General features: G+C 64.7%; 52 protein-coding genes and 1 tRNA gene (2 of these 53 running past the window's edge). 32 read left to right on the forward strand and 21 right to left on the reverse strand.

The annotated features are described in order from the left end of the window. On the reverse strand, positions 1 to 537 hold the 5' portion of the coding sequence (locus CHB88_RS06245) for a DMT family transporter (RefSeq protein WP_089398406.1). The gene continues 375 nt to the left of window position 1, outside the view; the window shows 537 of its 912 coding nt (coding positions 1-537); the start codon lies at positions 535 to 537; the stop codon falls past the left edge of the window. A 72-nt stretch (positions 538 to 609) separates the two neighbouring features. Further along, positions 610 to 2,343, reverse strand: coding sequence for a helicase HerA-like domain-containing protein (locus tag CHB88_RS06250; RefSeq protein WP_089398407.1), 1,734 nt, complete (start codon positions 2,341 to 2,343; stop codon positions 610 to 612). Positions 2,344 to 2,510: 167 nt separating this feature from the next. Between CHB88_RS06250 and CHB88_RS06255 the strand changes: the two genes are divergently transcribed. The 14 genes from CHB88_RS06255 to CHB88_RS06320 all read left to right on the forward strand — a co-directional run bounded on the left by CHB88_RS06255 (position 2,511) and on the right by CHB88_RS06320 (position 15,366). Continuing rightward, positions 2,511 to 3,236 (forward strand): YebC/PmpR family DNA-binding transcriptional regulator, encoded by a 726-nt coding sequence (locus CHB88_RS06255; protein ID WP_089398408.1) that lies wholly within the window; start codon positions 2,511 to 2,513, stop codon positions 3,234 to 3,236. A 64-nt stretch (positions 3,237 to 3,300) separates the two neighbouring features. Further along, entirely contained in the window at positions 3,301 to 4,575 is a 1,275-nt protein-coding gene (gene purD, locus CHB88_RS06260) for a phosphoribosylamine--glycine ligase (protein WP_089398409.1), read from the forward strand. 12 nt (positions 4,576 to 4,587) lie between these two features. Next, positions 4,588 to 5,514, forward strand: coding sequence for an oxygen-dependent coproporphyrinogen oxidase (hemF, locus tag CHB88_RS06265; protein WP_089398410.1), 927 nt, complete (start codon positions 4,588 to 4,590; stop codon positions 5,512 to 5,514). Positions 5,515 to 5,518: 4 nt separating this feature from the next. Then, a complete protein-coding gene (locus CHB88_RS06270; protein WP_089398411.1) occupies positions 5,519 to 6,172 on the forward strand; it encodes a nicotinate-nucleotide adenylyltransferase in 654 nt (217 codons plus the stop codon). Then, positions 6,172 to 6,795, forward strand: a complete 624-nt coding sequence (gene rsfS, locus CHB88_RS06275; protein WP_089398412.1) for a ribosome silencing factor — start codon at positions 6,172 to 6,174, stop codon at positions 6,793 to 6,795. Before CHB88_RS06270 ends, rsfS begins: the two co-directional genes overlap by 1 nt. 21 nt (positions 6,796 to 6,816) lie before the next feature. Continuing rightward, complete coding sequence (gene rlmH, locus CHB88_RS06280; RefSeq protein ID WP_089398413.1) at positions 6,817 to 7,287, forward strand: 23S rRNA (pseudouridine(1915)-N(3))-methyltransferase RlmH; 471 nt, start codon at positions 6,817 to 6,819, stop codon at positions 7,285 to 7,287. 33 nt (positions 7,288 to 7,320) lie between these two features. After that, positions 7,321 to 7,941: a Maf family protein gene (locus CHB88_RS06285; protein WP_089398414.1), complete on the forward strand. Its 621-nt coding sequence runs from the start codon at positions 7,321 to 7,323 to the stop codon at positions 7,939 to 7,941. After that, positions 7,938 to 9,401, forward strand: coding sequence for a ribonuclease G (gene rng / locus CHB88_RS06290; protein ID WP_089398415.1), 1,464 nt, complete (start codon positions 7,938 to 7,940; stop codon positions 9,399 to 9,401). Before CHB88_RS06285 ends, rng begins: the two co-directional genes overlap by 4 nt. Positions 9,402 to 9,405: 4 nt before the next feature. Beyond that, positions 9,406 to 10,161: a molybdate ABC transporter substrate-binding protein gene (gene modA, locus CHB88_RS06295; protein ID WP_089398416.1), complete on the forward strand. Its 756-nt coding sequence runs from the start codon at positions 9,406 to 9,408 to the stop codon at positions 10,159 to 10,161. Then, positions 10,158 to 10,568 carry a TOBE domain-containing protein gene (locus CHB88_RS06300; protein ID WP_089398417.1) on the forward strand — a complete coding sequence of 137 codons (411 nt, stop codon included), beginning with the start codon at positions 10,158 to 10,160 and terminating at the stop codon, positions 10,566 to 10,568. Before modA ends, CHB88_RS06300 begins: the two co-directional genes overlap by 4 nt. Beyond that, positions 10,565 to 11,239 (forward strand): molybdate ABC transporter permease subunit, encoded by a 675-nt coding sequence (modB, locus tag CHB88_RS06305; RefSeq protein WP_089398418.1) that lies wholly within the window; start codon positions 10,565 to 10,567, stop codon positions 11,237 to 11,239. The genes CHB88_RS06300 and modB overlap by 4 nt, the downstream gene beginning before the upstream one ends. Continuing rightward, positions 11,236 to 12,117 (forward strand): ABC transporter ATP-binding protein, encoded by an 882-nt coding sequence (locus CHB88_RS06310; RefSeq protein WP_089398419.1) that lies wholly within the window; start codon positions 11,236 to 11,238, stop codon positions 12,115 to 12,117. Before modB ends, CHB88_RS06310 begins: the two co-directional genes overlap by 4 nt. A 320-nt stretch (positions 12,118 to 12,437) precedes the next feature. Beyond that, positions 12,438 to 14,195 (forward strand): lipid A export permease/ATP-binding protein MsbA, encoded by a 1,758-nt coding sequence (gene msbA, locus CHB88_RS06315; RefSeq protein ID WP_176442338.1) that lies wholly within the window; start codon positions 12,438 to 12,440, stop codon positions 14,193 to 14,195. 34 nt (positions 14,196 to 14,229) lie between these two features. Further along, complete coding sequence (locus CHB88_RS06320; protein WP_089398420.1) at positions 14,230 to 15,366, forward strand: glycosyltransferase family 9 protein; 1,137 nt, start codon at positions 14,230 to 14,232, stop codon at positions 15,364 to 15,366. Between the two features lie 162 nt (positions 15,367 to 15,528). Here CHB88_RS06320 and CHB88_RS06325 read toward each other — a convergent pair whose 3' ends face one another. The 4 genes from CHB88_RS06325 to dnaE form a co-directional block, all read right to left on the reverse strand. Next, positions 15,529 to 16,254 carry a DUF5672 family protein gene (locus CHB88_RS06325; protein ID WP_089398421.1) on the reverse strand — a complete coding sequence of 242 codons (726 nt, stop codon included), beginning with the start codon at positions 16,252 to 16,254 and terminating at the stop codon, positions 15,529 to 15,531. Between the two features lie 53 nt (positions 16,255 to 16,307). After that, complete coding sequence (locus CHB88_RS06330) at positions 16,308 to 17,591, reverse strand: O-antigen ligase family protein (protein WP_143131141.1); 1,284 nt, start codon at positions 17,589 to 17,591, stop codon at positions 16,308 to 16,310. A gap of 8 nt (positions 17,592 to 17,599) precedes the next feature. Beyond that, the gene (locus CHB88_RS06335) at positions 17,600 to 18,793 is read right to left on the reverse strand and encodes a glycosyltransferase family 9 protein (protein WP_089398423.1); all 1,194 of its coding nucleotides are present in this window, start codon (positions 18,791 to 18,793) and stop codon (positions 17,600 to 17,602) included. Between the two features lie 264 nt (positions 18,794 to 19,057). Next, complete coding sequence (gene dnaE / locus CHB88_RS06340) at positions 19,058 to 22,504, reverse strand: DNA polymerase III subunit alpha (RefSeq protein ID WP_089398424.1); 3,447 nt, start codon at positions 22,502 to 22,504, stop codon at positions 19,058 to 19,060. A 511-nt stretch (positions 22,505 to 23,015) separates the two neighbouring features. Here dnaE and CHB88_RS06345 point away from each other — a divergent pair. Next, positions 23,016 to 23,900 carry a sulfurtransferase gene (locus CHB88_RS06345; protein WP_089398425.1) on the forward strand — a complete coding sequence of 295 codons (885 nt, stop codon included), beginning with the start codon at positions 23,016 to 23,018 and terminating at the stop codon, positions 23,898 to 23,900. Here the strand turns inward: CHB88_RS06345 and CHB88_RS06350 are convergent. From CHB88_RS06350 to CHB88_RS06375, 7 genes are all read right to left on the reverse strand, one after another. Then, positions 23,897 to 24,541, reverse strand: a complete 645-nt coding sequence (locus tag CHB88_RS06350; RefSeq protein WP_089398426.1) for a DsbA family oxidoreductase — start codon at positions 24,539 to 24,541, stop codon at positions 23,897 to 23,899. The two genes, CHB88_RS06345 and CHB88_RS06350, sit on opposite strands and share 4 nt — an antisense overlap. A gap of 20 nt (positions 24,542 to 24,561) precedes the next feature. Beyond that, positions 24,562 to 25,560: a D-cysteate sulfo-lyase gene (gene cuyA / locus CHB88_RS06355; protein ID WP_089398427.1), complete on the reverse strand. Its 999-nt coding sequence runs from the start codon at positions 25,558 to 25,560 to the stop codon at positions 24,562 to 24,564. Positions 25,561 to 25,612: 52 nt separating this feature from the next. Then, entirely contained in the window at positions 25,613 to 26,341 is a 729-nt protein-coding gene (gene cuyB, locus CHB88_RS06360; protein WP_089398428.1) for a cysteate racemase, read from the reverse strand. A gap of 128 nt (positions 26,342 to 26,469) precedes the next feature. Beyond that, a complete protein-coding gene (locus CHB88_RS06365) occupies positions 26,470 to 27,135 on the reverse strand; it encodes an AsmA family protein (RefSeq protein WP_245844771.1) in 666 nt (221 codons plus the stop codon). A 412-nt stretch (positions 27,136 to 27,547) separates the two neighbouring features. Then, the gene (locus tag CHB88_RS06370; protein ID WP_089398429.1) at positions 27,548 to 29,011 is read right to left on the reverse strand and encodes a transferrin-binding protein-like solute binding protein; all 1,464 of its coding nucleotides are present in this window, start codon (positions 29,009 to 29,011) and stop codon (positions 27,548 to 27,550) included. 333 nt (positions 29,012 to 29,344) lie between these two features. After that, positions 29,345 to 29,539, reverse strand: a complete 195-nt coding sequence (locus tag CHB88_RS24220) for a hypothetical protein (RefSeq protein WP_143131142.1) — start codon at positions 29,537 to 29,539, stop codon at positions 29,345 to 29,347. Positions 29,540 to 29,648: 109 nt separating this feature from the next. Next, positions 29,649 to 30,794 (reverse strand): NHL domain-containing protein, encoded by a 1,146-nt coding sequence (locus tag CHB88_RS06375; protein ID WP_089398430.1) that lies wholly within the window; start codon positions 30,792 to 30,794, stop codon positions 29,649 to 29,651. 512 nt (positions 30,795 to 31,306) lie between these two features. On the opposite strand from CHB88_RS06375, the gene CHB88_RS06380 reads away from it, so the two are divergent. Beyond that, a complete protein-coding gene (locus CHB88_RS06380) occupies positions 31,307 to 31,753 on the forward strand; it encodes a CBS domain-containing protein (protein WP_089398524.1) in 447 nt (148 codons plus the stop codon). 167 nt (positions 31,754 to 31,920) lie between these two features. Next, positions 31,921 to 32,643 (forward strand): polysaccharide deacetylase family protein, encoded by a 723-nt coding sequence (locus CHB88_RS06385; protein WP_176442339.1) that lies wholly within the window; start codon positions 31,921 to 31,923, stop codon positions 32,641 to 32,643. A gap of 127 nt (positions 32,644 to 32,770) precedes the next feature. Here the strand turns inward: CHB88_RS06385 and CHB88_RS06390 are convergent, their stop codons facing one another. After that, positions 32,771 to 33,712 (reverse strand): DUF808 domain-containing protein, encoded by a 942-nt coding sequence (locus tag CHB88_RS06390; protein WP_089398432.1) that lies wholly within the window; start codon positions 33,710 to 33,712, stop codon positions 32,771 to 32,773. A gap of 171 nt (positions 33,713 to 33,883) precedes the next feature. Here CHB88_RS06390 and CHB88_RS06395 point away from each other — a divergent pair. From CHB88_RS06395 to trmB, 3 genes are all read left to right on the forward strand, one after another. Next, a tRNA-Gly gene (locus tag CHB88_RS06395) sits at positions 33,884 to 33,957 on the forward strand. A gap of 336 nt (positions 33,958 to 34,293) precedes the next feature. After that, positions 34,294 to 34,803 (forward strand): universal stress protein, encoded by a 510-nt coding sequence (locus CHB88_RS06400; protein WP_176442340.1) that lies wholly within the window; start codon positions 34,294 to 34,296, stop codon positions 34,801 to 34,803. A 196-nt stretch (positions 34,804 to 34,999) separates the two neighbouring features. Further along, entirely contained in the window at positions 35,000 to 35,719 is a 720-nt protein-coding gene (trmB, locus tag CHB88_RS06405) for a tRNA (guanosine(46)-N7)-methyltransferase TrmB (protein WP_089398434.1), read from the forward strand. 17 nt (positions 35,720 to 35,736) lie between these two features. On the opposite strand, the gene CHB88_RS06410 is transcribed toward trmB, so the two are convergent. From CHB88_RS06410 to CHB88_RS06430, 5 genes are all read right to left on the reverse strand, one after another. Continuing rightward, a complete protein-coding gene (locus CHB88_RS06410; protein ID WP_089398435.1) occupies positions 35,737 to 36,147 on the reverse strand; it encodes a hypothetical protein in 411 nt (136 codons plus the stop codon). Between the two features lie 33 nt (positions 36,148 to 36,180). After that, positions 36,181 to 38,007, reverse strand: coding sequence for a DNA helicase RecQ (gene recQ, locus CHB88_RS06415; RefSeq protein ID WP_089398436.1), 1,827 nt, complete (start codon positions 38,005 to 38,007; stop codon positions 36,181 to 36,183). A 49-nt stretch (positions 38,008 to 38,056) separates the two neighbouring features. Continuing rightward, positions 38,057 to 38,890, reverse strand: coding sequence for an undecaprenyl-diphosphate phosphatase (locus CHB88_RS06420; protein ID WP_089398437.1), 834 nt, complete (start codon positions 38,888 to 38,890; stop codon positions 38,057 to 38,059). A 117-nt stretch (positions 38,891 to 39,007) separates the two neighbouring features. Further along, positions 39,008 to 39,553, reverse strand: coding sequence for a DUF1439 domain-containing protein (locus CHB88_RS06425; RefSeq protein WP_089398438.1), 546 nt, complete (start codon positions 39,551 to 39,553; stop codon positions 39,008 to 39,010). A 15-nt stretch (positions 39,554 to 39,568) separates the two neighbouring features. Further along, positions 39,569 to 39,832, reverse strand: a complete 264-nt coding sequence (locus tag CHB88_RS06430; RefSeq protein ID WP_089398525.1) for a YkgJ family cysteine cluster protein — start codon at positions 39,830 to 39,832, stop codon at positions 39,569 to 39,571. A gap of 160 nt (positions 39,833 to 39,992) precedes the next feature. Here CHB88_RS06430 and CHB88_RS06435 point away from each other — a divergent pair, with 160 nt between their 5' ends. From CHB88_RS06435 to CHB88_RS06460, 6 genes are all read left to right on the forward strand, one after another. Next, the gene (locus CHB88_RS06435; RefSeq protein WP_089398439.1) at positions 39,993 to 40,640 is read left to right on the forward strand and encodes a TetR/AcrR family transcriptional regulator; all 648 of its coding nucleotides are present in this window, start codon (positions 39,993 to 39,995) and stop codon (positions 40,638 to 40,640) included. Positions 40,641 to 40,662: 22 nt separating this feature from the next. Then, positions 40,663 to 41,853, forward strand: coding sequence for an efflux RND transporter periplasmic adaptor subunit (locus CHB88_RS06440; RefSeq protein ID WP_176442341.1), 1,191 nt, complete (start codon positions 40,663 to 40,665; stop codon positions 41,851 to 41,853). Between the two features lie 77 nt (positions 41,854 to 41,930). Then, positions 41,931 to 45,164, forward strand: coding sequence for an efflux RND transporter permease subunit (locus CHB88_RS06445; RefSeq protein WP_089398441.1), 3,234 nt, complete (start codon positions 41,931 to 41,933; stop codon positions 45,162 to 45,164). Between the two features lie 48 nt (positions 45,165 to 45,212). Beyond that, positions 45,213 to 45,875, forward strand: a complete 663-nt coding sequence (locus CHB88_RS06450; protein WP_089398442.1) for a protein-L-isoaspartate O-methyltransferase family protein — start codon at positions 45,213 to 45,215, stop codon at positions 45,873 to 45,875. Between the two features lie 8 nt (positions 45,876 to 45,883). Beyond that, entirely contained in the window at positions 45,884 to 46,207 is a 324-nt protein-coding gene (locus CHB88_RS06455; protein ID WP_089398443.1) for a rhodanese-like domain-containing protein, read from the forward strand. Between the two features lie 65 nt (positions 46,208 to 46,272). After that, positions 46,273 to 47,610: a TolC family outer membrane protein gene (locus tag CHB88_RS06460; RefSeq protein WP_089398444.1), complete on the forward strand. Its 1,338-nt coding sequence runs from the start codon at positions 46,273 to 46,275 to the stop codon at positions 47,608 to 47,610. Between the two features lie 72 nt (positions 47,611 to 47,682). Here CHB88_RS06460 and CHB88_RS06465 read toward each other — a convergent pair whose 3' ends face one another. Continuing rightward, the gene (locus tag CHB88_RS06465) at positions 47,683 to 48,000 is read right to left on the reverse strand and encodes an antibiotic biosynthesis monooxygenase family protein (protein ID WP_089398445.1); all 318 of its coding nucleotides are present in this window, start codon (positions 47,998 to 48,000) and stop codon (positions 47,683 to 47,685) included. Between the two features lie 37 nt (positions 48,001 to 48,037). Next, the gene (locus CHB88_RS06470; RefSeq protein ID WP_089398446.1) at positions 48,038 to 48,682 is read right to left on the reverse strand and encodes a TetR family transcriptional regulator; all 645 of its coding nucleotides are present in this window, start codon (positions 48,680 to 48,682) and stop codon (positions 48,038 to 48,040) included. Positions 48,683 to 48,994: 312 nt separating this feature from the next. Here CHB88_RS06470 and CHB88_RS06475 point away from each other — a divergent pair, with 312 nt between their 5' ends. The 6 genes from CHB88_RS06475 to CHB88_RS24225 form a co-directional block, all read left to right on the forward strand. After that, the gene (locus tag CHB88_RS06475; RefSeq protein ID WP_089398447.1) at positions 48,995 to 50,218 is read left to right on the forward strand and encodes an efflux RND transporter periplasmic adaptor subunit; all 1,224 of its coding nucleotides are present in this window, start codon (positions 48,995 to 48,997) and stop codon (positions 50,216 to 50,218) included. A gap of 15 nt (positions 50,219 to 50,233) precedes the next feature. Then, positions 50,234 to 53,374: an efflux RND transporter permease subunit gene (locus CHB88_RS06480; RefSeq protein ID WP_089398448.1), complete on the forward strand. Its 3,141-nt coding sequence runs from the start codon at positions 50,234 to 50,236 to the stop codon at positions 53,372 to 53,374. A gap of 5 nt (positions 53,375 to 53,379) precedes the next feature. After that, the gene (locus CHB88_RS06485; protein WP_089398449.1) at positions 53,380 to 54,843 is read left to right on the forward strand and encodes an efflux transporter outer membrane subunit; all 1,464 of its coding nucleotides are present in this window, start codon (positions 53,380 to 53,382) and stop codon (positions 54,841 to 54,843) included. 158 nt (positions 54,844 to 55,001) lie between these two features. Then, positions 55,002 to 55,271 carry a nickel-binding protein gene (locus CHB88_RS06490; RefSeq protein ID WP_089398450.1) on the forward strand — a complete coding sequence of 90 codons (270 nt, stop codon included), beginning with the start codon at positions 55,002 to 55,004 and terminating at the stop codon, positions 55,269 to 55,271. Positions 55,272 to 55,805: 534 nt separating this feature from the next. Further along, the gene (locus CHB88_RS06495; protein WP_089398451.1) at positions 55,806 to 56,222 is read left to right on the forward strand and encodes a hypothetical protein; all 417 of its coding nucleotides are present in this window, start codon (positions 55,806 to 55,808) and stop codon (positions 56,220 to 56,222) included. Between the two features lie 141 nt (positions 56,223 to 56,363). Continuing rightward, positions 56,364 to 56,370, forward strand: the 5' portion of a protein-coding gene (locus CHB88_RS24225; RefSeq protein ID WP_143131143.1) for a hypothetical protein. 326 nt of this gene lie beyond the right edge of the window; the window shows 7 of its 333 coding nt (coding positions 1-7); the start codon lies at positions 56,364 to 56,366; its stop codon lies beyond the right edge, outside the window.

Genomic DNA, 56,370 nt, shown 5'->3' on the forward strand with positions numbered 1-56,370 from the left:
GTAGATCGCATAGCTGATGGCGCTGCCGAGCACGAAGGCGCTGCCCAGCGCCACGTCGGGCCCGCCGGTCCGCACGTCGTGCAGGAACACCAGCACCGTGCCGGAGTAGGCGGTGGCCAGCGCCAGCCACTCGACCCGGGAAATCCTTTTCTTCAGATAGAACACCGAGCTGATCAGCACGAAGGAAGGCGTCAGGAACAGGATCAGCCGCTCCAGGCCGGCGCTGATGTACTGCAGGCCGATGAAATCGAGGAAGCTGGAGAGGTAGTAGCCGAGCAGGCCGAGGAACACGATGCGCAGCCGGTCCGCAGTCGCCAGCGGCGCGTCGCGGCGGGCGCGCCACCCGGCCACGAGGGCGAAGAAAGGCAGGGAGAACAGCATGCGCAGCGCGATCAGGGTGACCGCATCGACCTGGTAGCGGTAGATCAGCTTGGCGACGATGGCCTTGGCCGAGAACAGGATGGCGCCGCTGATGGCGATGAAGAGGCCGGCAAGAAACGCCTGCCGCGCGGCAGGCTGCATGGTGCTGGTGGTCATAGCCGGCGATTGTACGCCGCGCCGGCATTTCTTACCTGCAGGGAGCCGCGGCGGGCACGGGAAGCGGCGCGCTTACTTTCGCTTCATCAGGGAGCCGAGCACGCCGCGTATGACTTCCCTGCCGACCTGGGAGCCGATGCTGCGCGCCGCCGACTTCACCATGGCTTCCACCACCGTGTCCTTGCGCCGTGCCACGCCGGAGCCGCCGAACAGGCCGCCCATCATGTCGCGCACGGAGTCGCCGATCGACGAACCCGGCGCCGGTTCCTGCGGCGCCGGTTCGGGCTCTGGCTGGCGCTGCGGCCGTCGGGCCTGCGGTGTCGCACGCGGCGCGGGTTCCCGGGCCGCCTGGTCCACCGGATAGGGCTGCGCCTGCGGCGTCGATGCGCCGCTGTTGCCCCAGCCATCGCTGTTCGGCGCGGACGGTGCCGACGGAGCATGCGCTGCCGTGCCGGGCGCGGATGGCGGCGCAGCGCGGCCGGGATAAGGCTTCTTCGCCGCCGGCGCCTGCTGCTGCGCCGGCTGCCGTTCCACCCGGCCCTTCAGCTTTTCGTAGGCCGACATGCGGTCGATCGCCTGCTCGTAGACGCCGGCGACGATGGAAGTCTCCATCAGCTGCCGGCGCTCCTCGTCGCTGATCGGGCCGATCTGCGAGACGGGAGGCAGCACGAAGCCGCGCTCCACCATGGTCGGCCGGCCCTTCTCGTCGAGGAAGGAAACCAGCGCCTCGCCGACGCCGAGCTCGGTGATCACCTGCGCGGTGTCGAGCTTGGGGTTGGGGCGGAAGGTTTCCGCCGCCGCCTGCACCGCCTTCTTGTCGCGCGGGGTGTAGGCGCGCAGCGCGTGCTGCACCCGGTTGCCGAGCTGGCCCAGCACCGTGTCGGGAATGTCGATCGGATTCTGGGTGACGAAGTAGACGCCCACGCCCTTGGAGCGGATCAGCCGCACCACCTGCTCGATCTTCTGCACCAGCGCCCTGGGGGCCTCGTCGAACAGCAGGTGCGCCTCGTCGAAGAAGAACACCAGCTTGGGCTTGTCGAGGTCGCCCACTTCCGGCAGCTGCTCGAACAGCTCGGCCAGCATCCACAGCAGGAAGACGGCGTACAGGCGCGGCGAATTCATCAGCCTGTCGGCGGCGAGGATGTTGACCAGGCCATGGCCATGCTGGTCGGTCTGCATGAAATCCTCGATGTTGAGCATGGGCTCGCCGAAGAAGCGGTCGCCGCCCTGCTCCTCGATGGCGATCAGGCCGCGCTGGATGGCGCCGATGCTGGCGGACGAGATGTTGCCGTATTCGGTCTGCAGCTCGCCGGCGTTTTCGCCCACGTGCTGCAGCATGGCGCGCAGGTCCTTCAGGTCGAGCAGCAGCAGGCCATGGTCGTCCGCCACCTTGAACACCAGCTGCAGCACGCCCTGCTGAATCTCGTTCAGGTTGAGCATGCGCGCCAGCAATTGCGGCCCGAGATCGGAGATGGTGGCGCGCACCGGATGCCCTTTTTCGCCGAATACGTCCCAGAAGGTGACCGGGCAGCCGCTCCAGGCCGGCTCGTCGAAACCGAGCTGGTCCAGCCTCTCCTTGATCCGCGGCGTGGCGCTGCCCGGCTTGGCGAGGCCCGACAGATCGCCCTTGATGTCCGCCATGAACACCGGCACGCCGATGCCGGACAGGGCTTGGGCCATGGTCTGCAGCGTAACCGTCTTGCCGGTGCCGGTGGCGCCGGTGATGCAGCCGTGGCGGTTGGCGAGCGCCGGCAGCAGGAACAGGTCGGTGTCTTGGTTTTTTGCTATCAGGAGAGGTTCGGGCATGGCGCGTGGCAATGGATGGGCGGGTTTCAGGGGAGGTCGCTGTGTTAAAATTGTAGATTGATTTTCAGTCTTACAACATGATTTTTGACGGCCTGCAAGGGCCGAAATTCATTTCAGACTGGCTTCATCAAACACATTGTCGAACATCAATCCGGGAAGAGTTCTCCATGGCTGGACATAGCAAGTGGGCCAACATCAAGCACAAGAAAGCGGCGACCGACGCCAAGCGCGGCAAGATCTGGACGCGCCTGATCAAGGAAATCACGGTGGCGGCCCGCCTCGGCGGCGGTGAACTGGCCAGCAACCCGCGCCTGCGCCTGGCGGTGGAAAAGGCGGCCGACGCCAACATGCCCAAGGACAACGTCAACCGCGCCATCCAGCGCGGCACCGGCGGCCTGGAAGGAGCCAACTACGAGGAAATCCGCTATGAAGGCTACGGCATCAACGGCGCCGCCATCATCGTCGACTGCCTGACCGACAACCGGGTCCGCACCGTGGCCGAAGTGCGCCATGCCTTCTCCAAGTTCGGCGGCAACATGGGCACCGAAGGCTCGGTCGCCTTCCTGTTCAAGCATTGCGGCCAGTTCCTCTTTGCGCCCGGCACCGACGAGAACGCCCTGATGGAAGCCGCGCTCGAAGCCGGCGCCGAAGATGTGGTGACCGACGAGGAAGGCGGCATCGAAGTGTTGTGCGCGCCGCCGGATTTCTCCGCCGTCAAGGAGGCGCTGGAAAAGGCCGGCTTCAAGGCGGAAGTGGCCGAAATCACCATGAAACCGTCCACCGAGACCGAGTTCACCGGCGAGGATGCGCAGCGCATGCAGAAATTGCTGGACGCGCTGGAAAACCTCGACGACGTTCAAGAGGTCTACACCAACGCCGTCATCTCGGAATAAGCCCAAGCAACCTCTCGCGGCGCGGACGGATCCGTCCGCGCCCTCATCATCAGTCACTCGTCTCATGAAAATTCTGGTAGTCGGCTCCGGCGGCCGCGAACACGCCCTGGCCTGGAAACTGGCCCAATCCGAACGGATTCAGATGGTCTACGTCGCGCCCGGCAATGGCGGCACCGCGCTCGACCCGCGTCTGGAGAACCTCGCCATCACCGATCCGGCCGAGCTGGCGGAATTCGCCAAGCGCGAGCACATCGCGCTGACCGTGGTCGGCCCGGAAGTGCCGCTGGCGGCGGGCATCGTCAACATCTTCCGCGAGCAGGGCCTGAAGATCTTCGGCCCGACGAAGGAAGCGGCGCAGCTGGAAAGCTCCAAGGACTTCGCCAAGGCCTTCATGAAGCGCCACGCGATTCCCACCGCCGAATACCAGACCTTCTCCGACCTGCAGGCGGCGCACCAGTACATCGACCGGATGGGCGCGCCGATCGTCATCAAGGCCGATGGCCTCGCCGCCGGCAAGGGCGTGGTGGTGGCCATGTCGCTGGAGGAAGCGCATGCGGCAGTCGACATGATGCTGTCGGATAACAAGCTCGGCGACGCCGGCGCCCGCGTCGTGATCGAGGAGTTCCTCGCCGGCGAGGAAGCCAGCTTCATCGTCATGGTCGACGGCCGGAACGTGCTGGCGCTGGCCACCAGCCAGGACCACAAGCGCCTGCTCGACAACGACCAGGGTCCGAACACCGGCGGCATGGGCGCCTATTCCCCGGCGCCGATCATCACGCCGGCGCTGCATGCGCGGGTGATGCGCGAAATCATCAATCCCACGGTGCAGGGCATGGCCAAGGACGGCATTCCCTTCTCCGGCTTTCTCTACGCCGGCCTGATGATCGACGCCCAGGGCAATCCGCGCACCCTGGAATTCAACTGCCGCATGGGCGATCCGGAAACCCAGCCCATCATGGCCCGCCTCAAGACCGACCTCGTCACCGTCATGGAGCATGCGGTCAACGGCACCCTGGACCAGGTCGCGCTGGAGTGGGACCGCCGCACCGCGCTCGGCGTGGTGATGGCCGCCGCCGGCTATCCGGATGCGCCGCGCAAGGGCGACACCGTCACCGGCATCCCGGAAGAGACCGCCGACTGCGTCACCTTCCATGCCGGCACCGTGCTCGATGGCGGCAAGCTGCAGACCTCGGGCGGCCGCGTGCTGTGCGTGGTCGGCCTCGGCGACAACGTGCGCATGGCGCAGAAGCATGCTTACGACGCGGTGGAACGCATCCGCTTCGACGGCATGCAGTTCCGCCGCGACATCGGCTGGCGCGCGCTCAAGCGCCCGCACTGAACCAGGCCGCGCATGCAAAACGCCACCGTCTCCGCCAGCGACGTCAAGCAGTACCTGCTCGATCTGCAGGCACGCATCATCGCCAGCCTGGAGCGCATCGACGGCAAGTCCTTCATCACCGACCAGTGGGAGCGCCCCGCCGGCGCCGGCCCGATTGCCGGCGGCGGCATTTCGCGCATCCTGGAGGATGGCAATGTGCTGGAGCGTGGCGGCGTGGGCTTTTCCCATGTCAGCGGCTCGCGCCTGCCCCCCTCGGCGGCGGCCAACCGGCCGGAGATCGCCGGCCGCCACTGGGAAGCGATGGGCGTGTCGCTGGTGCTCCATCCGCGCAATCCCTATGCGCCGACGGTGCACATGAACGTGCGCTTCTTCATCGCCACCGAGGAAGGCCAGGAGCCGGTGTGGTGGTTCGGCGGCGGCATGGACCTGACGCCCTATTACGGCTTCGACGAGGACGCCCGTCATTTCCACCAGACCTGCCGCGACGCGCTGGCGCCCTTCGGCGAAGGCTTGCATGCCCGCTTCAAGACCTGGTGCGACGAGTACTTCTTCCTCAAGCACCGCCAGGAACCGCGCGGCGTGGGCGGCATCTTCTTCGACGATTTCCACGAACTCGGGCTGGAGCAAAGCTTCGCCATGATGCGCAGCGTGGGCGATCGTTTCCTCGATGCCTACCTGCCCATCCTGGAGCGGCGCCGGGACCTGCCCTACGGCGAGCGCGAGCGCGACTTCCAGGCTTACCGGCGCGGACGCTACGTGGAATTCAACCTGGTGCTGGATCGCGGCACGCTGTTCGGCCTGCAATCCGGCGGCCGCACCGAATCCATCCTGATGTCGATGCCGCCGCTGGTGAAATGGCGCTACAGCTGGACGCCGGAGCCGGGCAGCGAGGAGGCCAGGCTGTATTCCGACTTCCTGATCCGCAAGGACTGGGTGTGACGACGTGAGCCGACCCTGCATCGCGGTGCTTGGCGGCAGCTTCGACCCGGTGCACAACGGTCACGTGGCGCTGGGCGGCTATTTCGCCAGGCTGCTCTTTCCCGACACGCTGCGTCTCATCCCGGCCGGCAACCCCTGGCAGAAGCAGCCGCTGGAGGCGAGCGCCGAAGACCGCATCGCCATGCTGAAGCTGGCCTTCCGCGGCCTGCCGGTGCCGGTGGTGATCGACGAGCAGGAGATCCGGCGCCAGGGCGCGACCTACACCATCGCCACGCTCAAGTCGCTGCGCGCCGAGCTGGGGACGGATGCCGCCATCGCTTTCCTGATTGGCGCCGACCAACTGCAGCGGCTGGACACGTGGGTCGAGTGGGAAAGCCTGTTCGACCTGGCCCATATCTGCGCCGCCGCGCGGCCCGGCTTTTCGGTCGACGAGGCGCACCTGCCGCAAGCGGTGCGGCGGGAATTCGCGCGCCGCGCCGGCACGCCGCAGCAGCTGCGCGACACGCCGCACGGGCTCACCTATCTCGCGGGCAATCTCGACATCGACATCGCCGCCACCGACATCCGCGCCGCGCTCCGGCGCGGCGAAGCGCCCGCCGCGCTCATTCCGGGGGCGGTGCTAGACTATATAAAATCACATCACCTATACCAGGACTAATGGACATCAAAAAACTGCAAGCCCTCGTCATCGACTCCCTCGAGGACGTCAAGGCGCAAGACATCCGCGTCTTCGACACGGTCCACCTGACCAGCATGTTCGACCGCCTCGCCATCGCTTCCGGCACCTCGAACCGCCAGACCAAGGCGCTGGCCGCCTCGGTGCGCGACAAGGTGAAGGAAAACGGCGGCACCGTCGTCAGCATCGAGGGTGCGGAGACCGGCGAATGGGTGCTGGTCGACCTCGGCGACATGGTCGTGCACATCATGCAGCCGGCCATCCGCGACTACTACCGCCTGGAAGAGATATGGGGCGAGAAGGAAGTGAAGGTCGGCGCCGCCAAGCGCGTCGGCGCGAAGAAAACCGCGGTCGACGGCGAAGCGCCGCCCGCGCGCAAGGTCTCGCGCCACAATGCCGCCGTCCAGACCACGCTCGACGATGACGAGGACGCGCCGAAGAAGCCGGCGCGCAAGACTGCGACCAAGTCCGCCGCCACGAAGACCGCCGCCAAGACGCCGCGGGCCCCTGTCGGCAAGACGGTTCGGGTCAGCGCCGCCAAGAGCGCCGCTCCGAAGAAGACCGCCGCCAAGCGCGCACCCGCGAGGAAGAAGGCTGCCGAATAATTCGGCCTGGCGGGCAACCTCATGCAGTTGATCATTGCCGCGGTGGGCCACAGGATGCCCGCCTGGATCGAGTCCGGCTTCGCCGAATATGCCAAGCGCATGCCGCCGGACTGCCGCATCCTGCTCAAGGAAATCAAGCCGGTGGAGCGTTCCGGCGGGCGCACGGCGGAGAGCGTGATGGCGGCCGAGCGCGGCAAGATCGAGGCGGCGATCCCGAAGGGTTCGCGCATCGTCGCCCTCGACGAGCGCGGCCGCGACCTCACCACCATGCAGCTTTCGCAACTGCTCGGCCAGTGGCGCCAGGATGGCCGGGATGTTACATTCCTCATCGGCGGGGCGGACGGACTCGACGCCGGACTGAAGGCCTCGGCCGACATGCTGGTTCGCGTCTCCAGCCTGACTCTGCCGCACGGCATGGTGCGCGTGCTGCTGGCCGAACAGCTGTACCGCGCCTGGTCGATTACCCAGAACCACCCTTATCACCGGGTGTAACCATCTTACGTTGCTGAGCTGCCTTACCCGGCCATGAAACCCCCTGATCATAAAATCTATCTGGCTTCCAAGAGCCCGCGCCGGCGCGAGCTGCTGCGCCAGATCGGCGTCGAATTCGAACTGCTGCTGCTGCGCGACCAGGGCCCGCGCGGTCCGGAAGTGAGCGAAGACGTCCATCCGAACGAGCCGCCGCACGAATACGTGGCCCGCGTCACCCGCGAGAAGGCCGAAGCCGCGTCCAAGGCCATGGTCTGGCGCCGCCTGCCGATGCGCACGGTGCTCACCGCCGACACCACCGTGGTCATCGACGGCCGCATCCTCGGCAAGCCGGCCGATCCGCCTGAAGCGGTGGCGATGATGCGCGCCCTCTCCGGCCGCACCCACCAGGTGCTGACCAGCGTCGTCGTCAGCCGCGACGAGCAGGTCTGGCAGACGACCCAGCGCTCGGACGTGACCTTCGCCACGCTCAGCGATGCGGCGATCCAGGCCTACTGCGCCACGCCGGAGCCCTACGACAAGGCCGGCGGCTACGGCATCCAGGGCATGGCCGCGGTCTTCATCGCCAACATCGGCGGCAGCCACTCGGGCATCATGGGCCTGCCGCTGCACGAAACGGCGCAACTGCTGATGCAGGCCGGCATCCCGATCCTATGAGCGAAGACATACTCATCAACATCACCCCGCAGGAAACCCGGGTCGCGCTCGTGCTCCAGGGTGCGGTGCAGGAGCTCCACATCGAGCGCACCCAGTCGCGCGGCCTGGCCGGCAACATCTATCTTGGCAAGGTGGTGCGGGTGCTGCCCGGGATGCAGTCGGCCTTCATCGACATCGGCCTGGAGCGGGCCGCCTTCCTGCACGTGGCCGACATCTGGGAGGCGCGTTCGCAGGAAGCCGCCAACGGCAGCCATGCGCCGATCGAGAAGCTGCTGTACGACGGCCAGTCGCTGATCGTGCAGGTGATCAAGGATCCCATCGGCACCAAGGGCGCGCGCCTGTCGACCCAGGTCTCGATCGCCGGCCGCATGCTGGTCTACCTGCCGCAGGATTCCCACATCGGGATCTCGCAGCGCATCGAGAACGAAGCTGAGCGCGAGCAGCTGCGCAGCAGGGTGCAGCGCCTGCTGCCTGCCGAAGAAAAAGGCGGCTACATCATCCGCACCATGGCCGAGGATGCAAGCGAGGCCGACCTGCAGATGGACATCGACTACCTGCGCAAGACCTGGTCTGCCATCAGCCAGCAGATGCGCACCCGCCCGGCGCCCAGCCTGCTGTACCAGGACCTGAGTTTGGCGCAGCGGGTGCTGCGCGACTTCGTCAACGAAGATACCGCCACCATCCAGGTGGACTCGCGCGAAAACTTCCAGAAGCTGCAGCAGTTCGGCAAGGTGTACACGCCATCGGTGCTGACCAAGCTCGCGCACTACACCGGCGAGCGTCCGCTGTTCGACCTGTACGGCGTGGAAGAGGAAATCGAGCGCGCCCTCGGCCGCCGGGTCGACCTGAAGTCGGGCGGCTACCTGATCGTGGACCAGACCGAGGCCATGACCACCATCGACGTCAACACCGGCAGCTACGTCAATGGCCGCAACTTCGACGACACCATCTTCAAGACCAATCTCGAAGCGGCACATGCGATCGCGCGCCAGCTCAGACTGCGCAATCTCGGCGGCATCATCATCCTCGACTTCATCGACATGGACAATGCCGAGCACCGCAGCGCGGTGCTGGCGGAGCTGAACAAGGCGCTGGCGCGCGACCGCACCAAGGTGTCGGTGTCGAACTTTTCGGCGCTCGGCCTGGTGGAAATGACGCGCAAGCGGACCCGGGAGTCGCTGGCCCACATCCTGTGCGAGACCTGCCCTGCCTGCAAGGGCAAGGGCCAGGTGAAGACGGCGCGCACCGTCTGCTACGAAATCCTGCGCGAACTGCTGCGCGAAGCCAAGCAGTTCAATCCGCGCGAGTTCCGCATCCTTGCCTCGCAGGTGGTGGTCGACATGTTCCTCGAGGAAGAGTCGCAGCATCTCGCCATGCTCGGCGACTTCATCGGCAAGCCGATTTCGCTGCAGGTGGAGACGGTGTACCACCAGGAGCAGTACGACATCATCCTGATGTGACGCCATGACGCCGACGCGCCTGCTGCCTGCCTGTCTCATCCTTCTCCTCGCCTTTCCGGCATCGGCCGCCACCCTGACGGCCGCCGTGGCCGCCAACCTGCAACCGGCTTTCGGCGAAATCCAGGCTGCCTTCCGCCAAGCCAGCGGTCACGAGATCAAGCCGGTGTTCAACTCCTCCGGCCGCTTCGTCGCCCAGATAAAGAACGGCGCCCCGTTCGACCTCTTCCTCTCGGCCGACATGATGTACCCGGAAAGCCTGCACAAGGAGGGCCTGACCGACGGCCCGCCGCAGGTGTATGCCTACGGCGCGGTGGTGCTCTGGACCATGAAGGACATCGATCTCGGCCAGTGGCAGAAAGCCCTCGCCTCGCCGGCGGTGAGCCGCATCGCCGTCGCCAGCGCAAGCAGCGCGCCCTATGGCCGGGAGGCGCTGCGGGCGCTGCAAACCCTCGGGCTGGAAGCGGCGCTGAAGCCGAAACTGGTGTTCGGCGAGAGCGTCGCCCAGACCAGCCAGTACATCCACTCCGGCGTGGTGGATGCCGGCTTCACTGCCAAATCGGTGGTGCTGTCGCCGGAGATGAAAGGCCAGGGCAAGTGGGTCGATCTGCCCGCAGGTTCCTACCAGCCGATCGCGCAGGGCACGGTGTTGCTGAAGGCGGCAACGCCGGCCAGCCGGGAGGCGGCGCGGCAGTTCAAGGATTTCCTGGCCGCGCCGCCGGCGCGCGCCATCCTGCAGCGCTACGGCTACCAGCTGCCATGAACCGGCTGCCGGGCGAAATCGTCAAGGTCGACGCCGCCGGCAGCGTGGCGCTGGTGGAGGTGGCAGTGGGCCGCCACCATTTCACCGCCACCCTGGTCGGTTCCGGCGAGGAAGCCGCCGCCTGGCCGCCGGGCATGGGCGTGACCCTGCTGTTCAAGGGCAGCGAAATGTCGCTCGCCAAGAACCTTTCCGGCATGATCAGCCTGCGCAACCGCCTGCCCGGGACCATACGCAGCATCGAGCGCGGCAGCCTGCTGGCGCGGGTGATGCTCGACTTCGAGGGCCATGCGCTGGAATCCATCATCACCGCCCGTTCCTGCGACGCGATGCAGTTGGCGGTCGGCGACCAGGTGGAGGGACTGGTCAAGGCGAACGAGATGAGCCTGCTGCCGGGAGAGGCCGCATGAGCCACGACTGGCAGCCGCTGCTGCTGACCTTCCGCCTGGCGGCGATGACGACCGCTTTCCTGCTGCTGCTCGGCGTGCCGCTGGCGTGGCAGCTGGCGCGCATGAACAGCCGATTCAAGGCGGTGCTCGAAACCCTGGTCAGCATGCCGCTGGTGCTGCCGCCCTCGGTGCTCGGCTTCTACCTGCTGCTCGCCTTCAGCCCCCAGCATGCCTTCGGCCAGTGGCTGGACCGCTGGCTGCACCTGAAGCTGGTGTTCAGCTTCGAGGGCCTGGTGCTCGGCTCCATCCTGTTCAGCCTGCCCTTCATGGTGCAGCCGGTGCAGGCCGGTTTCCAGGCGCTGCCGGCCTCGCTGCTGGAAGCATCGCGCACCCTGGGCAAGTCGGACCTGGCGACGCTGTTCCGGGTCATGCTGCCCAACATCAAGCCGGCGCTGCTGACCGGCACGGTGCTCAGCTTCGCCCATACCGTCGGCGAGTTCGGCGTGGTGCTGATGATAGGCGGGAACATCCCGGGCGTGACCAGGGTGGCCTCCATCGCCATCTACGACGAGGTGGAAGGCTTGAACTACGCCGCCGCCCACTTCCATGCGGCGGTGCTGTTCACGCTCAGCTTCGTCATCCTGCTGGCAGTGCACCTCGCCAACCGCGGCTGGCGCCGGGCCGGCGCATGACGCTCCCCGTTGAAATCGATCTGCGCAAGGCGCTGCGCGGACCGGCCGGCGACATGCGGCTGCATGTCCGCGCCACGCTGGCCGGCGGCAGCTTCGCCTCCCTGTTCGGCCCTTCCGGCGCCGGCAAGACCACCCTGTTGCGCATGCTGGCCGGCCTGACGCAGCCGGACGCCGGCCGCCTGGTGATCGGGGGCGAGACCTGGTTCGATGGCGAAAAGGGCATCGACCTGCCGCCGCAGCGGCGCGCCATCGGCTACGTGTTCCAGGACCATGCGCTGTTTCCCAACCTGACGGTGCGGGAAAACATTGCCTACGGGGCGGACAGGCGGGATGCCGGCTGGGTGGACGAGCTGACGGAAATGATCGGGCTGGCCGAGTTGCGGCAGCGCCGCCCGGACACGCTGTCCGGCGGCCAAAGGCAGCGCGTGGCATTGGCGCGCGCGCTGGCGCGCAAGCCCGCGCTGCTGCTTCTGGACGAGCCGCTGTCGGCGCTCGACGCCGGCCTGCGCAGCCGCCTGCAGGATGATCTCGCCCGCCTGCATGCGCAGCTCGGTCTTACTACCCTGATGGTGACCCACGACCTCGGCGAAGTGTTCAAGCTGTCGTCCGAGGTGCTGTGCCTGGAGGATGGGCGCATCGCCCGCAGCGGCGCCCCGGACGCGGTCTTTCTGCGCCGCCGCGGCGCCGGCGAGCTGACGCTGCAGGGCCAGGTGCTGGCGGTGCGGCGGGAGGAAGTGGTGTTCGTGGTGGCACTGCTCATCGGCCAGGACATCATCGAGGTGCTGGCCTCGGAAGATGAAGTTGCCGACCTGGCGCCGGGCGATGCGGTGTTCGTCGGCGCGCGCACCTTCAGTCCGATGCTGCGGAAGCGGCGTTGACGATGCGGCCAGGAAAGGCCTGCCCCCGGCGCATTCCAGATTATCGCCATGACATCGATGCAGCAGACTCGCCGTCGAACTGCCGCGCCATCCAGACCGCGAAGGCATTCGCCCCGGCACATTCGATTACAATAGGGCCCGCCGATTGCCCGGACTCGCCGACGAGGGCGTCCCCTGTTCAGGGGGTTTCGTGGGCAAAAAGACAATCATGATGATGGCGGCTGCTGCCGTCGTTTTCCGGTTTCGCAGCCCCGTCCTCGTTCAGCCAAGCAGCCTGGCAAGCCATCCGGCGTTCCCCAGTTTCGTTACAAGCCACTCATATGATTCTTCCCTCTAGCGTCAAGCGACTCGCACTGCTGCATCGTCCGTACAAAGGTCGCCTTGCGCTGGCTTTCCTGGCAATGATCATCACCGCCGCCACCGAGCCGGTGGTGCCCTACCTGCTTAAACTGCTCCTGGACAAGGGATTCACCGGCAAGCCGACCTTTTCCCTCTGGCTGGTGCCGCTGACGGTGATCGGCATCTTCGCCATACGCGGCATGTCCACCTTCACCAGCAGCTACATGATGACCTGGGTCTCCACGCGCCTGCTGAACGAGCTCAGGCGCCAGATGTTCGCCCGCCTGCTCGACGTGCCGCTGGGCTTCTATCATGACAACACCATCGGCAAGGTCATCAATTCAATGATGTTCGAGGTGCAGCAGATCATCGAAATGATCACCAAGGTGTTCACCTCGATCGTGCGCTCCGCGCTGACGGTGGTCGGATTGCTGGTGTGGCTGCTGTATCTGAATGCCGCCCTGACGGTGGTGACGCTGATCCTGCTGCCGCTGCTGGCGCTGGTGGTGCGCACCACCGGCAAGCGCCTGAAGATGCTGAACGAGGAATCGCTGCGGGTGAATGCGGAGTTGACGCAGGTGATCGAGGAAGTGACGCGGGCGCCGCAGGTGATCAAGATATTCGGCGGCGAGGCCTATGAGAAAGCCCGCTTCCAGGAGCGCTCCGACAATCTGCGCCGCTACACCATGCGCCAGACCAGCACCTTCTCGGCGACAGTGCCGATCACGCAATTGATGACCGCCTGCGCCCTGGCGATCGTGGTCGTGCTGGCCCTCGTCCAATCACACAATGGCGATGTCACCGTCGGCGGCTTCGTCTCCTTCGTGACCGCCATGCTGATGCTGCTCACGCCGCTCAAGCAGCTCGCCGAAGTCAACGGACCGCTGCAGCGCGGCCTGGCGGCGGCCGAAGCGGTATTCGGCCTGATCGACAAGCCGACCGAAAGGAGCGAGGGCAAGACGCTGCCGGGCAGAAGCTCGGGCCGGCTCGAATTCGCCGATGTCGGCTTCGTCTATCCCGAAACGACGCGGCCGGCGCTGCGCAACATCGATCTGCACATCGCGCCCGGCGAGACGGTCGCTTTCGTCGGCATGTCGGGCAGCGGCAAGTCCACGCTGGTCAATCTGGTGCCCGGTTTCTATGCCGTCTCCAGCGGACAGATCCTGCTCGACGGCACGCCTATCGACGACATTGCCCTCAAAAGCCTGCGCGCCCAGATCGCCATGGTGAGTCAGCATGTGGTGCTGTTCGATGACACGATCGCCAACAACATCGCCTATGGCGACGCCGAACCCGACCAGGGGCGGATCGCCGCCGCTGCCAAGGCGGCGCATCTGACGGACATGCTTGCCGCCCTCTCCGATGGCCTACAGACCCGCATCGGGCACAACGGTTCGCGCCTTTCCGGCGGCCAGCGCCAGCGCCTGGCGATCGCCCGCGCGATATACAAGGATGCGCCGATCCTGATCCTGGACGAAGCCACTTCCGCCCTGGATACCGAATCCGAACGGGCGGTGCAGGCGGCGCTGGACGAGCTGATGCAGGGGCGCACGACGCTCGTCATCGCCCACCGGCTCTCTACCATCGAGCGCGCCGACCGCATCGTGGTGCTTGCCGACGGCCGCATCGTCGAGATGGGAAGCCATGCGGAACTGCTGGCGCGAGAAGGCGTTTACGCCAACCTGCATCGCCTCCAATTCCATCAGCAAGCCACGGTCGCTGTACCGCTGGCGCAATGAACTGCCTCAACCATTGAGCGCCGAGACAACTTCCATGGCACTTCCCGAAACGGCCCCTTCCCTCCCCGCGAACAATAGCCTGGTACCGGCAGACCTGCTCGGCAGGGCGAAAAAGATCCTCTTCATCGCCCATCTGGCGATCGGCGACTACACCTATCTGCAGAACTGCTTCCAGGCTTTCGCCGAAGCGCATCCCGGCATCCAGGTCCACCTCTGGGTGGATGAGGTGCGCCGCACCGCCGATGCCTCGCAATGGGAGCAGTTGAGCAAATACTCGCTCTACGACTGGGTCAGGGCCTGCCCCTGCTTTTCCAGGGTATATACCCGGACCTACAGCCCGGCGCTGTTCGAGGAATCGATCCGCGAGGCGCAGCAGGAAAACTACCCAATCGTCATTTCACTGGCCACGCTGCGGCCGCACCAGTACGCAACGCTGGCGCGCCGTATCAGCCCCGACGGCTTCGTCGCCGGCATGACCAAACCGGCGGGCCTGCTGACGCTGCATCACCGTCTCGCCTACCGCAAGCTGGATGCCGGCATTCCGCCGTATGTCGTGGCGGCGGACGACCCGCAGCACATCAGCGCCGTCTACGCCGGCTGGTTCCGCGAATTGTTCGGGCTCGACATTCCCGAAGCCAGACGCTTTCCTTTCGTGCACGTGCCGCCGGAATGGCGAGAAGATGCCCGCCGCCGGCTGGCGGACTGGGGCTTCCAGCCGCGCAGCGGCAAGCTGGTGCTGATCAACCCCTATGCCAAGACCCACAAGCGCTGCTGGCCGCTGGAGCGCGTGGCGGAACTGATCAACGCCATGCGGTCGCGCGAAGCATGGCGCGATGCCTGCTTCATCATCAACGCGGTGCCGCAGGAACTGGCCAGCGCCCGCCAGTTCCTGGAAACCCGCAAGCTGGAGCGGACAGTGGTGTTCACCGCCGGCGAAAACTTCTTTCAGCTGCCCGCCATGCTGGCCGAATGCGATCTCATCATTTCGGTGGAAACCGCCGTCATGCATCTCGCCAATGCGGTGCATGTGCCGGTGATCGCGCTGATGCGCCAGAAGAATCCGGAGTGGGTGCCGATCGACCGCGAGCACAGCACCGTCATCACCGTTGGCCGCCGCAGCGAATGGGTGAAGGCCATCACCGTTGAACAAGTCATGGAAGCCCTGTCATGAAGACAATCGGCTACGGGCCCGCCTCTGTTCAACCGGCCGCCATATCGGCTCGCTGACCCTTCTTTCCCTGCATCTGGACGTCCTGCATTCAGACGCTGCGCTGGGAATTCATGCGGCGCATTGCCGAGGCAATTTCAGCGCAGGGCCCACGGCTTGCCGTGGCTACGCTTCATTCCGGTGAAAGAAGCGGTAGATATTCAGCCACCATCGGCTTAACGGCATGTTCGCGCCCCGATGTCCGTGGTGTCCGAAGGCATACTTCAATTCTCCCTCGCAGCTGAAGCGGGCTGCCACCTCCACCGGCGCGAAGCGAAAGCCGTTCTGTTCAAGATAGGGCCGCTGGTATTGGCAGATGACGACGTCCTCGTTATCGGTCGCCTGTATGCGCTCGTCGTTTGCGAGGAAATGCTGCAAGCGCTTGCTGCGAAGAGAAAAGCCGCCATTCCCGACCCGGTGGTCACGGTGCGCTTCACCTTTCGTCAGATGGACGGGCCACGGCGCGCCGATATAGTCGTAGTCGAGGAATGCCTGGTCCCACAATGCGGGCTTCCAGACGAAGCCATCCCATTGGGCAACGAGCACATATTCCGTATCGAAGTAACGGTCCAGATCCTTCAACACAAATCTTGAATAGGCCTGGATGGAGCGAAGCTGCTCGATCTTCATCGTCGACGGGTCGCTGGAGTCGAAGTGCGTCAGAAGCTTGGCAGCGCCGAAATTACAATAGAACAGGCAATGGTCGAACGCGCGTTTGGCCCTTTCATAATTCACGCAGTCGATAACGATCAGCGTCACATTGGGCAATTCGAGTTTCTTTACCCTGCCGAACCAGGGGAAGCCGAGCTTGAAGATTTTCTTGCGAATTTTTTGCCGTATCCAGGAGAGCATGTTCGTGCCGTTGAATGGGTGATTTCGGCGCAGCGATTGGCGCGGCGATCGTGTCAGGCCGCAGCTTTCGAAAGCGCCAGCAATCTCTCGCGCTGATGGAGGTGGGAGAACATGATCGCCATGAACAAGGCATAGAAGTTGTCACATGCGCCCCACATGAACATGACATCCGTCAATCCGAAAATCATGTAGCCAACGCTAAGCGTCAGGCCCATTCCCGCCGTCGCCCGCAGCTCGCTGTCCTCGTGCCGCAGCTTCCTGGCGAAGAACAGCAAGGGGACGATGTAGAGCGCCATCAGCCCGATGAGCCCGAAACTGCCCAACGTCGCCATGTTGTAGAAGGTTTCGTTGTGAGAGTGGATCTGGCGCGCGATTACGGGAGAGATCTTCCCTTCCTGCCCCAAGCGCTGCAAGGTCGGCCTGAAGTTTTCCCTGCCGATGCCTATCATCGGATGCTCGGCAAACAGCATCATGGATGTCTTCCACAGACCGAAACGCGTCCCGACCGATGTATCAGACGCGCTGTCCTTGGCGTACACGTTGATGTCCTGCTCGGCGGAATGGATGCGGTTCTGCACCCTCGGGCTCAGGAGGAACAACCCTGTCAGCACTGCCACGCCGAGCAGCGTGATGATGAGCTTCTTCTTGAGTTCAATGTGGTCAAACAGGACAATGGCCACGATAGCGCACAAGAATGGAATCGCCAGCCATGCGCCACGTGTGTCTGAAAGATAAGCCGCGTAAAGCGTGCCAACGCCTGCCAAAATCTTGGCTGCGATCCCGATGCGTTGCGCCAGCGCGCTTCCGCTTTGGTACTTGATCGATAAGATGGAGAAGCACCCCAGCAGCAGCGCCATATCGGCAAATTCGATAATGGGCATAAAGTCCACGTACTGCGCCCGGGTAGTCCCCCCATCCGTAATGATGTACATCTTGACAGTAGACAGGATGGCGCCAAGGACATAGCTCCATTGAAGCCATCGGAACATCTTCTCGCCGCACAGCAGGCAGACCCACGCCACCAAGAAGAACAAGGCCATCCGCGATGGATAATCAAAGGATCGCACGGCGAAATCCTGGGAGATCAACTGATTCGCCAGGATCGCCAGGAACATCCCCGCCATGGCCAAGTGGAATTTCCAGAATTTGCGTACAAAGCCTACAAATTCGGGGAGATGATGATTGGCTCGAAAGAGGATGCAGACCACTGCAACAAAAAGCAGGGAGTAGAAGCCGAGATTGCCGACCTTTCGGCCGATAAGTATCAGGCTCGACGTTGAAAAGAGGATTGAAAAGACAATCCAGTCGAACGGGAAGATTCGATTCTTTGATTGCACGCTACGGCTCACAAGGATCTGAGCGTAAGTTTTCCTTCGCCAGCTGCCGATATGGCAGGTTCCGCTTTGGAAAAATGCGCGTTCTCCAGCACGGCCACCACCTCCCCGACCGTGATCTTGTCTACCCAGTCATCGCGGTTTTTCACGGTGATGACCACGCTGTTTGCCTGATCGATCGGCGCCCATTCCGGGTTCTTCTGACGCATGAGCGCAATCACGGGGACATGTACCGCATTGGCGAGATGCATGACGGCGGTCTCGACGGATACAACCAGACCGCAAAGGCTCAATATGGCGGGCAGTTGGAAAAAGTTCTCTTCCGCACTGAACAGATGGACATGAGCAAGCGCATGCCGTGCAAACAGCTTCTCGGCCCGTTTCAACTCCTCCGGTACGACATTCACAATGAAGCCGGTCTTTCGCCAACCGTCCCGATTGCGCAGCGCCTGAATCAGCTCGATCACTCGCTCAAGCGGCCAGCTGCGCTCGTCGGATTTGGAGAAAGCATTGAGAAATACGGCCTTGCCTGACTCACCGCCGTTGCCATCATTCAAAGAAAAACCCCACGCGGCGAATTGCTGCCGGGCGTAGTCCAACCATTTTTCCGGAATCTGCACGAAAGGAAAACGCGATGCCGGCGAAATGGCGATACCGAAGAGTTTCAGGAACCAGTCGGCGTAAATATCGCTGATATGCTGATTACCACCGTCAGCCGTCACATAAGCCGGAATGAACGCATCCAACTTGCGGTAGATGAGATGCTTTGGAAAGTCGTAGGGTCTCACACGCTTTTTTTGGCCCACGACAAAACCGCGCCGGCTTATCCTGCGTGCAAGGATCGCGTATTTATGTCTTTCGAGGACGGCTAACGAGACGACGATCGGATAGTCATGCGACTGGGCTTCTTCGATCGATTGTTTGAATAAAGCCGGACTGTATGTCTGGTTGTAAACTTTCTCGATGTATGGACATTCAGCCAGCCAGTCGTACAGCGAGTACTTTTTCAAATGCGCCCATTCGGATGCGCGGCGGGTGCGGCGGCGTTCATCCACCCACAGATGAATTTTGATATGCGGGAATGCGTGCGCGAAAGCCTGGAAGCAATTTTGCAGATAAGTGAAATCGCCCAAGGCAAGATGCGCAATGAACAGGACTTTGTCGGATTTCTCCAGCAAAGCGGGGGGAATCAATTGAGTGAACATGAAAGCGTTATTCAGAAGTATCGATCATTGTAACGGCTTCGGAACATGTTCAAAAGACCGCCAATTGCCGCGAAACGTGCATATACCGAAACCGAGTTGCGATGTCAGTCCCGGTATCGGAATGCGCGGCAAAGACTAAGGCAGCGCTACGCCAGGATGGCCGTTGGCCGGATCGCGCCCGAAAAAGCATGCCGATGGGGCAGTTTGGCGCAGTGAGCCGCGCCCAGGCAAGGAAAGTGAATCGCCTCCCGTCCGAATCCTCCGTCAGTAATCGAACCCGACGTTCTTTTGATCCAGCCACTGTGACAGCTTGGCGAGCAGGCTGTCGTCGGCGCGCACCCGCCAGTCGTCGGACAGGCGCAGTTCGCCCAGCGCGCCGTTCTTGGTGTACTGCAGCACCACCGGGCAGGCCGAGGGCGCCAGGTGCGGCTCGATCAGTTCCCGCAGCTTGCGGGCATCGGCCTGGCCGTTCATCGACAGGCGCAAGGCCTTGGCATAGGCGGCCCGGGCACTGGCGATGTCCATCACCTTCTCGGCGGAGATGCGCAGGCCGCCGGAGAAGCGATCCTCCGATACCTTGCCCTGCACCGCCAGGAATTCGTCTTCCTTGAAGAGCGCCCGGTTCGGCTCGTAGAGCTCGTTGAACACCGTCACGTCCACCGTGGCGCTGGAATCGTCCAGCGTGACGATCACCATCTTGCCGCGCTGGGTCATCTGGGTGCGCACCGCCGTGATCACGCCGGCGATCGTGCGCTGCTCGCGCGACGGCTCCAGCTTGGCCAGCGGCGTGCGGGCGAAGCGGCGCGCTTCCGGCGCGTAGGCATGGAACAGATGGCCGGAGAGATAGAAGCCGAGCGCCGCCTTTTCCTCGGTCAGCTTCTGCTTGTCGCTCCAGGGCGCGGTCTTCACATACTCCGGCGGGCCGCTCATGAGTTCGTCGTCGCCGCCGAACAGGCTGACCTGGTTGGCGGAGGCTTCGGCCTGCTCGGCGCTTTCCATCGCCAGGCCGACCGAGGCGATCAGCGTGGCGCGGTCGACGCCGAAGCAGTCGAAGGCGCCGGCGCGGATCAGCGCCTCGATGGTGCGGCGGTTGATCTGGCGCTTGTCGACGCGCTTGACGAAGTCGAACAGGCTGGTGAACGGCGCTTCGCGGCGGGCGGCGATGATCGCTTCCACCGCGCCCTGACCGGTGCCTTTCACCGCGCCCAGGCCGTAGCGGACCTGGGTCGCGCGCTTGCCCGGCTCGCCCACCGGCTTGAAGCGGTAGTCGGACTGGTTGATGTGGGGCGGCAGCAGCTCCAGGCCGCAGACATCGATCGCATCTTCCACCAGGATCTTGATCTTGTCGGTGTCATCCATGGCCAGCGACAAGTTGGCGGCCATGAAGGCGGCGGGATGGTGCGCCTTGAGGTAGGCGGTGTAATAGGACAGCAGCGCGTAGGCGGCGGCGTGCGACTTGTTGAAGCCGTAGCCGGCGAACTTCTCCATCAGGTCGAAGATCTCGTCCGCCTTTTCCTGCGACAGGCCGTTCCTGGCGGCGCCCTCGCGGAAGATCAGGCGGTGCTCCGCCATCTCCTCCGGCTTCTTCTTGCCCATCGCGCGCCGCAGCAGGTCGGCGCCGCCGAGCGAGTAGCCGCCGATCACCTGCGCCATCTGCATCACCTGCTCCTGGTAGACCATGATGCCGTAGGTCTCGGACAGGATGCCCTCGGTGCGGGGATCGGGATAGTCGAACTTCTCGCCGTGCTTGCGGCGGCAGAAGTCGGGGATCAGGTCCATCGGGCCCGGGCGGTACAGCGCCACCAGCGCGATGATGTCCTCGAAGCGGTCCGGACGGGCGTCCTTCAGCATGCCCTGCATGCCGCGGCTTTCAAGCTGGAACACGGCGACTGTCCTGGCCTTGGTCAGCAGCTCGTAGGAAGCGCGGTCGTCGAGCGGCAGCTTGTCCAGCTCGAAGTCCTGCAGCGCTGGGTCGAGGCGCTTGATGTAGCGCACCGCGCGGTCGAGGATGGTGAGGGTGGTCAGGCCTAGGAAGTCGAACTTCACCAGGCCGACCGCCTCCACGTCGTCCTTGTCGTACTGCGACACCACGCCGGCATCGCCGCCCTGGGTGTAGAGCGGGCAGAAATCGGTCAGCTTGCCCGGCGCGATCAGCACCCCGCCGGCATGCATGCCGACGCTGCGGGTGATGCCTTCCACCTGCTGCGCCAGGTCGAGCAGCTGCTTGACCTCCTCCTCCTTTTCCATGCGCTCGGCCAGCAGCGGCTCTTCCTTGAGCGCGTCGGCGATCGTCACCAGCTTGCCCGGCTTGAACGGGATCAGCTTGGACAGGCCGTCGCAGAAGGTATAGCTGAAGTCGAGCACGCGGCCGACGTCGCGCACCGCGCCCTTGGCCGCCATGGTGCCGAACGTGGCGATCTGCGACACCGCCTCCTTGCCGTAGCGCTCCTTCACATACTGGATGACGCGGTCGCGGCCTTCCTGGCAGAAGTCGATGTCGAAGTCGGGCATGGAGACCCGCTCCGGGTTCAGGAAGCGCTCGAACAGCAGGTTGTACTCGAGCGGATCGAGGTCGGTGATCTTCAGCGCGTAGGCCACCAGCGAGCCGGCGCCGGAGCCCCGTCCCGGGCCGACCGGCACGTCGTTGTTCTTGGCCCACTGGATGAAGTCGGCCACGATCAGGAAGTAGCCGGGGAAGCCCATCTTGATGATGGTGTCCGTCTCGAACTTCAGGCGCGCCTCGTAGCGGGGGCGCTCGGCGTTGCGTTTGGCCTCGTCCGGATACAGCTTGTGCAGCCGCTCCTCCAGTCCGTGCTGCGACTGCATCACCAGGAACTGGTCGATGGTCACGCCTTCCGGCGTCGGGAAATTCGGCAGCTTGGGCTTGCCGAGTTCCAGCGTCAGGTTGCAGCGCTTGGCGATCTCGATGGTGTTCTGCATGGCGCCGGGAATGTCGGCGAACAGCGCCGCCATCTCTTCCTGGCTCTTGAAGTACTGCTCATCGTTGAAGCGCTTCACGCGGCGCGGATTGGCCAGGATCTCGCCCTCGGCGATGCAGGTGCGGGCCTCGTGGGCGGTGAACTCCTCCGGCTTCAGGAACTGCACCGGATGGGTGGCCACCACCGGCAGCTCGAGCCTGGCGGCCAGTGCCAGCGCCTGGCGCACATGGTTGTCCATGTTGGGCTGGCCGGCGCGCTGGATCTCGATGTAGTAGCTGTTCGGGAACAGCCGCGCCCAGCGCTGCGCATGCTTCTCCGCCGCTGCCGGGTTGCCGTTGTCGATGCACATGCCGACGTCGCCGTGGTGGGCGCCGGACAGCGCGATCAGGCCGCTGGCGGCGCCATTCTCCAGCCATTCGGCGCGAATCTCGGCGCGGCCGCGATGCAGGTTGGTGAGCCAGGCGCGGGTCAGGAGTTCGCACAGCTGCAGATAGCCGGTGCGGTTCTTCACCAGCAGCAGCAGGCGCGAGGGCTTGTCGCGGTCGTCGTCATTGGTGATCCAGGCATCGCAGCCGCAGATCGGCTTGATGCCCTTGCCGCGCGCCGCCTTGTAGAACTTCACCATGCCGAACAGGTTGGCGAGGTCGGTCACCGCCAGGGCCGGCTGGCGGTCGTCGGCGGCAGCCTTCACCGCATCGTCGATGCGGACCAGGCCATCGACGATGGAGTATTCGGAGTGCAGGCGGAGGTGGATGAATTGCGGCGCGGTCATCTCGCCATTTTACCGCGCCGGACCCGTTCTGCCGTGCAACAGCGCAAGCAAAATTCACTGTTTTCAAAACGGCAAAATACCCCTCGAAAAAATGTGGGTTTTTACCCCGCCGTTTATAATGGCGGCCAATCAAAGACTTGGAGCCTGTTCAGTATCTTTGTGACATGTTCGCAGCTACGCGAACCGGTCGAATGCTAGGCGCGGCGACGCGACGTAGCGGGGCTACGGCAAGGAGCCGCAACGACGCAGGCGGCCGGTTCCCGTGGCTGCCCGAAGGGTTCAAGCAGGAAGGGCGCATTGCGGCGTTGCGGCGCTTGCGCAGGGGTCCACCCTGAGCGGCGCGCCGCGCCTTGCACTGCATACCTTCCTGCTTGAACGCACATGCCACAAAGATACTGAACAGGCTCCTATCCTCATTCCCTTGCACGCGCTCAAGTCCGGCGCCCGGACCGCCCCATGGCGAACCCGGGCTCCGCATCAGCGCTCATGCATTTTTGATATCGACAACGTCATGCAGTCCGCCAACCAGTACGTCAACATCTCCGCCTACAAATTCATCACCTTCGACGACACCGTTGAAAAGCGCCCGGAATTCCTGGCGCGATGCCAGGAACTCAATCTGAAGGGCACCATTCTGCTCAGCCCGGAAGGCATCAACCTGTTTCTCGCCGGTCTGCGCCACGAGATCGACGCCTTCCTCGCCTGGCTGCGCAGCGACGCCCGCTTCGCCGACCTGGAGCCGAAGGAAAGCTTCTCCGACCGCCAGCCGTTCACCCGCATGCTGGTCAAGCTCAAGCGCGAGATCATCACCATGAAGCACCCGCTGATCCAGCCGGAAAAGGGCCGCGCGCCGGCGGTCGACGCGAAGACCCTGAAGCGCTGGCTGGACCAGGGCCACGACGACCAGGGCAAGCCGGTGGTGATGGTGGATACCCGCAACGATTTCGAGGTCGACGTCGGCACCTTCGACCAGACCGTCGATTACCGCATCGAGAAGTTCAGCGAGTTTCCGGACGTGATCGAGAAGCACCGGGAGGAATTCGCCGGCAAGACGGTGGTGACCTTCTGCACCGGCGGCATCCGCTGCGAGAAGGCGGCGATCTACATGCAGAACGTCGGCTACGACAGCGTGTATCAGCTCGAAGGCGGCATCCTGAAGTACTTCGAGGAAGTGGGCGGCGCCCACTACCACGGCGACTGCTTCGTCTTCGACTACCGCACCGCCCTCAATCCGAAGCTGGAGCCGACCGCTACCGTGCAGTGCTTCGCCTGCCGCGCCGTGGTGACGCCGCGCGAGCAGCTCTCGCCGTATTACATTCCCGCCTTCTCCTGCCCGCATTGCAAGAAGGCGATGCGCGAGGACACCGGCATCCCGCGTTCGCAGGAAGCGGCTTAACGCCCCTGCGTCCGCACATGGGCCAGGGCGGCGCGCAGCTGCGCTTCCGGCACCGCGCCGCGCAGCGCCACCGATTGCTCCCATGGCGCGCCGGCGGGCCGCATCAGCATGATGGGCACGCCGGTGATGCCGAAGTCGTGCGCCATGCGTTCATCGTCCAGCACCTGCTGCAGGTGCGTGCCCTTCTCCAGCGCATCGCGCAGGCCGGCCTCCTCCACGCCGGCCTCCTTACCCAGCTCCAGCAAGACTTCCAGCCGGCCGATGTCCCGGCCCTGCTCGAAGAAGCCGCGGAACAGCGCTTCATGCATGGCGTCGAATCGGCCTTGTTCGCGCGCATGGGCCACCGCCTGGAAGGCGAGCCGGCTGCGCGGCTGCACCGGCGGCAGCTTCAGCGCCAGGCCGCGCTCCTCCGCCATCGGGTAAACCGAACGCGCCCACGTCGTGCGCAGGTACTCGCCATGGGGGTCGAGCGTGGGCTTCGGCTCCGGCCGCAGTTCAAAGGCATGCCAGACGATTTCCAGCGCGCTGCCCTCCTCCCGCTGCAGCCGGTTCAGCGCCGGCAATTCCAGGTAGCAGAAGGGACAGACATAGTCGCTCCAGACGTCGATGCGGATGGCTGCGGATGAAGAAGGCGTCGGCATGATCGGTCCCGGAAAGAAGTTCAGGCAAAGGTATTGCGATAGCCGAACAGGCCGACCGAGCCGCCGGTATGCACGAACACCACGTTGTCATTCTTGCCGAAATGGCCTTGCTGGATCAGGCCGATCAGGCCGGCCATGCCCTTGCCGGAGTACACCGGATCGAGCAGGATGCCCTCCAGTCGGGCGGTGAGCCGGATCGCCTCCACCATCTCCGGCGTCGGCAGGCCGTAGCCGGCGCCGACATAGTCGCTGTTGGCGGCCACCGTCTCGCGCGGGATCTCATGCGTCATGCCGAGATGCTTCGCGGTCGCCTGCACCAGGCGGTAGACGTTCTCCTCCTGCGCCTGCTTCGGCGCGCGCACGCTGATGCCCATTACCGGGATGCGGCTGTTGCTCGCCTGCAGACCGGTGACGAGGCCGGCCTGGGTGCCGGTGCTGCCGGTCGCATGCACAACATGGTCGATGCGCAGGCCCATGTCGAAGGACTGGCCGAGCATTTCCTGGGCGCAGACCACGTAGCCGAGCGCGCCGATGGCATTCGAGCCGCCGCCCGGGATTACATAGGGCTTGCGGCCGGCGGCGCGCAGTTCCTGGGCGAAGTCTTCCATCGCCTTCTGCATGTCGGTGCCGGCCGGCAGGCGGGATACGATCTCGGCGCCGAGCAGATTGTCCAGCATGACGTTGCCCGACTGCTCGTAATCCTCGCCGAAGTCCGACACCCTTTTCTCCAGCAGCAGCTTGCAGTCCAATCCATGCTTGGCCGCCGCCGCCGCGGTCTGGCGCGCGTGGTTGGACTGGGTCGCGCCCTGGGTGATGACGACGTCGGCGCCCTGCTGCAGCGCGTCCGCGATGAGGAATTCCAGCTTGCGCGTCTTGTTGCCGCCGCTGGCGAGGCCGGTGCAATCGTCCCGCTTGATGTAAAGCGTGGGACCGCCGAGATGCGCAGAGAGGCGCGGCATCGGTTCGAGCGGCGTCGGCCCGTGGACCAGCCTGACGCGGGGGAAGCGGGAAAGATGCATGACAGTCTCCTTGGAAGCGTGTTGGAAAGTGAAAAATGGGCAGGCCGACCCGTCAGGCCGGCACCGCGGAGATGGGCGGGAAGCCTTGCCGTGTCCAGTTCACCGCGGCGCGCGCCAGCGCCCGGGTCGGATCGACGCTGTCGGCCAGCAGCGGCGAGGCGATCGCATCCAGCGCCACCGGCAATTCGGTGCAGGCCAGGATGCTGCTGCCGGCGCCGCGTTCGCGCAGCAGCCGCAATGCCTGCTCCAGCAAGGGACCGGCCTCGGCCGCGCGGTTTTCCTTCACCAGGCGGATCGCCGGCAGCACCAGTTCGGCGCGCTCCTGCGGCGTGTTGAGGATGAAATCGATGTCCTGCAGCGCCAGACGCTGCTGGTAGACCTCGGCTGCCAGCGTCGCTTCGGTGCCGAGCAGGCCGACCGGCGCATTCAGCAGATGCCGCCGTGCCAGTTCCTCGCCGGCCGCATCGACGATGTGCAGCAGCGGCAGGATGCCGGCGTCGGCCATGTCGTCGAACCAGTGATGCGCGGTATTGCAGGCGATCACCGCGCCGCCGGCGCCGGCGCGCTGCAGGCGCCGCAAGCCCTCGAGCAGCTGCGGCAGCGGCGACACGCCGTTCTCCATGACGGCGGCCACGCGGCAGGGAATCTGAGGCACGCTGTCCACGATCATCGGCACATTGTCCTGGTCCGTTCGCGCGCCGGTTTCCTCGATCACCTTGCGCATGAAATCCACCGTGGCCAGCGGGCCCATGCCGCCGAGCACGCCGAGTATGCTGGGCATCCCACGCTCCTGTAGGCAAAAAGGCATCTTAGCCTAGTTCGCCGGATGACGACTTGCGCCGGCTGCTGATTCCGGAAACAAAAAAGCCAGGCATGCGGCCTGGCTTTCATCGACACGGGAAGCACCGGTCAGAAGCGATAGGAAACGCCGACGCGCACCACCGGGTAGAAGCGGAAATTGCGCAGCTTGTCGTTCAGCGACGCTTCTTCCGCGCGCACGCTGCTGGCAAGCGCATCGCAGGATGCCTGGCCGAAGGTGGCGGCATTGCAGTTGGAACTCAGATGGGCGGTGGGTGAGCCCTGGAACAGCACGCCGAGATCGGAAGTGAAGCCCCAGCCCTTGTCCTTGGCGGCGGCATTGCCCCAGCCGATGCCGAGGTAGGGCGACATCTTGCGGAAGTCGACGTTGCCGTTCAAGGTGCCGACCTGGGCGGCGGTATAGGTGGTGCCATTCAGGGTGAAGCTGCCGCTGGCGTTGGGTCGGCCGACCGCATCGATCTTGTTGTTGTTGTAGACCAGGCCGGCGCTGATGCGGAAGGCGCCCGCCATCGGATGGAAATCGAGCAGCGCGTCGAAGGTTTGCAGCTTGAGCTTGAAGTCGTAGTTGACGTTGGAGGTGCTGCCGTCGAACGAGTAGTTCAGCGCGTTCACGCCGAAACGGGCGTTCAGGTTCTCCTGCAGCGGCACGCTCAGGTGCGCGCCGAGGCCGGTGGTGCCGAGCTCGGCGCTGAGGCCGACGGCCTGAGCGCTGCCGGCGGCGAGCAATGCCAGCGACAGGGCCAGCGCGGAAGTCATCACTTTCATTTGTTCTCTCTCGGGTTGGGGCGCCGCATGCGCATGATGCGGTCGCCGGCGATCGTTGCCGCCGCAGAGATGCTAGTGGAGAACCAAGCGCAAAGGCAACGCGGCAGATGGAAGAGCGCCCGGGTGGCGAGAATCGCGTTGCTCATCCACAACATTGCTTAACAAAGCGGCAGCTGCTTGCTGCAGGAGGCCGGCCATCACCGTAAAAAATAGGGAGGCGGAAATGCAAGATGGGGAAGCCGGCTGGTCCCCGTCCCGAACCCTTGACACCGAGGCACCGCAAGCAGGAAGGCTTATAAAAAATAAAAAGGGGCCAGGCTATTCACCCGACCCCCGTGACGCACCCCAACCGGGGTAAGCGGACCGGCATGGAAGCCACGCCGGCGCGCTTGCAGAGGAAGCCTTACTGCTTGCGGCTGATGAAGCCGCCTACGACTGCGGCATTGGCATTGTTCATCGAGAAAGCGCCGCCGACTTCGTCGGCAGCCGGGCCGAAGAAGCGACCGCTCAGGCCACCGTTCAGCGCGGAAGCGCCGCTGCCGATTGTGGCAGTACCGTTCAGGTAGTTAGTGACGTTCGAACCCGCTGCGCCCATTAGCACCTTGTTGGTGAAGGCCACCGCCGGCAGTGCGGTTCCAGCATCGTTAAAGGTCTTCGGTGCCAGGAACGCGACAGTTACCTCACGGGTTGCAAAGTTCACGGTGACCGTCACGTCGCCGTAAAAGCTGGTCGGCTCCTTGTCCTTGGCATCAGTGTACCAGCCATACGCCCTGCCGCTGTAGGACGCCGTGCCGGTCGTCGGGATGGCGGCGACAGGAGTGGTGCTGCCGAAGGCATTCACGCCGCGGCGGATCTGGTTATGCTCGGCGCCGGTGGCGCCCCACTCGGCGATCTGTACCGTATCCTGGGTGATCCACTGAGCGAGGTTGCCGTAATTGAAGGCGTAGTTGCTCAGGCTGCGGAAGCCCTTGGTGCCGGCACTCGGCGGAGTCGGCGCATGGATGTCGCCATCCTCGTGCATGCGGGATGCCACCAGGCTGTCCGGGATGCTGCTCGTGGTGGGGTTGACGCGCCATTCGCCGGGCGAGTACTGGACGCGGGAGGGCTGGCCTGTGGCAGTCGCGAAATAGATATTGTTGGCGTAGTTGGTTTGTGTGCCTGTCTTGGTAGCGGAGTTGTAATTGTAGAAGGAGGTGTCCGACGCGGCCGGCAGCGCGCTGATCGCGATGCGGCCATCGCTGCCCAGGGTGACGCGGCCGGTCCCGTCGTTGAAGGTTTCAACGGTGGTCGGGGCTTCGGTGCGGCCGTCATAGGTGCCACCGAGCTTGCTCAGGATGAGGCGCGGATTGGACATCACGCCGGCGGTGGATTTGGCCACGCGCACTTCGGAGACGCCGCCGGTGGCGACATCGAAGCCGGTCGGGTTGGCCGGGTCGGCAATGGTGGCGGCAGTGTCGGTGGTCGACTTGCCATAGGCCTGCACGCCGGAGCTGGAGAGGCCGATGCCGTTGTCGACGCGGATGACGCTGCTGCCGCTGCACTGATATTCGGTGCCATCGGCGCAGCTCATCACCAGCGAGGTGCCGGCAGCAACCGCAGCCGGGCCGGCAGTCGCAGTACCGCCGGTGTTCGTGCCGCCGGTGTTCGTGCCGCCGGTGTTCGTGCCACCCGTGTTGGTACCGCCGGTATTGGTGCCGCCGGTGTTTGTGCCGCCCGTGTTGGTGCCGCCGGTATTGGTGCCGGTATTGTTCTTGGTGCTGTCGGTAGCTGCCGAAGTGGAATCGGATCCGCCGCCGCCACCGCAGCCGACGACGGCGAGAGTGACCAGAAGCGACAGAAGCTTACGTGTTGGGGCACGACGACTCATAGAATTCTCCAAATGGGGTTTGTCAACGTTGTCCGCTTCATGCTGCTTGTTGCTTGCGAAGCGGGCACAGGACAGAAGTTATCGAAGAGTCCTGCTGGCAAATTTGACAGCAGACAAAATTCGAATCCACCTGGAAAAAAGTTGAATCGATGTTTGCGTCAGCACAGCTGAGGAAATCTTTTCGCGCCGGCTGGCGTTGCTTGATGCCTGCGCTGCAGGCTCGAGACGCCAGGTTCAGTTCGGCTGCCCATGATTTTTCACAAACATTGCGCGCAATCTGATTTCACGCAAACCACCTTGTGCGGTAGCGAAAGAGCCGCATGTTGCGTCAGCTCAAAGCCGTTGACCGGATCGGGATGGAATCGACTGCTTCCCGGGTGCGGGCTCGGAGGAAGGTTCCGCCGTCGACGGCTGGTCCTGCGGAATCGGATGGTAGGCGGGATTGATGAGCGGATCTTGACCAGGCTGGTCGGTGCGCGGCTGTATCGGCGCCGGCTTGCCGGTATCGGGGCGTCCCGGGGTATCCATGTCGTGCCTCGCGAGATGGCTGATCCGGTTCGACCGGCATCAGCCTCCCGGGTTCACCCCCGGCATGACGACGCCCGCGACGCCTGGCGGCATGGCGGGCGTCGCGCCGTCATTGGGCAACGTCCACGCTGCCGCTTTCGTTCACCTTGCCGGCCACCAGGGTGGCTGAACCGGATGCATCCACGCTGGCCACCGTGTGCGTGCCGGAGCCGGTGATGAACAGCTTGCCCGATCGGTCGATGGTGATGCCGCCGATCGGCTGCGCCACGGCGAACGGACCGCCTACCTGCTGATGCTGACCCGATGGCGTGATGCGATGGATGGTCAGTTCGTCATTGACGAGATAGATGTTGTCGGCGGCATCGACGGTCAGCGCGAAGGCATTGCTGAACAGCGCAGGACCGGTGTCGCTGCGGTAGTTCCCCAGCACCGTCGACACGGTACCGGTCTGCGACGAGACTTTTCGCAGCAGTGCGCTGCCCTCGGGAATGTTCTGCGCCGGCGGGCCGAGCCAGTCGGTGAAGTAAATGTCGCCATTGCTCGCCACGTCGATGCCATGCGGACCGATCAGGCTGGCGCTGCCGGCCGGGCCATCGCTCCTGCCGCGCAGGCCGCGGCTGCCGGCGACGGTGCTGACCGCGCCATCCGGCGCGATCCTGCGGATCAGGTAATTCTCGGCATCGGCGACGAGAACGTTCCCGCCTCCATCCACTGCCAGGCCGTGGGGAAAGTTGAACCGGGCTGCTGAGCCTGCGCCATCCGCGTCGCCGCTCGCCGCCACCGCGCCGGCGAGCGTGGTGACCACGCCCTGCGGGCTGACCTTGCGCACCGCATGCATGTCCGTGACGTACAGATTGCCGCCGCTGTCGATGGCGATGCCGCGCGGGTTGGTGAAGGTGGCGGCGCTGCCGGCGCCATCATTGCTGCCCGCCACGCCGGCGCGTCCGGCCAGAGTCAGCACCCTGCCGTCGGGCGTGATCTGACGGATGGTGAAGTTGCGCCTGTCGGCGACGAACAGATTGCCTTGCGCATCGACGGCGATGCCATCCGGATTGTTGAAGCGCGCTGCCAGCGCACGGCTCGAGGCGGTGCTGGCGTCATCGTTCGCGGCGGACGGCTTCGAATTCGATGCGGGGGCGCTCACCGGATTACCGGATGCGGAGGAAAGCGATGATGCGGCGCCGGTGTCGGCGCCTCCACCGCCGCAGCCGGCGAGAATCAGGGCGAGCGCGCTTGCGGCAATTAGCTTTTGCATGACAACTCCAAGAAAACGTTACGGACCGGCTTCATCCTGCATGCGAAGCCGGGCTTGGCTTCAAGGTAACGTTGAACTTTTTGTTGCCGCTTGCGCTTGCATAAGGGAAGCAATGTGGCGACACGGAACCACATCAAGCGTGGATGCAAAACCCCACCCTATCGCATTGCCATTTTTTTAATCATGCTCTGCATTAATGATCCGATAGATTAAGCGCAAGCTTTCTTCATCCGGGCGGCACGGATTCGCTATCGGCTCTCTGGAATCGCCCCATCGTTCCACCATGTCGAATTTACAGATGGCGATGTAGCGCATGCCCGATGCCGGCAACGGCTGCGTCCATCCGCGTCGGCACGGCAGGCGCTGATGCAGGTCGAAGGAACGCCTGTACGGCGTGGCGCTTGGCGGGGTTGCGACTGCCGGCGATCGGCACCGATATTGCTTCGGCCGTCCCTGCTACCCGCCGCCGCAGTGCGAGCAGGGATTCCTTCATTACCGCAGAGGAGAACTTCATGCAGACCGTTGCCGATATCATGACCCGCGACGTCATGAGCATTTCACCGCAGGAAACCGTGCGCCGCGCGGCACAGTTGATGGACGAATTGAATGTGGGCGCCATCCCGGTATGCGACGGCGCCGAGCTGATCGGCATGGTGACTGATCGCGACATTACCGTGCGCGCCACTTCCGCCGGGCAGTCGCCGGATGAGACCCGGGTGCAGGACGTGATGAGCGCCGACGTGCGCTGGTGCTACGACGACCAGCCGGTGGACGAAGTGATGAACCAGATGCGCGATGCCCAGATCCGCCGCATTCCCGTCATGGACCACGAAACCCGCAACCTGGTTGGCATCGTGTCGCTCGGCGACCTCGCCACCAAGCACTCGGCCGAAGTCGATCACACGCTGGAACGCATTTCGACGCCGGCACAGCCCGATCGCCCGCAACTGAATTCCTGAGCACTGCGGTAACTGGGGCGGTGCTGCCGCATCGGCGCATTCCAAAATCTCGGATGCGGCGCCGCGACGGCGAATTAACATACAGCAGCACTCTCGGACGCGCCGCGTGGGGGCGCGTCGGCCTGCCAGCATCGGCGGGCGTCTTGCGCGACAAGGAGAGCCTGTTCATGAGCCTGCTGTTCACCTGCTCCGTCGATGGCGGTCACCCCGCCGATCTGCGCGTATCCGATCTGCTGGCAAAGCATGAGGTGCGCGCCACCTTCTTCATTCCGCCGCGCCGCCGCGCCGGCCAGCCGTTTTTCACGCGGCAGCAGATGCGCGAACTGGGACAACGCTTCGAGCTCGGCTCGCTCGCGCGCAGCGAGCGCCCGCTTACGGAATTGAGCGCGCGGGAAGCTGGCAGCGACATTTTCGACAGCAAGCGCCGGCTGGAAGATCACCTGGGACGCGCCGTCAGCGGCTTCGCCTATCCCAAAGGCGCGTACCGCCAGCGCGAGATCGACCTGGTGAAAGCCTGCGGCTTCCGCTATGCGCGCAACCTGACGACGCTGCGCATCGATGCCGGCAGCACGCCGTTCGAGATGCCGGTCACCATGCAGTTCTACCCGCATTTCCGCGGCGTCTATCTATGCAGCTTTCTCGGCCACGGCGGCTGGCCGCAACGCTGCGCCGGCCTGCGGCTGGCGTTGCGGCACGTCGGCTGGATGGAGCGGCTGCATGCCATGCTGAATCTGGCGCGGCTCAAGGAAGGCGTGTTCCACCTCCATCTGAAGTCGGCGGAGTTGGAGGCCCTGGCCCTGTGGGCAGCGCTCGATGGCTTTCTGGCCTGCGCGGCGGCATGCACCCCGCCAGGCAACCGGCTCGACAATGAGCAGCTTTTCCTTCGCTAGTTCTTCTATCCGGCGCTGCGCGTCGACGCCGCCTGAGGGCCCAGGCATGCAACCCAATTTGTTGCCAGGTTTATTGCACCGATCTTCAACACCGGCTTAGTCTGAAACGTCTGCTCTGAAACCGTCTTCAAGCAGGCATTTTTTTCCTGCCGAACAGCTTGCTCCCGAAGCTTGCGACGGCCACCACGATGGCGCCGGCGGCGATGCCGACCGCGACGTTGAGCAGCATGGAGACCAGGCCACCGAGGATGGCGCCGGCATGCGGCATCGAATGGACGGCTTCTTCCGAATGATGCACCCAGGCTTGCAGCATCGGTATGCCATGGATGAGGATGCCGCCGCCGACCATGAACATGGCGATGGTGCCCACCACTGACAGCGTCTTCATCATGTAGGGCGCGGCCTTGAGGATCAGGCGGCCGATTCTGCGCTGCCCCTCGCCGTCCCTGCGGCTCAGGTAGAGGCCGGCATCGTCCAGCTTGACGATGCCGGCGACCAGGCCATACACGCCAATCGTCATCACCAGGGCGATGCTGCTCAGCACGATGACCTGGGTCCAGAAAGGCGCGTCCGCCACCGTGCCGAGCGTGATGGCGACGATCTCGGCCGACAGGATGAAGTCGGTGCGCACCGCGCCTTTGATCTTGTCCTTCTCGAAGGCGATGATATCGACCTCCGGATCGGAAACCGCCTTCGCCAGTTCGGCATGGTGCTGCTGGTCCTCGCCGCGGCTGTGCAGAAATTTGTGCGCCACTTTTTCGAAGCCCTCGTAGCAGAGGAAGGCGCCGCCGATCATCAGCAGCGGCGTCACCGCCCACGGCGCGAAGGCGCTGATGAGCAGGGCCGCCGGCACCAGGATCAGCTTGTTCAGCAGCGATCCCTTGCACACCGCCCATACCACGGAGAGTTCGCGGTCGGCCCGGACGCCGGTGACCTGCTGTGCATTGAGGGCTAGATCGTCGCCGAGCACGCCAGTGGTTTTCTTCACCGCCACCTTGGTCATGGTGGCGACGTCATCCAGGATCAGCGAGATATCGTCCAGCAACGCGAGCAGGCTTGCGGCGGCCATAAAAGACTCCTTGACGGGCAATCAATATTACTCAGATGGCAAGCTGCGGCCAAGGTTCGCCTTGCCGCTCCCGGCGCGATGCGAAGCTTGGCCGGCACGCCATGTTAGTCCCACGAAATATTTCCCCGAGGTTTGCATGCGCTTCGAAATCGCACGTAAAATGGCATACATGCGGGTGTAGCTCAATGGTAGAGCAGAAGCTTCCCAAGCTTACGACGAGGGTTCGATTCCCTTCACCCGCTCCAGTCAACCGCATCCGCCCCATTCCCGCCTTTTCCGGCCGCCACGGCTTTCATTGAAGATGCCGTCCGCCAGCGCGATCATCATCACGTTTTCCGGCTTGACAATTCGGCACGCCGCTCGTAAGTTGGAGGCTCAGCATTCCCAAAGGGGAGTAGCCTCACTGCACCAGCCGTCAATACGGGAATCTTCCCCGGCCTGCAGGCAACGGCAACGTTGTGGCAAGACCTTTACCGGCTCGAGGTAAAGGCTTGCTCGCCCCTTCCTCACATGTCTCTTCGCCGGTGCGGCGAATGCCCGATCAATCGATTCACCCAACCGCAAGCTTGGAGGACATTGACGTGGCAAACATCCTGATCCCTATCGACGGTTCGCTGAGCGCCCTGGGCGCGGTCAAGCAAGTCATCAAGAACAGCGCGTTCCAGCCGCAGCCGACCACGGTGCGCCTGTTGAACGTGCAGCCTGTTTTTTCGAAGCACATCACCCGGTTTCTGCGGGAGCGCGAGGTACATGCCTTCCAGACGGACCGTGCGGAACGTGCGCTGGCCGGCGCGGTCGGGATGCTGCAGCAGGCAGGCCTGCCCTACTCCGTGCACGTGCGGCGCGGCAGGATCGTGGAAGCCATTCTTGCCTGCTGCAGCGAAACCCGCTGCGACAGGATCGTCATGGGCACCGCGCCCAAGCATGCGCTGGCGCGCTGGCTGCAGGGCTCCATCATCAACACCGTCATCGCCCGCGCCCACGTGCCGGTGGAAGTGGTGAGCACCGGCGAGGAAACCCTGCTCGACCGCATCGGGGTGCCGGTCAGCATCGGCGCCGGCCTGATGGTGCTGGTGGCGCTCAGCGACTAGCGGGCCTTGCGGAAACGGGTGGTTGGCGCTTGCGCGCAGTCGGGCGAGAGCGTGCGGCGAGACGGCGATGCCTCGCCGGCGGCGGGGTCCTGATGTGGCGGCAGCATGGAATGACCGAAGATTCGGGAATCGGTCGGGCCTACCTCATCTGCGGTAAACTACGCCGCTTTTCCGCCGCGCATTCCGCCCAACCCGCATGTCCGACTCCCATACCCCCAAGGCCTCCGGCAAACCGATGTTCTACGACCCGACGGAGCGCCGCATCCGCAGCTTCGTCACCCGCGCCGGCCGCTTGTCGGACGCTCAGGCCAGGGCCATCGAGACACTCGGTCCGCGATTCTGCCTCCCCTATGCCAAGGACAGGCTGGACCTGGAGGCCGCCTTCGGCCGCGCCGCGCCCACCATTCTGGAGATCGGCTTCGGCATGGGCGAGACCACGGCCGCCATCGCCGCCGGCATGCCGGTGAAAAATTTCCTCGGCGTGGAAGTGCATACGCCCGGCGTCGGCAGCCTGCTCAAGCTGATCGGCGAACGCAACCTCTCCAATCTGCGCATCGTGCAGCACGATGCGGTGGAAGTGCTGACCCACATGGTCGCCCCCGAAGCGCTCGCCGGCGCGCATGTATTCTTCCCTGACCCCTGGCACAAGGCCCGCCACAACAAGCGGCGCCTGATCCAGGGGCCGCTGGTGCAGCTGCTGGCATCGCGCCTGGCGCCGGGCGGTTACCTGCATTGCGCCACCGACTGGCAGGACTATGCCGAGCAGATGCTGCAGGTGCTGAGCGACGAGCCGGCGCTGCGCAATACCGCCGAGGGCTACGCGCCGCGGCCGGACTACCGGCCGGTGACGAAGTTCGAGAACCGCGGCCTGCGGCTCGGCCACGGCGTGTGGGACCTGGTGTTCGTCAAGAAATAGGAAGGAAAAGGAAGCCCTTACCAGCGCTTCCTGATGCGGAAGTCGTGGTCGAGCACGATGCGCGTCGTCGCGATCAGGCTGCTCAGGCCCAGCACCAGCTGGGTCAGCTTCTCGCCCGGCAGCGGCCAGATCTGACCGCGCGGCGGCTCGGTGCCGGTAGCGGCGGCGATCAGCGGCGCAACCCATTCCGCCTCCGGCGTCACGTCAAGCACGATGTCGCCTTCCGGCATGGTATGCATGTAGATTTCTCCGCCGTGGCCCAGCCCGAAGCAAATGCCGTAGCCGGTGGCATTCGGTTTGAGGCCGGCTTCGCGCGCCACGCGCTGCAGGTCGCGGTTGTAGCTGTCCATCCAGGCTTCGACGTCGTAGGTGGTGTCGAGCACGATCCAGGGACGGTCGGACAGGTCGGGGATGTCGTCTTCGGTCATGTCGGGTTCAAATCAATTCACTCACGTTCCAGGTCAGCCCAGTTCCGCGATCAGGGCAACGATTTCCTCGCCATAGGTTTCCAGCTTGTGCTGGCCCACGCCCTGCACGCTGCCCAGTTCTTCCAGCGAACCAGGCTTCGTGCGGGCGATTTCGCGCATGGTGGCATCGTGGAAGATGACATAGGCCGGCACGTTGTGCTTGCGCGCCGTTTCCACGCGCCAGGCGCGCAGCCGCTCGAAGATGGTCTGCTCCGGCCCGGACAGGCCGGCCTGGTCGAAGGCGGCCGCCGAGCGGCCGGTCTGGCGCCGGCTCTTCTGCGGCTTCTGGTAATGCCGCAGCTGCACCTTCTGCTCGCCGCGCAGCACCGGCCGCGCCAGCTCCGTCAGCTTGAGGGCGCTGTAGGCATCATGGTCGATGCTGATCAGGCCGAGGGCGATGGCCTGACGGATGATGGCGCGCCACTCCGCCTCGCCGACGTCGGCGCCGATGCCGAACACCGACAGGCCGTCGTGGCGCCATTGCTTGATCTTGTCGGAATCCACGCCGCGCAGCACGTCGATCACATGGGTGGCGCCGAAGCGCTGCTCGGTGCGGTAGATGGCGGACAGCAGCTTCTGCATCGGCACCGTGCCGTCGAAGGACACCGGCGGATTGAGGCAGGTGTCGCAGTTGCCGCAGGGGTCCGAGGGCTGGCCGAAATAATCGAGCAGGCGCACCCGGCGGCAGCCGAGGGTTTCGCACAGGCCGAGCATGGCGTCAAGCTTGGCGGTCTGCAGGCGCTTGAACTGGATGTCGGCTTCGGATTCATCGATCATGCGGCGCTGCTGCACCACGTCCTGCAGGCCGTAGGCCATCCAGGCGTCGGCCGGCTCGCCGTCGCGCCCGGCGCGGCCGGTTTCCTGGTAGTAGCCCTCGATGCTCTTCGGCAGGTCGAGGTGGGCGACAAAGCGCACGTCCGGCTTGTCGATGCCCATGCCGAAGGCGATGGTGGCCACCATCACGATGCCATCCTCGCGCAGGAAGCGGGCCTGGTTGGCGCTGCGCACCGCCAGCTCCATGCCGGCGTGGTAGGCCAGCGCCTCGACGCCGTTCTGGTTCAGGAAGTCTGCCGTCTCTTCCACCTTCTTGCGCGACAGGCAGTAGACCACGCCGGCCTCGCCGGGATGCTCGTCGCGGATGAAGTCCAGCACCTGCTTGCGGGCATTGGTCTTCTCGACAATTTGATAGCGGATATTGGGCCGGTCGAAGGAAGAGACGAACTGCAATGCGTCGTCCAGCTGCAGCCGGTGCACGATCTCGTCCCGGGTCTGCGGATCGGCGGTGGCGGTGAGCGCGATGCGCGGCACTTCCGGGAAGCGCTCATGCAGTACCGAGAGCTTGATGTACTCCGGCCGGAAATCATGTCCCCATTGCGACACGCAATGCGCCTCGTCGATGGCGAACAAGGCGATCTTCGAGGCCGCCAGCAGGTCCAGGCAGCGCGGCGTCATCAGGCGTTCCGGCGCGACGTAGATCAGGTCCAGGTCGCCGTTGCGCACCGCCCGCTCGGTGCGCATGGCTTCATCGAAGGTCTGGGTGGAATTCAGGAAGGCGGCGCGCACGCCGAGTTCGGCCAGGGCATCGACCTGGTCCTGCATCAGCGCGATCAGCGGCGACACCACCACGCCGACGCCGTCGCGCAGCAGCGCCGGAATCTGATAGCAGAGCGACTTGCCGCCGCCGGTGGGCATGAGCACCAGCGCATCGCCGCCGCGCGCCACCTGGTTCACGATGTCGGCCTGCTGGCCGCGGAACGAGGCGTAGCCGAAGACGGTTTGCAGCACATGCAGGGCGGGATCGGAAGATGCGGGATTCAACATGCTTGGCAAGGAAACGAGGAATGCGCCCGGGCCGTCGGTGGCCCCGGGTTCAGTCGGCCCAGACCACCAGGCCGCTGTAGGCGGTAGCGATCACCACGATGCCGAACACGATCCGGTACCAGGCGAAGACGGTGAAATCATGCGAGCTGATGTAGCGCAGCAGCCAGCGCACGCACAGGAAGGCGGAAACGAAGGCGGCGACGGTGCCTACGGTGAACATGGGGACGTCGGCGGCGGATAGCAAGCCCCTTTCCTTGTACAGCGAGTAGATCGTGGCGGCGAACAGGGTCGGGATGGCAAGAAAAAAGGAAAATTCGGTGGCCGCCTTGCGCGACAGGCCGAACAGCATGCCGCCGATGATAGTGGCGCCGGAGCGGCTGGTGCCGGGGATCAAGGCGAAGGCCTGGGCGCAGCCGACCTTGAGGGCGTCGGCGAAAGTCATATCGTCCACCGATTCGATGCGCGCCGCGGCCGGGTTGGCCCGGTTGCGCTTCTCCACCCACAGGATGATCAGGCCGCCGATGATGAACGCCAAGGCCACCGGCACCGGCGAAAACAGATGCGCCTTGATCGCCTTGTTGAACAGGAAACCCAGCACCGCCGCCGGCAGGAAGGCGATGATCAGGTTCAGCGCGAAGCGGCGCGCCCGGCTGTCGCTGCCGAGGCCGCCGACCACGCCGGCGATGCGGGCGCGGTACTCCCAGCATACGGCCAGCATGGCGCCGGCCTGGATCGCGATCTCGAACACCTTGACCTTGTCGCCGGTGAAATTCAGCAGGCTGCCGGCGAGAATGAGGTGGCCGGTGGAGGAGATCGGCAGGAATTCCGTCAGTCCTTCCACCACGCCCATGATGAGCGCCTTGATCGCGAGAATCAGATCCATGTGTTTTTGATATGGGTTGGGGGGTCAAGAAAAAACCCGCAGAAAATGACTGCGGGTTTTTTTGAAAGCAAGAGCGCGTCATTGTAAACGATGGCGCAGCGCTGTTTCTTGATCCTGCTACCGGACCGGCTCCAAAGTCAGCCGCAAGCCGCTGGCAGTGGTATCGATGGCCGTCAGCGCGAACTGCACGCCGGCATAGCGCAGATCGCCCGGGCGGAAGGTATACAGCACCGCATCGTTGAGCAGTTCCGCCGCCAGGAAGCCGGCCACCTTGGCCATCGGGCCGGAATAGGCGCTGCCCAGCCCGTCGACATTCATGCTTTCCACCTTGGGGTCGGCCAATAGCAGCGCGTTGCGGGCCGCATCCAGCTTGAGGCGGCCGGAGATCGCCATATTGCCCTTCCATGACGATTTCAGGAAAGGCGGCGCGATGGCCGCATCCATGCTGGTCAGCAGCCGGTTGCTCTGGGGCTGCAGGCTGACGCGCGGATTGGACACGCTGACATCGATCAGGTCCAGATAGCGGTTGTTGAACGGGAAACGCGAGGACAGGGTGTCCTGGATTTTCTCCAGCGGGATGTCGACCTGGCGCTGGCCCACCAGGCTGGCGCAGGAAGTCAGCAGCAGCGCCGGCAGGACGGCGGCAAAAAGTGAGAGTTTCATCACGAGCTCCGGCAGTCAGGATGAGGTCAAGGCGTCCAGCCGGGCCAGGTAATGCATCGCCTCTTCCCGGCTGCCGCCACACATTTCAACGGATGGCTGCAGGCTGGCGCAGACAGCCGGCCGCTCCGGATGCCCGAAAATCTGGCAGCGGTTCTGGTCGTCCAACTGAACGCAGCGCACACCGGCCGGCTTGCCGTGCGGCATGCCGGGAATGGCGGAGGAGATGGAAGGCGCGATGCAGCAGGCGCCGCAGCCGCTGCGGCAAGATGGTAGCTTCATGAATTCGGGAAACAGCGAGGCGGAATTGCCCGGACGGCTTGCGATGATAGCTGAAGGCAAAGCGCCGCCTAGAAATAAATCGGGGCCGCATTCTTGACGCTGCCCAACTAGGCCCCTATATTACTGACTGAAAAGTAAGTTACTCGAAATTTCATAGGCCATGCCAGACACCAAACCGCGCTGGGAACGCCGCAAGGATGCGCGCCCCCAGGAATTGCTCGCCGCCGCGCTCGATCTGTTCGTCGAACGCGGCTATGCCGCGACCCGGCTGGACGACGTCGCCGCCCGCGCCGGCGTCTCCAAGGGCACCCTGTATCTGTACTTCGCCAACAAGGAAGAGCTGTTCAAGGCCATGATCCGCGAGAACATGCTGCCGGTGCTGGGCGAGGCGGAAAGCGCGATCGAGCATTTCGAGGGCCACAGCGCGATATTGTTCCGCGAGATCGTGCTCGGCTGGTGGGAGCGCATCGGCAACACGCCGCTGTCGGGCATCACCAAGCTGATGATGGCTGAATCGTCCAACTTTCCCGAAGTGGCGCGCTTCTATCACGATGAAGTGATCTCGCGCGCCAATGCCATGGTGGCCAGCATGCTGGAGCGCGGCATGCAGCGCGGCGAGTTCCGCCGCGTCGATCCGGAGCAGGTCACCCAGATCGTGGTGGCGCCGATGCTGATGCTGATGATGTCCAAGCATTCATTCGCCTTCTGCCGTCAGGGCAAGCCGCTGTCAGTGCAGGCTTACCTCGACAGCTTCATCGACGTCATGCTCAACGGCCTGGTGATCCCCGCCCCCGCCGGCAACGCCTAACCCATTCATCCACAGGAAGATCATGCTGAAACGACGCGGTACCTGGATCATCATCGCCCTCGCCCTGCTCCTGACAGGCGGCGGCGCGGCCGTCATGAAGAAGCGCCAGGGCGCGGCGCAGGCGGCGATGCCGGCCGCCGCGCCGGCGCCGGCCGCGCTCGAATTCCTGCCCCAGGATGTGGCCCAGGCGAAGCGGCGCGACCTGCGCCAGATCCTGCCGCTGTCCGGTTCGCTGCGGGCGGTGAACCAGGCATCGGTCAAGGCCCGGGTCGGCGGCGAAGTGCGGGAAGTGCTGGTGCGCGAGGGCGAGCCGGTGAAGGCTGGCCAGGTGCTGGTGAAGATGGATGCCACCGAATACCAGGCGCGCCTGGACCAGGCCAGGGGCGCGCTGCGCGCCGCCGAAGGCCAGCTCGACATCGCCGTCAAGGCGCGCGACAACAACCGGACGCTGATGGAGAAAGGCTTCATTTCCAAGAATGCGTTCGAGAATTCCGCCAGCCAGTTCGACATCGCCCGTGCCAACGTTGCATCGGCGCGCGGCGCGCTCGACGTGGCGCAGAAATCGCTCGGCGACACCGTCATCAAGGCGCCGATCGGCGGCATCGTCAGCAGCCGCAGCGTGCAGCCGGGCGAAAAGGTATCGCCCGACAACAAGCTGCTCGACGTGGTCGACCTGCGTCAGATGGAGCTGGAAGCGGCGGTGCCGGCGGCGGACATCCTTAACGTCTCCCTCGGCCAGGAAGTGCAGCTGCGCATCGAAGGCCTGGCGCAGCCGCTGCCCGGCAAGGTGGCGCGCATCAGCCCGGCGACCCAGGCCGGCTCCCGCTCCATCCTGATCTACATCCAGGTCGACAATCCCGACGGCGCGCTGCGGGTCGGCATGTTCGCCGACGCGCGCCTGACGCTGGCGCGCAAGGCCGGCGTGCTGACGGTGCCGCAGTCGGCGGTGCAGTCGGATGCCGGCAGCAACTACCTGTACGCCATCGAGAACGGCAAGCTGGCCAGAAAGCCGGTGACGCTCGGCGCCCGCGGCGACGACGGCGACGGCCCGGCGGTGGAAATCGCCTCCGGCCTGGAGGACGGCGCCACCGTGGTGCGCACCAACCTCGGCAACCTGCAGTCCGGCGCGCCGGTGCGCTTCGCCCGCATCGGCGGCCAGCAGCGAGAAGCGGCCGCGCCCGCCGCCAAGGCCGGCGCCGCCCAGCCGCAGTAAGCCCGGCACAGTCGGACGGCATGACACCCATTTCCGCCGCGCCCTTCGCCGGCGCGGCACACTGAGGGACAGACACCATGTGGTTCACCCGCATCAGCATCGGCAATCCCGTGCTCGCCACCATGATGATGGTGGCCTTCGTCGTGCTCGGCCTGTTTTCCTACCAGCGCCTGCGCGTGGACCAGTTCCCGGACGTGACGTTTCCGGTGGTGGTGGTGCAGACCGACTATCCCGGCGCCTCGCCCGAGACGGTGGAATCCGACGTCACGCGCAAGGTAGAGGAAGCGGTCAACACCATCAACGGCATCAACAGCCTGACCTCGCGCTCCTACGAGGGCTCGTCGGTGGTGATCGTCGAATTCGTGCTCACCGTCGATCCGGCCCAGGCGGCGCAGGACGTGCGCGAGAAAGTGGCGCTGGTCCGCTCGCTCTTCCGCAAGGAGGTGAAGGAGCCGCGCGTCACCCGCTTCGACCCGGCCGACCGGCCGATCTTCTCGGTTTCGGTCGCCAACGAGGCGAACGGCCAGCAGCGCAATCTGCGCGAGCTGACCACCATCGCCGACCAGGTGGTGAAGAAGCGCCTCGAAAACGTGCGCGGCGTCGGCTCGGTGACGCTGGTGGGCGGCGTGCGGCGGGAAATCAAGATTTTCGTGCGCCCGGCGGAGATGGAAGCGCTCGGCATCGGCGTCGACCAGGTGATCAATGCGGTGCGCAGCGAGAACCAGGAACTGCCTACCGGCGCGATTCGCTCCAGAGACAACGAGCAGGTGGTGCAGGTGCAGGGCCGCATCCGCAATCCGGAAGACTTCGGCCGCATCATCGTCGCCCGCCGCGGCGGCCAGCCGGTGCTGCTGTCCCAGATCGCCAACATCGTCGACGGCCAGGAGGAGCAGGAAACCCTGGCGCTGTACAACGGCCAGCGCACGCTGGCGCTGGACATCCTGAAGGCGCAGGGCGAGAACACCATCGACGTGGTCGACGGTCTGAACGCCGCCATCCGCGACCTCGGCCCGACCATGAAGGCGCTCTACCCTGGCGTGAAGATCGAAGTCATCAAGGACAGCTCGCGCCAGATCCGCGTCGGCGTCGACAACGTGCGCCGCACCCTGATCGAAGGTGCCGCGCTGACGGTGCTGATCGTGTTCCTGTTCCTGAACTCCTGGCGCTCCACCGTCATCACCGGCCTCACCCTGCCGGTGGCGCTGATCGGCACCTTCCTGTTCATGTACATCTTCGGCTTCACGATCAACATGATCACGCTGATGGCGCTGTCGCTGTGCGTCGGCCTGCTGATCGACGATGCCATCGTGGTGCGGGAAAACATCGTGCGCCACGCGGCGATGAAGGTGAACGGCCGCTTCAAGAGCCACAAGCAGTCGGCCCTGGAAGGCACCGCCGAGATCGGCCTGGCGGTGCTGGCCACCACCTTTTCCATCGTCGCGGTGTTCCTGCCGGTGGGCTTCATGGGCGGCATCATCGGCCGCTTCTTCCACCAGTTCGGGGTCACCGTCACGGCGGCGGTGCTGATCTCGATGTTCGTTTCCTTCACGCTGGACCCGATGCTGTCCTCCATCTGGCCCGACCCGGCGGTGCATGGCGACCATGGCAACAGGAACAGCCTCTACGGCAGGACCATCGGCCGGCTGCTGCACCAGTTCGAGCGCATGGTGCAATGGATGTCGGATACCTACCAGGTGATGCTGAAGTGGTCGCTGAAACACCGCGTCGCCACGCTGGTCATCGCCCTCGCCACCTTCTTCGGCGGCTTCGCCATCCCGGCCAGCGGCCTGATCGGCAGCGAATTCGTGCCCCAGGCGGACTACTCCGAAACCGGCGTCACCTTCTTCACGCCAATCGGCAGCTCGATCGAATTCACCGAGAGCAAGGCGCGCCAGGTGGAAGCGGTGCTGCGCGAATTCCCGGAGGTGCGCGACCTCTACACCACCATCAACACCGGCAACGCCCAGGGCAAGAGCTACGCCACCACTTTCGTGCGCCTGACCCCGCGCAGCGAGCGGCAGCGCAGCACGAAGGAATTGAGCGTGCCGCTGCGCGAACGCCTGAACCAGATCGCCGGCATCACCGTCACCCATATCGGCTCGCTCGACGGCGTCGGCGGCGACAACAAGCAGATCCGCCTGTCGCTGCTCGGCCCGGACCTCAAGCAGCTGGCGCGCCTGACGGACGATGCCCAGGCGCGGCTGCGCGCCATTCCCGGGCTGGTGGACCTGGATTCCAGCCTGAAGGCGGCCAAGCCCACCATCTCGATCGAGCCGCGGCGCGACATCGGCGCCGATCTCGGCATCGGCGTCGGCCAGATCGGCAATGCGCTGCGGCCGCTGCTGGCGGGCGAGGCGGCGTCCAGCTGGCGCGCGCCGGACGACGAGAACTACGACGTCAGCGTGCGCCTGGCGCCGTCCGACCGCGACAATACCGAAGACCTGTCGCGCCTGATGCTGGCCAGCACCCAGACCAATGCCGACGGCTCGCCGCGCATGGTGCCGCTGCGCCAGGTGGCGGAGATCAAGCCGGCCTTGGGCGCCAACCAGATCAACCGGCGCGACCTCAACCGCGAGGTGGAGCTGTCGGCCAACGTGGTCGGCCGTTCCGCCGGCCAGGTCAGCGCCGACGTCAAGCAGGCGCTGGAGGCGATGAACCTGCCGCCCGGCTACCGCTACCAGGTCGGCGGCGCCACCAAGAGCATGCAGGAATCCTTCGGCTACGCCCTGTCCGCGCTGGCGCTGGCGGTGATCTTCATCTACATGATCCTGGCGTCGCAGTTCGCCAGCTTCCTGCAGCCGCTGGCGATCATGTCTTCGCTGCCGCTCACCCTGATCGGCGTTTTCCTGGCCCTGATGTTCTTCCGCTCGACGCTGAACATGTTCTCCATCATCGGCTTCATCATGCTGATGGGCCTGGTGACCAAGAATGCCATCCTGCTGGTGGACTTCGCCAATCAGGCGCGCAAGGCCGGCGCCGAACGCGGCGCGGCGCTGCTGGAGGCGGCGCACGTGCGGCTGCGCCCGATCCTGATGACCACCCTGGCGATGGTGTTCGGCATGGTGCCGCTGGCTTTCGGCCTGGCCGAGGGCTCCGAGCAGCGGGCGCCGATGGGCCAGGCGGTGATCGGCGGCATTATCACTTCGTCACTATTGACCCTGGTGGTGGTACCAGTGGTGTACACCTACCTCGACGACCTGGCGGCCTGGGCCCGGCGCAAGCTCGGCCGGCCCGCGGCCCATGCGGCGGAACCGGCGCGCGGCGGCGAAATTCTGGCGGCCCCGCATGCGAAACATGAGGATGGCCTTTGATAGAATAGCTCGTTTCCCAAATCCAATTCCACGATCCGAGTCACCCGAATGAATATCGAAAAAGCACGCTTCAACATGATCGAGCAGCAGATCCGCACCTGGGATGTGACCCAGCCGGACGTGCTGGAACTGCTGCAGGTGGTCAAGCGCGAGAACTTCGTGCCAGCCGCCTACCGCGGCCTGGCGTTCATGGATACCGAGATTCCCCTGCCGGGCGGACAGTGCATGTTCACGCCCAAGCTGGAAGCCCGCATCCTCCAGGAAGTCGCGGTCAAGAAGCATGAGAACGTGCTGGAAATCGGCGCCGGCTCCGGCTACATGGCCGCCCTGCTCGCCTGCAAGGCGCGCCACGTGACCACCGTCGAGATCGATCCGGAGCTGAAGCAGTTCGCCGAGCGCAACCTGGCCGACAACGGCATCGACAACGTCGACGTGGTGCTCGGCAACGGCGCCCAGGGCTGGCCGGCGAACGGCGCCGAAGCCGCCTACGACGTGATCGTCATCTCCGGCGCCCTGCCGGTGCTGCCGGACGCCTTCCTCAAGCAGGTGAAGGTCGGCGGCCGCATCTTCTCCATAATCGGCGAGGAGCCGGTGATGGAAGCCCGGATCACCACCCGCATGTCGGACGACGGCTACCGCTCCGTCCAGGTATTCGAAACCGTGGTCAAGCCGCTGCGCGATGCGGTGACCCCGAGCCACTTCAAGTTCTGAGGCTAGCCATGCAATCCATGACCGCTCCCGAACTCGCCGCCTGGCTGGCGGATCCCGCCCGGCCCAAGCCGCTGCTGCTGGACGTGCGCGAGCCCTGGGAATTCCAGACCTGCCACATCGACGGCTCGCTGCCGATGCCGATGAATTCGGTGCCGGCGCGGCTGACCGAGCTGGAGGAGGAAAACCCGGTCGTCTGCATCTGCCACCACGGCATGCGCAGCATGGCGGTGGCAGCGTTCCTGGAGCGGAACGGATTCACCCAGGTGGTCAACCTGACGGGCGGCATCGACGCCTGGGCGCGCCAGGTGGACGGCGCCATGCCGACCTACTGAGCCGCGGCAGCGCGGCCGCTCGAAATGCGGCCACGAAAAACAATATCTAATAAGGAGAGGATGTCATGCGAGCCCGCCTAGTCGCCACAATGCTGGCCGGCGCCTTCCTGTCGCTCAATGCGCAGGCAGTCGATTTGCTGCAGGTCTACCGGGAGGCGCAGGCCAACGATCCCCAGTTCACCAGCGCCCGCGCTTCCCTGACCGCCGGCCAGGAGCGCAGCGTGCAGGCGCGCGCCGGCCTGCTGCCGCAGGTTGGCCTGTCGGGCAACGTCAACCGATCCTATCTCGACGGCAGCGCCGGCAGCGCCGTCGGCACCGTGCCCCTCGACCGCAACTTCGGCAGCAACGGCTACACCCTGTCGCTGTCGCAGCCGCTGTTCCGGCTCGCCAACTGGGAAGCCTATCAGCAGGGCCGGCTGCAAGTGGCGGCGAGCGAAGCGCAGTTCGCCCAGGCGCAGCAGGACCTGATCGTGCGCGTGGCGCAGGCCTATTTCGACGTGCTGGTGTCGCAGGATGCATTGGCCACGATCCAGGCGCAGAAGGTAGCGATCACCGAGCAGCTGGCCTCGGCCAAGCGCAATTTCGAGGTCGGCACCGCCACCATCACCGACACCCATGAAGCCCAGGCCCGCTACGACCTCTCGGTGGCGCAGGAATTCGCGGCCACCAACGATCTGCAGATCAAGCGCACCGCGCTGCAGCAAATCATCGGCCGCGCGCCCGACGACCTCGCCTCCCTCAAGCCCGGCCTGAAGCTGAATGCGCCGGAGCCGGCCCAGGCCGACCAGTGGGTAGCCAGCGCCGAGCAGCAGAATTTCGGCGTGGTCGGCCAGCAGCTGGCGCTGGAAATCGCCCAGCGCGAAGTCAAGCGCAGCCGCGCCGGCCATTATCCGACGGTGGATCTGGTGGCCAGCCGCAACCGCACCAACCAGAGCGGCACGGTCACCTCCGCCTTCGGCAGCAACGTCAACAGCACCAACGTCGGCGTGCAGGTCGCCATCCCGCTGTTCTCCGGCTTCGGCACCGAGAGCCGGGTGCGCGAAACCATCGCGCTGGAAGACAAGGCCCGCTCCGACCTGGAAAACACCCGCCGCACCGCCGCCCAGGGTGCGCGGCAGGCCTTCCTAGGCGTCAACAGCGGCCTGGCCCAGGTGCGGGCGCTGGAAGCCGCCGAGGTATCGAGCCAGTCGGCGCTGGAGTCCAACCGGCTCGGCTACCAGGTCGGCGTGCGGATCAATATCGACGTGCTCAACGCCCAGCAGCAGCTATTCTCTACCCGGCGCGACCTCGCCCGGGCGCGCTACGACACCATCATGAACGGCTTGCGCCTGAAGGCGGCCGCCGGCGTGCTGAAGGAAGAGGATCTGGTACAGGTGAATGCGCTGCTGGCTGCGGCGCCGTGATAGCCAACACCTGTTCGCCAATGAAAAAGCCGGCTGATGCCGGCTTTTTCGTTTCGATGGATACGGGAATCCTCACAAGCGGTAATCCCGTTCCACCTTGCATATGCGCGTCTTGAACGCCGAATACCAAGTGCTGCGGCCGAGCTGCTGCGCCTGCAGATGTTCCGCATTCGCCTTCCATGCGCGGATGGATTCCAGGTCCTTCCAGTAAGAGACGGTGATCCCCACCTCCTGGCGCACCGACTCCATGCCGAGAAAACCGGGCTGGCGTGCCGCGAGCTCCACCATCCTTGCCGCCATGTCGGCATAACCCTGGTCCGCATCGGTGCGGATGGAAGTGAAGATCACCGCATAGTAAGGCGGCGCCGGCGTGTTCGCGATGGTGGTCATGTCTGCCTCGAAAGCAAAGCGGGGGGCAACCAATTATCTACCGGGAAGCCGGCTTGCGCAGCGAAGGCGCATAGCGCAGCATGTCGATGCTGGCATCGATCAGGCGCTCCGCCTGCTTCTCCAGGTTGAAGGTGTCCTTGGCGAACAGCCAGTTGCTGACCAGCCCGATGACGGCGGCATGCAGCGCGGTGGCGGCAAGGTGCACGTCGAGTTCCGGCGCCAGCTGGCCGTGGGTGATGGCATTGCGCAGAATGCGCTCGATGCGGGCCTCGCCGCGGCGGAAGGCTTCCTGCTGGCGGGCCTGGATCAGCCCGGACGACTCGACGTATTCGCACTTGTGGAACAGCACCTCGAAAACTTTTCGCGTCTGCGGATCGGCCGCGGCCTGCCGCAGCACGAAGATGCAGGAGGCGCGCAGCTGGCCGAGCGGATCCTCCTGTTCCTGGCTGGCGCCCGCCTCCGTCATGGCTTCCATCGGCAGCCGCACCCGTTCGCACATCGCGTCGAACAGGTCGCTCTTGTTCTTGAAGTGCCAGTAGATCGCGCCGCGAGTGACACCCGCCGCCTCGGCCACGTCGGCAAGCGAGGTCGCCGAGGTGCCCTTGGCGTAGAACACCTCCACCGCCGCATCGAGGATGCGATTGCGGGTTTCGAGCGCTTCTTCCTTGGTACTGCGGGCCATGGGGATCCTTGAGTGACTCGAGATGGACGTATCCATCCGATGACTGTTGATGCATTGAAGCATATGCCCGGCCGATTCGCGCCGGGAAAGCGCAAGGCGGCGGGGCGCGCTCCGCTACGAAGCGAGGCGGGCCCGGCGTGCGCCGTTCGGGCGTCACATACATACATTCACGTATGTATGTATAATACCAGCTTGTTCCCCAAATAAGAACTATACTGCCAGCCTGCCACCGGCGATGGACGCTTAGTATGGGTGTCCTTGCAGTATCTCCGCCTCACCCAAGATCAATTATCGAAAACCGAGCGAGTACTTATGAGTCCTGTTTACCGCCTCACCGGAATTGCCGCCGCCGCACTGATCATGACCGCCGTCGCCGGCTGCGGCGAAAAGGCCGCCCATGCGCAGGCACCCGGTAACGCACCGCCGCCGCCCGAAGTCGCCGTCGTCACCGTGACGCCGGAGCGCCTCGCCATCTTCAACGAACTTCCCGGCCGGCTCGAAGCCACCCGCGTGGCGCAGGTGCGGGCGCGGGTGCCGGGCATAGTGCAGAAGCGGGCGTTCCGTGAAGGCAGCGACGTGAAAGCGGGCGACGTGCTGTACCGTATCGATCCTTCCGCCTATCAGGCCACCCTCAACAGCGCCGAGGCCACCGTCGCTCGCGCCGAGGCCAATCTGGCTCAGGCCAATATGAAGGCTCAGCGCTACAAGCCCCTGGTGGAAACCAATGCCATCAGCAAGCAGGAATACGACGACGCCGTCACCGCCACCAAGCAGGCGACCGCGGACCTCGCCGCCGCCAAGGCGACGCGCGAGACCGCTCGCCTCAATCTCGGCTATGCCACCATCACCGCGCCGATCTCCGGCCGCATCGGCCGCTCGCTGGTGACGGAGGGCGCGCTGGTCGGCCAGGGCGAAGCCACGCTGATGGCCACCATCCAGCAGCTCGATCCGATCTACGTCAACCTGACCCAGTCCAGCACCGAACTGGCGCGCCTGCAGCAAGCGCTGCGCAGCGGCCAGCTCAAGAGCGTCGGCAAGGACGGCGCCAGGGTGACCCTGGTGACCGAGGACGGCAAGAACACCGGCATCAGCGGCAAGCTGCTGTTCTCCGACGTCACCGTGGAGGAAAGCACTGGCTCGGTGATTCTGCGCGCCGAATTTCCCAATTCCGATCGCGCCCTGCTGCCGGGCATGTACGCCCGCGCCCGCATCGAGCAGGCGGTGGACGAGCAGGCCATCACCGTGCCGCAGCAGGCGGTGCAGCGCGGCACCGAAGGCGCCTACGTGATGCTGGTCGGCGCCGACGGCAAGGTCGCGCCGCGCCCGATCAAGACCGGCACCGCACAGGGCAACAAGTGGATCATCACCGACGGCCTGAAGGGCGGCGAGAAGGTGATCGTCGAAGGCCTGCAGAAAGTGAAGCCGGGCGCGCCAGCGCGCGCCGTGCCGTGGCAAGCCCCGGCCGCCGCCCAGGGCGGCGCGCCGGCAGCCCAGCCGGCGAAGCAGCCGGCCGCCAACGCCGCTCAAAAGTCTTAAGGGAGAAGCCGCCTCATGGCCAAGTTCTTTATTGACCGCCCGGTGTTCGCCTGGGTGGTCGCACTCTTCATTCTGCTGGCAGGGGGCATCGCCATCACCCGCCTGCCGGTTGCCCAGTATCCGACCATCGCGCCGCCGTCGGTCGTCGTCACCGCCACCTACCCTGGCGCTTCTGCCCAGGTGCTGGACGAGAGCGTCACCAGCCTGATCGAACAGGAGATGAACGGCGCCGACGGACTGCAGTACATGGAATCGCAGAGCCAGGCCAACGGCCAGGCGCAGATCACCGTCACCTTCCTGCCGGGCACCAATCCCGATCTCGCCGCAGTGGACGTGCAGAACCGCCTGAAGCGGGTCGAACCGCGCCTGCCGCAGGCGGTGACCCAGCAAGGCGTGCAGGTGACCAAGGCGCGCAGCAACTTCCTGCTGTTCACCACCCTCTCCTCCAGCGACGGCCGGCTCGATCCGGTAGCGCTGGGCGACTACCTGTCGCGCAACGTGCTCAACGAGTTGAAGCGCGTGCCCGGCGTCGGCGATGCCACCCTGTTCGGCACCGAGCGCGCGATGCGCATCTGGATCGACCCGGACAAGCTGGTCGGCTTCAAGCTCTCGCCGGCCGACGTCTCCGCCGCCATCCGCGCCCAGAACGCGCAGGTGGCATCCGGCACCCTGGGCGACCTGCCGAGCAACATCACCCAGCAGATCGCCACCCAGGTGGTGGTGCGCGGCCAGCTCACCAGCCCGGAGGAATTCGGCAACATCGTGCTGCGCGCCAATCCGAACGGCTCCACCGTGCGGCTGCGCGACGTCGCCCGCATCGAGGTCGGCGGCCAGACCTATGCCACCGCCGCCCGCCTGAACGGCGAGGCCGCCTCCGCCGTCGGCATCCTGCTGTCGCCGACCGCCAATGCGCTGCAGACCGCCAAGGCCATCCGCGCCAAGATGGACGAGCTGTCGCGCTACTTCCCCGCCGGCGTGAAGTACGAAATCCCCTACGACACCTCGCTGTTCGTGCAGATCTCGATCGAGGAAGTGGTCAAGACCCTGCTCGAGGCGGTGGTGCTGGTGTTCCTGGTGATGTACCTGTTCCTGCAGAACATCCGCTACACCCTGATCCCCACCATCGTCGTGCCGGTGGCGCTGATGGGCACCTTCGCCGCCATGGCCGCCTTCGGCTTCTCGATCAACGTGCTGACCATGTTCGGCATGGTGCTGGCCATCGGCATCCTGGTGGACGACGCCATCGTGGTGGTGGAAAACGTCGAGCGCATCATGAGCGAGGAAGGCCTGTCGCCGCGCGACGCCACGCGCAAGGCCATGGGCCAGATCACCGGCGCCATCGTCGGCATCACCCTGGTGCTGGTGGCGGTGTTCATCCCGATGGCCTTCTTCGGCGGCTCGGTCGGCGCCATCTACCGCCAGTTCTCGCTGTCGATGGTGTCGTCCATGCTGCTCTCGGCGCTGATGGCGCTGTCGCTGACGCCGGCGCTGTGCGCCACCATCCTGAAGCCGGTGGAAGCCGGCCACCACCACGAAAAGCGCGGCTTCTTCGGCTGGTTCAACCGCAGCTTCAACCGCACCGCCACCGGCTACCAGGGCATGGTGGCGCGCATGCTGACCAAGGCGCTGCGCTACATGATCATCTTCGGCGTCATCATCGCCTGCGTCGCGCTGCTGTACGCGCGCCTGCCTTCCTCCTTCCTGCCGAGCGAGGACCAGGGCTACATCGTCACCAACGTGCAGCTGCCGCCGGGCGCCAGCGCCAACCGCACGCTGGAGGTGGTGCAGCAGGTCGAAGACTTCTACAAGAAGCAGAAGATCGTCGAGAACATCGTCGCCGTCACCGGCTTCTCCTTCTCCGGCAGCGGCCAGAATGCCGGCCTGGTTTTCACGCCGCTGATCGACTGGAAGGAACGCGGCGCCGGCGAAACCGCCAGCGACCTGGTCGGCAAGGCCTTCGGCGCCCTGTCCCAGATCCGCGATGCGATCATCTTCCCGGTGAATCCGCCGCCGATCCGCGAGCTCGGCAACGCCACCGGCTTCACCTTCCGCCTGCAGGACCGCGGCGGACTCGGCCACGACGCCCTGCTGGCGGCACGCAACCAGCTGCTCGGCATGGCGGCGCAGAGCCAGGTCATCAAGGGCGCCCGCCCCGAAGGCCTGGAAGACACGCCGCAGCTGCAGCTCGACATCGACCGCGACAAGGCCAGCGCCCTCGGCATCGCCTACTCCGACATCAATGCCGCGCTGACCAACACCATCGGCTCCAGCTATATCAACGATTTCCCGAACATGGGCCGCCAGCAGCGGGTGATCGTGCAGGCCGACGTGCCGGACCGCCTGCAGCCGGAGGACATCCTCAAGCTCAACGTCCGCAATACACAGGGCAACATGGTGCCGTTCTCGGCCTTCACCAACATCCGCTGGGTCACCGGCCCGGTGCAGCTGGTGCGCTACAACGGCTATCCGGCGATGAAGATCTCCGGCGACGCCGCGCCCGGCCGCAGCACCGGCGAGGCGATGGCGGAGATGGAGCGCCTGGCAGGCCAGCTGCCGCAAGGCTTCGGCTTCGAATGGACCGGCACCTCCTTCGAGGAGAAGACTTCCGGCTCGCAGGCGCCGGCGCTGTTCGCGCTGTCGCTGATCGCGGTGTTCCTGGTGCTGGCGGCGCTGTATGAAAGCGCCTCCATCCCGGTGGCGGTGCTGCTGGTGGTACCGCTCGGCATCCTCGGCGCCCTGCTCGGCGCCACCCTGCGCGGCATGCCGAACGACGTCTACTTCAAGGTCGGCCTGATCGCCATCATCGGCCTGTCGGCCAAGAACGCGATCCTGATCATCGAGTTCGCCAAGGACCTGCAAGCCCAGGGCAAGGGCGTGATCGAAGCCACGCTGGAAGCGGTGCACCTTCGCTTCAGGCCGATCATCATGACCTCGCTCGCCTTCATCCTCGGCGTGCTGCCGCTGGTGATCGCCACCGGCGCCGGCTCCGCCAGCCAGCGCGCCATCGGCACCGGCGTGATGGGCGGCATGATCACCGCCACCGTGCTGGCGGTGTTCCTGGTGCCGGTGTTCTTCGTCGTGGTGCGCAAGTTCTTCCCCGGCAGCGAGCGCCAGCGCCGCATGTATGCCCATGAAAACCTAGGCAACGAAAGCTGATCCAGATGCTGAAGCAAATTACCCTGTCCCTGCTGGCCGCCGGCGTGCTCGGCGGCTGCTCCCTGGCGCCCACCCTGCAGCGGCCGGAAGCCCCGGTCGCCGCGACCTTCCCGCAGGAAGCCGCGCCCACCGGCATCGCCGCGCCGGCCACCCCGGCCGCCAATGCCGGCACGCCCGCCGCCGACATCGGCTGGCAAGACTTCTTCCCCGACCGCCGGCTGCAGGCCTTCATCGCCGCCGCGCTCGACAACAACCGCGACCTGCGCACCGCCGCGCTGCGCATCGAGGAAGCCCGCGCCCAGTACAACATCCAGTCGGCCGACCTGCTGCCGACGCTGAACGCCGCCGGCGGCGTGACCCGCTCGCGCACCCCGGGCGAACTCAATGCCAGCGGCCGGCCCATCCTCACCACCGGCTACCAGGTCGGCCTGAGCCTGACCTCCTTCGAGCTGGACTTCTTCGGCCGCGTGCGCAGCCTGAACCAGGCGGCCCTGGCGCAGTACCTGGCCACCGAGGAAGCCGCGCGGGCGGCGCGCATCAGCCTGGTGGCGGAAACCGCCAAGGCCTACCTCGCCGAGCGCAGCTTCGCCGAGCAGCACGAGCTGGCCCGCCAGACCCTGCAGGGCCGCGAGAACGGCTACCGCCTGGCACAGCAGCGCTTCGAAGTCGGTGCTTCCTCCGCCCTCGACCTGCGCCAGAATGAGACCCTGGTGCTGACCGCTCGCGCCACCCTCGCCACCCTGGCACGCCAGCGCGCCCAAGCGATCAACGCGCTGACGCTGCTGGTCGGCCGTCCGCTCGACACCATCGGCGACCTGCCGGCGCCTCAGCCGCTGTCGGGACAGAACATCGTCAACGACATCCCGGCCGGCCTGCCTTCCGACCTGCTGGTGCGTCGGCCCGACATCCGCGCCGCCGAGCAGCGGCTGGTATCCGCCAACGCCAACATCGGTGCCGCCCGCGCCGCCTTCTTCCCGCGCATCTCGCTCACCGCGGCGTTCGGCACCGCGAGCACGGCGCTGTCCGGCCTGTTCAGCGCCGGTTCCGGCAACTGGTCCTTCGGCCCGCAGCTGCTGCTGCCGATCTTCGACAGCGGCCGCAACCAGGGCAACCTCGACCTGGCGCAGGTGCGCACCAATCTCGCGGTGGTGGATTACGAGAAGACCATCCAGACCGCCTTCCGCGAAGTGTCGGACGCCCTCACCGCCCGCGGCTACCTGGAAGAGCAGATCGAAGCCCAACGCGCGGTGCAGGTCGCCCAGGCCGACCGCCTGAAGCTCGCCGACCAGCGCTTCCGCAACGGCATCTCCAGCTCGCTCGACGTGCTGGACGCGGAGCGCGAACTGTTCTCCGCCCAGCAGTCGCTGGTGCAGGCACAATTGCTGCGGTTGACCAACAGCGTGGACCTCTACCGCTCCCTAGGCGGCGGATTGAAGAGCACCACCAACTACGCCAGCCAGGCGCGCTGAGCGTTTCTCTCGCTCCTTGCTTCTCTGAAAGCCCATGCTCCGCAACCGCGGGCATGGGCTTTTTGCTTGGCGCCCGTGATCTTGCGCAAGCCCTCCCGCCGCATCCGGCGCAGCATCTGCCGCAGGGAGATGGGGGATCACACCAACGGAGGCGAGACATGACGACCTATGCTGTCCAGCGACACCTGCAAGGCATCACCCTGCAACAGCTTTCCGCCGCGCAGCAGGCGGCGATCGAAGCCGCCAAGGCGGTTTCCGCCCAAGGCGACCCGGTAACCTATATCCGCAGCAACTTCTTCCCAGCCGACCAGCGCTGCACCTGCCTGTTCGAGGCGCAGAGCCGGGAAGCGGTGGAGAGAGTGAACCAAGAAGCGTCCCTGCCTTACGACAAGGTGGAAGAGGTGATGGATCTGCCGGCTCGGCATTGATCGGGTTTTGTGACTTGTTGAGCCCGCTTTGGCGGGCTTTTTAACGCTGGTTTAATGGGCAGTCATCATCTTGTATTGACTTGAACATCATCGTATCTCAAGGGATGACGACATTTGACAAACGCGGCCGTTCTTAAACAGCGACAACCGCAATCCGTATGATGAAAACAGTACGGGATGGCTTGCAACTGGGCCGTGTTAAGAACCAGCGTCAGAAGCTACAGAAGCAAAAAATACCTTCTCGATATTAGGTTCGCATGACATGCACGGACAAATTTTCACTGCTAAGAATGGCACATAGCAATATAAGAAAGCCGCCAGCTCTTTAAAAATCCAAATTACTGGCATTCAAATTGCATCTCGGGAGGTGCTACTGACTTCTACGTAAAGGAAGTTGCTCACACCGATCGTCATTGAGCCAGAACCTTCAGCAGATTAAAGGAATTGCACCACCTGCACTCCTTAATTAGTCGCAAGGTCATCTCAAGCTGATCACCTAACTCGTCTACTTACTTGATTGCTTGAGAGGCAAAAATGAGTCTCGCTGATAGAACCTCATCACCGTCAAACGCTGTTTACATTACTCAGCAGTCGAAGAATCCGATCATTACCGCTCAGGCAAATGCCAATACGAAGAGCTGTACGGTTTCCTCGACTCTGTTCGATCAGCAATTTTCTGAATTACGCAACAAGGTCATTACCCCAGAAGTCGCAGCTCACAAAAATACGGAGTACATCGGCAAATTGTTGCCGGAAGTTGAGTGCTTGATCAAAACTGCGGAGGCACTCAGAAAATCACTCCCGATTAATGAAGTAAAGGCTTCTCGTGACATCAGTCAGAAAATTGACACGCTCAAGTCTTGGTCGGAAGAGCTGCGGGCCATTTTGAAACGTAAGAAAGCCTCACAGCAACAACAACAAGGTTTCTGGAATTTTATTTTTCCCAAATAAGGAGTCTAGATCCAAATGAAATGGAAAGGAGCAGTACAAGCGGAAGGCGACGGAACTTGCTAGTTTTAATCCTGGATCTTCGATAGCGCATTTCATCTACATTAATAACCGTCGTTTCTCATCAACAAAGGAGAAGCCACAATGGCAC

The organism is Noviherbaspirillum humi, from assembly GCF_900188095.1.
Taxonomy (GTDB): Bacteria; Pseudomonadota; Gammaproteobacteria; order Burkholderiales; family Burkholderiaceae_D; genus Noviherbaspirillum; species Noviherbaspirillum humi.

Excerpts from the sequence above, each read along its gene's own strand:
- CHB88_RS06250 (WP_089398407.1), bottom strand. The coding sequence starts at position 2,343 with ATGCCCGAACCTCTCCTGATAGCAAAAAACCAAGACACCGACCTGTTC.
- CHB88_RS06255 (WP_089398408.1), top strand. The coding sequence starts at position 2,511 with ATGGCTGGACATAGCAAGTGGGCCAACATCAAGCACAAGAAAGCGGCG.
- purD (WP_089398409.1), top strand. The coding sequence starts at position 3,301 with ATGAAAATTCTGGTAGTCGGCTCCGGCGGCCGCGAACACGCCCTGGCC.
- hemF (WP_089398410.1), top strand. The coding sequence starts at position 4,588 with ATGCAAAACGCCACCGTCTCCGCCAGCGACGTCAAGCAGTACCTGCTC.
- rsfS (WP_089398412.1), top strand. The coding sequence starts at position 6,172 with ATGGACATCAAAAAACTGCAAGCCCTCGTCATCGACTCCCTCGAGGAC.
- rlmH (WP_089398413.1), top strand. The coding sequence starts at position 6,817 with ATGCAGTTGATCATTGCCGCGGTGGGCCACAGGATGCCCGCCTGGATC.
- CHB88_RS06285 (WP_089398414.1), top strand. The coding sequence starts at position 7,321 with ATGAAACCCCCTGATCATAAAATCTATCTGGCTTCCAAGAGCCCGCGC.
- rng (WP_089398415.1), top strand. The coding sequence starts at position 7,938 with ATGAGCGAAGACATACTCATCAACATCACCCCGCAGGAAACCCGGGTC.
- modA (WP_089398416.1), top strand. The coding sequence starts at position 9,406 with ATGACGCCGACGCGCCTGCTGCCTGCCTGTCTCATCCTTCTCCTCGCC.
- CHB88_RS06300 (WP_089398417.1), top strand. The coding sequence starts at position 10,158 with ATGAACCGGCTGCCGGGCGAAATCGTCAAGGTCGACGCCGCCGGCAGC.
- modB (WP_089398418.1), top strand. The coding sequence starts at position 10,565 with ATGAGCCACGACTGGCAGCCGCTGCTGCTGACCTTCCGCCTGGCGGCG.
- CHB88_RS06310 (WP_089398419.1), top strand. The coding sequence starts at position 11,236 with ATGACGCTCCCCGTTGAAATCGATCTGCGCAAGGCGCTGCGCGGACCG.
- msbA (WP_176442338.1), top strand. The coding sequence starts at position 12,438 with ATGATTCTTCCCTCTAGCGTCAAGCGACTCGCACTGCTGCATCGTCCG.
- CHB88_RS06320 (WP_089398420.1), top strand. The coding sequence starts at position 14,230 with ATGGCACTTCCCGAAACGGCCCCTTCCCTCCCCGCGAACAATAGCCTG.
- CHB88_RS06325 (WP_089398421.1), bottom strand. The coding sequence starts at position 16,254 with ATGCTCTCCTGGATACGGCAAAAAATTCGCAAGAAAATCTTCAAGCTC.
- CHB88_RS06335 (WP_089398423.1), bottom strand. The coding sequence starts at position 18,793 with ATGTTCACTCAATTGATTCCCCCCGCTTTGCTGGAGAAATCCGACAAA.
- dnaE (WP_089398424.1), bottom strand. The coding sequence starts at position 22,504 with ATGACCGCGCCGCAATTCATCCACCTCCGCCTGCACTCCGAATACTCC.
- CHB88_RS06345 (WP_089398425.1), top strand. The coding sequence starts at position 23,016 with ATGCAGTCCGCCAACCAGTACGTCAACATCTCCGCCTACAAATTCATC.
- CHB88_RS06350 (WP_089398426.1), bottom strand. The coding sequence starts at position 24,541 with ATGCCGACGCCTTCTTCATCCGCAGCCATCCGCATCGACGTCTGGAGC.
- cuyA (WP_089398427.1), bottom strand. The coding sequence starts at position 25,560 with ATGCATCTTTCCCGCTTCCCCCGCGTCAGGCTGGTCCACGGGCCGACG.
- cuyB (WP_089398428.1), bottom strand. The coding sequence starts at position 26,341 with ATGCCCAGCATACTCGGCGTGCTCGGCGGCATGGGCCCGCTGGCCACG.
- CHB88_RS06365 (WP_245844771.1), bottom strand. The coding sequence starts at position 27,135 with ATGACTTCCGCGCTGGCCCTGTCGCTGGCATTGCTCGCCGCCGGCAGC.
- CHB88_RS06370 (WP_089398429.1), bottom strand. The coding sequence starts at position 29,011 with ATGAGTCGTCGTGCCCCAACACGTAAGCTTCTGTCGCTTCTGGTCACT.
- CHB88_RS24220 (WP_143131142.1), bottom strand. The coding sequence starts at position 29,539 with ATGGATACCCCGGGACGCCCCGATACCGGCAAGCCGGCGCCGATACAG.
- CHB88_RS06375 (WP_089398430.1), bottom strand. The coding sequence starts at position 30,794 with ATGCAAAAGCTAATTGCCGCAAGCGCGCTCGCCCTGATTCTCGCCGGC.
- CHB88_RS06380 (WP_089398524.1), top strand. The coding sequence starts at position 31,307 with ATGCAGACCGTTGCCGATATCATGACCCGCGACGTCATGAGCATTTCA.
- CHB88_RS06385 (WP_176442339.1), top strand. The coding sequence starts at position 31,921 with ATGAGCCTGCTGTTCACCTGCTCCGTCGATGGCGGTCACCCCGCCGAT.
- CHB88_RS06390 (WP_089398432.1), bottom strand. The coding sequence starts at position 33,712 with ATGGCCGCCGCAAGCCTGCTCGCGTTGCTGGACGATATCTCGCTGATC.
- trmB (WP_089398434.1), top strand. The coding sequence starts at position 35,000 with ATGTCCGACTCCCATACCCCCAAGGCCTCCGGCAAACCGATGTTCTAC.
- CHB88_RS06410 (WP_089398435.1), bottom strand. The coding sequence starts at position 36,147 with ATGACCGAAGACGACATCCCCGACCTGTCCGACCGTCCCTGGATCGTG.
- recQ (WP_089398436.1), bottom strand. The coding sequence starts at position 38,007 with ATGTTGAATCCCGCATCTTCCGATCCCGCCCTGCATGTGCTGCAAACC.
- CHB88_RS06420 (WP_089398437.1), bottom strand. The coding sequence starts at position 38,890 with ATGGATCTGATTCTCGCGATCAAGGCGCTCATCATGGGCGTGGTGGAA.
- CHB88_RS06425 (WP_089398438.1), bottom strand. The coding sequence starts at position 39,553 with ATGAAACTCTCACTTTTTGCCGCCGTCCTGCCGGCGCTGCTGCTGACT.
- CHB88_RS06430 (WP_089398525.1), bottom strand. The coding sequence starts at position 39,832 with ATGAAGCTACCATCTTGCCGCAGCGGCTGCGGCGCCTGCTGCATCGCG.
- CHB88_RS06435 (WP_089398439.1), top strand. The coding sequence starts at position 39,993 with ATGCCAGACACCAAACCGCGCTGGGAACGCCGCAAGGATGCGCGCCCC.
- CHB88_RS06440 (WP_176442341.1), top strand. The coding sequence starts at position 40,663 with ATGCTGAAACGACGCGGTACCTGGATCATCATCGCCCTCGCCCTGCTC.
- CHB88_RS06445 (WP_089398441.1), top strand. The coding sequence starts at position 41,931 with ATGTGGTTCACCCGCATCAGCATCGGCAATCCCGTGCTCGCCACCATG.
- CHB88_RS06450 (WP_089398442.1), top strand. The coding sequence starts at position 45,213 with ATGAATATCGAAAAAGCACGCTTCAACATGATCGAGCAGCAGATCCGC.
- CHB88_RS06455 (WP_089398443.1), top strand. The coding sequence starts at position 45,884 with ATGCAATCCATGACCGCTCCCGAACTCGCCGCCTGGCTGGCGGATCCC.
- CHB88_RS06460 (WP_089398444.1), top strand. The coding sequence starts at position 46,273 with ATGCGAGCCCGCCTAGTCGCCACAATGCTGGCCGGCGCCTTCCTGTCG.
- CHB88_RS06465 (WP_089398445.1), bottom strand. The coding sequence starts at position 48,000 with ATGACCACCATCGCGAACACGCCGGCGCCGCCTTACTATGCGGTGATC.
- CHB88_RS06470 (WP_089398446.1), bottom strand. The coding sequence starts at position 48,682 with ATGGCCCGCAGTACCAAGGAAGAAGCGCTCGAAACCCGCAATCGCATC.
- CHB88_RS06475 (WP_089398447.1), top strand. The coding sequence starts at position 48,995 with ATGAGTCCTGTTTACCGCCTCACCGGAATTGCCGCCGCCGCACTGATC.
- CHB88_RS06480 (WP_089398448.1), top strand. The coding sequence starts at position 50,234 with ATGGCCAAGTTCTTTATTGACCGCCCGGTGTTCGCCTGGGTGGTCGCA.
- CHB88_RS06485 (WP_089398449.1), top strand. The coding sequence starts at position 53,380 with ATGCTGAAGCAAATTACCCTGTCCCTGCTGGCCGCCGGCGTGCTCGGC.
- CHB88_RS06490 (WP_089398450.1), top strand. The coding sequence starts at position 55,002 with ATGACGACCTATGCTGTCCAGCGACACCTGCAAGGCATCACCCTGCAA.
- CHB88_RS06495 (WP_089398451.1), top strand. The coding sequence starts at position 55,806 with ATGAGTCTCGCTGATAGAACCTCATCACCGTCAAACGCTGTTTACATT.